Annotated in this window: 58 protein-coding genes, 1 pseudogene and 1 riboswitch (1 of these 60 cut by a window edge); of the genes and pseudogenes, 29 read left to right on the top strand and 30 right to left on the bottom strand. The window is 72.6% G+C overall.

Translation table 11 applies throughout. The annotated features are described in order from the left end of the window. The 6 genes and pseudogenes from EV562_RS32380 to EV562_RS32355 all read right to left on the bottom strand — a co-directional run. Nucleotides 1–262, bottom strand: the 5' end (the start) of a protein-coding gene (locus tag EV562_RS32380; protein WP_133890432.1) for a putative cobaltochelatase. Its footprint begins 1,802 nt before the window's first position; the window shows 262 of its 2,064 coding nt (coding positions 1–262); its start codon is at nt 260–262; the stop codon falls past the left edge of the window. Next, nucleotides 259–453, bottom strand: a pseudogene (locus tag EV562_RS32375) (hypothetical protein); the annotation flags it as partial. The gene EV562_RS32380 and the pseudogene EV562_RS32375, both read right to left, overlap by 4 nt. Before the next feature lie 122 nt (nt 454–575). Further along, on the bottom strand, nt 576–2,084 hold the full coding sequence (locus tag EV562_RS32370; RefSeq protein WP_133890431.1) for a cobyric acid synthase: 1,509 nt from the start codon (nt 2,082–2,084) through the stop codon (nt 576–578). Continuing rightward, entirely contained in the window at nt 2,081–3,103 is a 1,023-nt protein-coding gene (locus tag EV562_RS32365; RefSeq protein ID WP_133890430.1) for a cobalamin biosynthesis protein, read from the bottom strand. The genes EV562_RS32370 and EV562_RS32365 overlap by 4 nt, the downstream gene beginning before the upstream one ends. Nucleotides 3,104–3,229: 126 nt before the next feature. Continuing rightward, a riboswitch (cobalamin riboswitch) is annotated at nt 3,230–3,305 on the bottom strand. A 213-nt stretch (nt 3,306–3,518) separates the two neighbouring features. Continuing rightward, a complete protein-coding gene (locus tag EV562_RS32360) occupies nt 3,519–3,740 on the bottom strand; it encodes a hypothetical protein (RefSeq protein WP_133890429.1) in 222 nt (73 codons plus the stop codon). 34 nt (nt 3,741–3,774) lie between these two features. Further along, nucleotides 3,775–5,043 carry an inorganic phosphate transporter gene (locus tag EV562_RS32355; RefSeq protein ID WP_133890428.1) on the bottom strand — a complete coding sequence of 423 codons (1,269 nt, stop codon included), beginning with the start codon at nt 5,041–5,043 and terminating at the stop codon, nt 3,775–3,777. A gap of 224 nt (nt 5,044–5,267) precedes the next feature. Between EV562_RS32355 and EV562_RS32350 the strand changes: the two genes are divergently transcribed. From EV562_RS32350 to EV562_RS32340, 3 genes are all read left to right on the top strand, one after another. Continuing rightward, on the top strand, nt 5,268–5,990 hold the full coding sequence (locus EV562_RS32350; protein WP_133890427.1) for a class II aldolase/adducin family protein: 723 nt from the start codon (nt 5,268–5,270) through the stop codon (nt 5,988–5,990). A gap of 116 nt (nt 5,991–6,106) precedes the next feature. Next, a complete protein-coding gene (locus EV562_RS32345; protein ID WP_133890426.1) occupies nt 6,107–7,234 on the top strand; it encodes an alpha/beta fold hydrolase in 1,128 nt (375 codons plus the stop codon). A gap of 180 nt (nt 7,235–7,414) precedes the next feature. Continuing rightward, complete coding sequence (locus tag EV562_RS32340) at nt 7,415–8,833, top strand: hypothetical protein (protein ID WP_208298473.1); 1,419 nt, start codon at nt 7,415–7,417, stop codon at nt 8,831–8,833. Between the two features lie 37 nt (nt 8,834–8,870). On the opposite strand, the gene EV562_RS32335 is transcribed toward EV562_RS32340, so the two are convergent. After that, the gene (locus EV562_RS32335; RefSeq protein WP_133890424.1) at nt 8,871–9,284 is read right to left on the bottom strand and encodes a VOC family protein; all 414 of its coding nucleotides are present in this window, start codon (nt 9,282–9,284) and stop codon (nt 8,871–8,873) included. A gap of 264 nt (nt 9,285–9,548) precedes the next feature. Here EV562_RS32335 and EV562_RS32330 point away from each other — a divergent pair, with 264 nt between their 5' ends. The 3 genes from EV562_RS32330 to EV562_RS32320 all read left to right on the top strand — a co-directional run bounded on the left by EV562_RS32330 (nt 9,549) and on the right by EV562_RS32320 (nt 12,710). Continuing rightward, entirely contained in the window at nt 9,549–11,147 is a 1,599-nt protein-coding gene (locus tag EV562_RS32330; RefSeq protein WP_133890423.1) for an ABC-F family ATP-binding cassette domain-containing protein, read from the top strand. 368 nt (nt 11,148–11,515) lie between these two features. After that, nucleotides 11,516–11,737: a helix-turn-helix domain-containing protein gene (locus EV562_RS32325; protein ID WP_003976983.1), complete on the top strand. Its 222-nt coding sequence runs from the start codon at nt 11,516–11,518 to the stop codon at nt 11,735–11,737. A gap of 169 nt (nt 11,738–11,906) precedes the next feature. Next, entirely contained in the window at nt 11,907–12,710 is an 804-nt protein-coding gene (locus EV562_RS32320) for an enoyl-CoA hydratase/isomerase family protein (RefSeq protein ID WP_133890422.1), read from the top strand. Between the two features lie 202 nt (nt 12,711–12,912). Here EV562_RS32320 and EV562_RS32315 read toward each other — a convergent pair whose 3' ends face one another. Continuing rightward, complete coding sequence (locus EV562_RS32315; protein WP_133890421.1) at nt 12,913–13,722, bottom strand: nucleopolyhedrovirus P10 family protein; 810 nt, start codon at nt 13,720–13,722, stop codon at nt 12,913–12,915. 88 nt (nt 13,723–13,810) lie between these two features. Here EV562_RS32315 and EV562_RS32310 point away from each other — a divergent pair, with 88 nt between their 5' ends. From EV562_RS32310 to amaP, 5 genes are read left to right on the top strand one after another with little or no spacing between them, the layout of a single operon-like run. Beyond that, nucleotides 13,811–14,293 (top strand): Asp23/Gls24 family envelope stress response protein, encoded by a 483-nt coding sequence (locus EV562_RS32310; protein WP_133890420.1) that lies wholly within the window; start codon nt 13,811–13,813, stop codon nt 14,291–14,293. A 58-nt stretch (nt 14,294–14,351) separates the two neighbouring features. After that, a complete protein-coding gene (locus EV562_RS32305) occupies nt 14,352–14,537 on the top strand; it encodes a hypothetical protein (RefSeq protein ID WP_133890419.1) in 186 nt (61 codons plus the stop codon). Further along, nucleotides 14,534–14,917, top strand: a complete 384-nt coding sequence (locus EV562_RS32300) for a hypothetical protein (RefSeq protein WP_133890418.1) — start codon at nt 14,534–14,536, stop codon at nt 14,915–14,917. Before EV562_RS32305 ends, EV562_RS32300 begins: the two co-directional genes overlap by 4 nt. After that, nucleotides 14,914–15,612, top strand: a complete 699-nt coding sequence (locus EV562_RS32295; RefSeq protein WP_133890417.1) for a DUF6286 domain-containing protein — start codon at nt 14,914–14,916, stop codon at nt 15,610–15,612. Before EV562_RS32300 ends, EV562_RS32295 begins: the two co-directional genes overlap by 4 nt. Then, nucleotides 15,609–16,196, top strand: a complete 588-nt coding sequence (gene amaP / locus EV562_RS32290; RefSeq protein WP_133890416.1) for an alkaline shock response membrane anchor protein AmaP — start codon at nt 15,609–15,611, stop codon at nt 16,194–16,196. Before EV562_RS32295 ends, amaP begins: the two co-directional genes overlap by 4 nt. Before the next feature lie 116 nt (nt 16,197–16,312). On the opposite strand, the gene EV562_RS32285 is transcribed toward amaP, so the two are convergent. The 8 genes from EV562_RS32285 to EV562_RS32250 all read right to left on the bottom strand — a co-directional run bounded on the left by EV562_RS32285 (nt 16,313) and on the right by EV562_RS32250 (nt 24,297). Next, a complete protein-coding gene (locus tag EV562_RS32285) occupies nt 16,313–17,068 on the bottom strand; it encodes an SDR family oxidoreductase (RefSeq protein ID WP_133890415.1) in 756 nt (251 codons plus the stop codon). 4 nt (nt 17,069–17,072) lie between these two features. Beyond that, nucleotides 17,073–18,860, bottom strand: coding sequence for a glycoside hydrolase family 15 protein (locus EV562_RS32280; RefSeq protein WP_133890414.1), 1,788 nt, complete (start codon nt 18,858–18,860; stop codon nt 17,073–17,075). A 65-nt stretch (nt 18,861–18,925) separates the two neighbouring features. Beyond that, nucleotides 18,926–19,726 carry an SURF1 family protein gene (locus tag EV562_RS32275; RefSeq protein ID WP_133890413.1) on the bottom strand — a complete coding sequence of 267 codons (801 nt, stop codon included), beginning with the start codon at nt 19,724–19,726 and terminating at the stop codon, nt 18,926–18,928. 68 nt (nt 19,727–19,794) lie between these two features. Further along, on the bottom strand, nt 19,795–20,028 hold the full coding sequence (locus EV562_RS32270; RefSeq protein ID WP_121746319.1) for a hypothetical protein: 234 nt from the start codon (nt 20,026–20,028) through the stop codon (nt 19,795–19,797). 97 nt (nt 20,029–20,125) lie between these two features. Further along, on the bottom strand, nt 20,126–21,118 hold the full coding sequence (locus EV562_RS32265; RefSeq protein WP_133890412.1) for a DEDDh family exonuclease: 993 nt from the start codon (nt 21,116–21,118) through the stop codon (nt 20,126–20,128). Nucleotides 21,119–21,278: 160 nt separating this feature from the next. Continuing rightward, a complete protein-coding gene (locus EV562_RS32260) occupies nt 21,279–22,298 on the bottom strand; it encodes a CopD family protein (RefSeq protein ID WP_133890411.1) in 1,020 nt (339 codons plus the stop codon). 19 nt (nt 22,299–22,317) lie between these two features. Next, nucleotides 22,318–22,749 (bottom strand): hypothetical protein, encoded by a 432-nt coding sequence (locus EV562_RS32255; RefSeq protein WP_243860298.1) that lies wholly within the window; start codon nt 22,747–22,749, stop codon nt 22,318–22,320. 15 nt (nt 22,750–22,764) lie between these two features. Further along, nucleotides 22,765–24,297 (bottom strand): S8 family serine peptidase, encoded by a 1,533-nt coding sequence (locus EV562_RS32250; RefSeq protein WP_133890410.1) that lies wholly within the window; start codon nt 24,295–24,297, stop codon nt 22,765–22,767. Nucleotides 24,298–24,708: 411 nt separating this feature from the next. On the opposite strand from EV562_RS32250, the gene EV562_RS32245 reads away from it, so the two are divergent. From EV562_RS32245 to moaA, 3 genes are all read left to right on the top strand, one after another. Continuing rightward, a complete protein-coding gene (locus EV562_RS32245) occupies nt 24,709–25,083 on the top strand; it encodes a DUF485 domain-containing protein (RefSeq protein WP_007448099.1) in 375 nt (124 codons plus the stop codon). Then, complete coding sequence (locus tag EV562_RS32240) at nt 25,080–26,714, top strand: cation acetate symporter (RefSeq protein ID WP_133890409.1); 1,635 nt, start codon at nt 25,080–25,082, stop codon at nt 26,712–26,714. Before EV562_RS32245 ends, EV562_RS32240 begins: the two co-directional genes overlap by 4 nt. Nucleotides 26,715–26,878: 164 nt before the next feature. After that, on the top strand, nt 26,879–27,868 hold the full coding sequence (gene moaA, locus EV562_RS32235) for a GTP 3',8-cyclase MoaA (protein ID WP_243860297.1): 990 nt from the start codon (nt 26,879–26,881) through the stop codon (nt 27,866–27,868). On the opposite strand, the gene EV562_RS32230 is transcribed toward moaA, so the two are convergent. Further along, nucleotides 27,865–28,122, bottom strand: coding sequence for a hypothetical protein (locus EV562_RS32230; protein ID WP_133890407.1), 258 nt, complete (start codon nt 28,120–28,122; stop codon nt 27,865–27,867). The two genes, moaA and EV562_RS32230, sit on opposite strands and share 4 nt — an antisense overlap. Before the next feature lie 207 nt (nt 28,123–28,329). Beyond that, nucleotides 28,330–28,728: a DUF3099 domain-containing protein gene (locus EV562_RS32225; RefSeq protein WP_208298472.1), complete on the bottom strand. Its 399-nt coding sequence runs from the start codon at nt 28,726–28,728 to the stop codon at nt 28,330–28,332. 264 nt (nt 28,729–28,992) lie between these two features. Between EV562_RS32225 and EV562_RS32220 the strand changes: the two genes are divergently transcribed. Beyond that, nucleotides 28,993–29,274, top strand: coding sequence for a GlsB/YeaQ/YmgE family stress response membrane protein (locus EV562_RS32220; protein WP_104635952.1), 282 nt, complete (start codon nt 28,993–28,995; stop codon nt 29,272–29,274). 88 nt (nt 29,275–29,362) lie between these two features. On the opposite strand, the gene tyrS is transcribed toward EV562_RS32220, so the two are convergent. From tyrS to EV562_RS32205, 3 genes are all read right to left on the bottom strand, one after another. Next, the gene (gene tyrS, locus EV562_RS32215) at nt 29,363–30,631 is read right to left on the bottom strand and encodes a tyrosine--tRNA ligase (protein ID WP_133890512.1); all 1,269 of its coding nucleotides are present in this window, start codon (nt 30,629–30,631) and stop codon (nt 29,363–29,365) included. A gap of 69 nt (nt 30,632–30,700) precedes the next feature. After that, on the bottom strand, nt 30,701–32,098 hold the full coding sequence (locus EV562_RS32210; RefSeq protein ID WP_133890405.1) for a metallopeptidase TldD-related protein: 1,398 nt from the start codon (nt 32,096–32,098) through the stop codon (nt 30,701–30,703). Next, the gene (locus tag EV562_RS32205) at nt 32,095–33,618 is read right to left on the bottom strand and encodes a TldD/PmbA family protein (RefSeq protein WP_133890404.1); all 1,524 of its coding nucleotides are present in this window, start codon (nt 33,616–33,618) and stop codon (nt 32,095–32,097) included. Before EV562_RS32205 ends, EV562_RS32210 begins: the two co-directional genes overlap by 4 nt. Nucleotides 33,619–33,893: 275 nt before the next feature. On the opposite strand from EV562_RS32205, the gene fabG reads away from it, so the two are divergent. After that, nucleotides 33,894–34,598, top strand: a complete 705-nt coding sequence (gene fabG, locus EV562_RS32200) for a 3-oxoacyl-[acyl-carrier-protein] reductase (RefSeq protein ID WP_133890403.1) — start codon at nt 33,894–33,896, stop codon at nt 34,596–34,598. 5 nt (nt 34,599–34,603) lie between these two features. After that, nucleotides 34,604–35,371 (top strand): enoyl-ACP reductase FabI, encoded by a 768-nt coding sequence (gene fabI, locus EV562_RS32195; RefSeq protein WP_133890402.1) that lies wholly within the window; start codon nt 34,604–34,606, stop codon nt 35,369–35,371. Between the two features lie 113 nt (nt 35,372–35,484). Here the strand turns inward: fabI and EV562_RS32190 are convergent, their stop codons facing one another. Next, nucleotides 35,485–36,177 carry an FCD domain-containing protein gene (locus EV562_RS32190; RefSeq protein ID WP_133890401.1) on the bottom strand — a complete coding sequence of 231 codons (693 nt, stop codon included), beginning with the start codon at nt 36,175–36,177 and terminating at the stop codon, nt 35,485–35,487. 46 nt (nt 36,178–36,223) lie between these two features. Here EV562_RS32190 and EV562_RS32185 point away from each other — a divergent pair, with 46 nt between their 5' ends. The 4 genes from EV562_RS32185 (at nt 36,224) to EV562_RS32170 (ending at nt 38,825) form a co-directional block, all read left to right on the top strand. Beyond that, on the top strand, nt 36,224–37,606 hold the full coding sequence (locus EV562_RS32185; RefSeq protein WP_208298471.1) for a CynX/NimT family MFS transporter: 1,383 nt from the start codon (nt 36,224–36,226) through the stop codon (nt 37,604–37,606). Between the two features lie 92 nt (nt 37,607–37,698). Next, nucleotides 37,699–37,815 (top strand): SGM_5486 family transporter-associated protein, encoded by a 117-nt coding sequence (locus EV562_RS35925; RefSeq protein ID WP_037836969.1) that lies wholly within the window; start codon nt 37,699–37,701, stop codon nt 37,813–37,815. A gap of 183 nt (nt 37,816–37,998) precedes the next feature. Then, nucleotides 37,999–38,205 carry a hypothetical protein gene (locus tag EV562_RS32175; protein ID WP_133890400.1) on the top strand — a complete coding sequence of 69 codons (207 nt, stop codon included), beginning with the start codon at nt 37,999–38,001 and terminating at the stop codon, nt 38,203–38,205. A gap of 101 nt (nt 38,206–38,306) precedes the next feature. After that, a complete protein-coding gene (locus EV562_RS32170; protein ID WP_133890399.1) occupies nt 38,307–38,825 on the top strand; it encodes a histidine phosphatase family protein in 519 nt (172 codons plus the stop codon). Between the two features lie 90 nt (nt 38,826–38,915). Here EV562_RS32170 and serB read toward each other — a convergent pair whose 3' ends face one another. After that, on the bottom strand, nt 38,916–40,160 hold the full coding sequence (gene serB, locus EV562_RS32165; RefSeq protein WP_133890398.1) for a phosphoserine phosphatase SerB: 1,245 nt from the start codon (nt 40,158–40,160) through the stop codon (nt 38,916–38,918). Between the two features lie 280 nt (nt 40,161–40,440). Between serB and EV562_RS32160 the strand changes: the two genes are divergently transcribed. After that, nucleotides 40,441–43,035 (top strand): FHA domain-containing protein, encoded by a 2,595-nt coding sequence (locus EV562_RS32160; protein ID WP_166662104.1) that lies wholly within the window; start codon nt 40,441–40,443, stop codon nt 43,033–43,035. A gap of 125 nt (nt 43,036–43,160) precedes the next feature. Here EV562_RS32160 and EV562_RS32155 read toward each other — a convergent pair whose 3' ends face one another. The 3 genes from EV562_RS32155 to EV562_RS32145 form a co-directional block, all read right to left on the bottom strand. After that, on the bottom strand, nt 43,161–43,877 hold the full coding sequence (locus EV562_RS32155) for a transglycosylase SLT domain-containing protein (protein WP_133890396.1): 717 nt from the start codon (nt 43,875–43,877) through the stop codon (nt 43,161–43,163). Between the two features lie 352 nt (nt 43,878–44,229). Further along, the gene (locus EV562_RS32150) at nt 44,230–45,321 is read right to left on the bottom strand and encodes an S-adenosylmethionine:tRNA ribosyltransferase-isomerase (RefSeq protein ID WP_133890395.1); all 1,092 of its coding nucleotides are present in this window, start codon (nt 45,319–45,321) and stop codon (nt 44,230–44,232) included. Next, on the bottom strand, nt 45,321–46,016 hold the full coding sequence (locus EV562_RS32145) for an SDR family oxidoreductase (protein WP_133890394.1): 696 nt from the start codon (nt 46,014–46,016) through the stop codon (nt 45,321–45,323). Before EV562_RS32145 ends, EV562_RS32150 begins: the two co-directional genes overlap by 1 nt. A gap of 218 nt (nt 46,017–46,234) precedes the next feature. Between EV562_RS32145 and EV562_RS32140 the strand changes: the two genes are divergently transcribed. The 3 genes from EV562_RS32140 (at nt 46,235) to chpE (ending at nt 48,464) form a co-directional block, all read left to right on the top strand. Then, entirely contained in the window at nt 46,235–47,413 is a 1,179-nt protein-coding gene (locus EV562_RS32140; protein ID WP_133890393.1) for a GAF domain-containing sensor histidine kinase, read from the top strand. Further along, nucleotides 47,406–48,047 (top strand): response regulator transcription factor, encoded by a 642-nt coding sequence (locus EV562_RS32135; protein WP_133890392.1) that lies wholly within the window; start codon nt 47,406–47,408, stop codon nt 48,045–48,047. Before EV562_RS32140 ends, EV562_RS32135 begins: the two co-directional genes overlap by 8 nt. A 168-nt stretch (nt 48,048–48,215) precedes the next feature. Then, entirely contained in the window at nt 48,216–48,464 is a 249-nt protein-coding gene (gene chpE, locus EV562_RS32130; protein WP_003977022.1) for a chaplin ChpE, read from the top strand. A gap of 198 nt (nt 48,465–48,662) precedes the next feature. On the opposite strand, the gene EV562_RS32125 is transcribed toward chpE, so the two are convergent. After that, nucleotides 48,663–49,445 carry a hypothetical protein gene (locus tag EV562_RS32125; protein ID WP_133890391.1) on the bottom strand — a complete coding sequence of 261 codons (783 nt, stop codon included), beginning with the start codon at nt 49,443–49,445 and terminating at the stop codon, nt 48,663–48,665. Nucleotides 49,446–49,597: 152 nt separating this feature from the next. Here EV562_RS32125 and EV562_RS32120 point away from each other — a divergent pair, with 152 nt between their 5' ends. The 3 genes from EV562_RS32120 to EV562_RS32110 all read left to right on the top strand — a co-directional run bounded on the left by EV562_RS32120 (nt 49,598) and on the right by EV562_RS32110 (nt 52,007). After that, nucleotides 49,598–50,395 (top strand): ABC transporter ATP-binding protein, encoded by a 798-nt coding sequence (locus EV562_RS32120; RefSeq protein ID WP_133890390.1) that lies wholly within the window; start codon nt 49,598–49,600, stop codon nt 50,393–50,395. A gap of 54 nt (nt 50,396–50,449) precedes the next feature. Then, nucleotides 50,450–50,881, top strand: a complete 432-nt coding sequence (locus tag EV562_RS32115; protein WP_133890389.1) for an NfeD family protein — start codon at nt 50,450–50,452, stop codon at nt 50,879–50,881. A 166-nt stretch (nt 50,882–51,047) separates the two neighbouring features. Further along, nucleotides 51,048–52,007 carry an SPFH domain-containing protein gene (locus EV562_RS32110; RefSeq protein ID WP_133890388.1) on the top strand — a complete coding sequence of 320 codons (960 nt, stop codon included), beginning with the start codon at nt 51,048–51,050 and terminating at the stop codon, nt 52,005–52,007. A 111-nt stretch (nt 52,008–52,118) separates the two neighbouring features. Here the strand turns inward: EV562_RS32110 and EV562_RS32105 are convergent, their stop codons facing one another. From EV562_RS32105 to EV562_RS32095, 3 genes are all read right to left on the bottom strand, one after another. Next, on the bottom strand, nt 52,119–52,625 hold the full coding sequence (locus tag EV562_RS32105) for an HNH endonuclease (RefSeq protein ID WP_007388340.1): 507 nt from the start codon (nt 52,623–52,625) through the stop codon (nt 52,119–52,121). A 197-nt stretch (nt 52,626–52,822) separates the two neighbouring features. Beyond that, entirely contained in the window at nt 52,823–53,362 is a 540-nt protein-coding gene (locus EV562_RS32100) for a YbhB/YbcL family Raf kinase inhibitor-like protein (RefSeq protein ID WP_133890387.1), read from the bottom strand. Between the two features lie 64 nt (nt 53,363–53,426). Then, nucleotides 53,427–54,209: a sporulation protein gene (locus EV562_RS32095; protein WP_133890386.1), complete on the bottom strand. Its 783-nt coding sequence runs from the start codon at nt 54,207–54,209 to the stop codon at nt 53,427–53,429. 146 nt (nt 54,210–54,355) lie between these two features. Between EV562_RS32095 and EV562_RS32090 the strand changes: the two genes are divergently transcribed. Then, nucleotides 54,356–54,997, top strand: a complete 642-nt coding sequence (locus EV562_RS32090) for a DNA-3-methyladenine glycosylase (protein WP_133890385.1) — start codon at nt 54,356–54,358, stop codon at nt 54,995–54,997. Nucleotides 54,998–55,414 lie beyond the last annotated feature (417 nt).

The raw sequence follows: 55,414 nt of genomic DNA, 5'->3' as shown, positions 1-55,414 counted from the left end.
GCGAGGCGAAGGCGCCCGGTGTGTGCGGGCCGTCCGGGCAGCCCGGGTCGGGGGAGTCGGGATCACAGGAGAAGCGGCACCCGGAGACGACGTCCACCCGGGGCATCAGCGCCGACAGCGCTCGCACCGCGGTGGACTTCGCCGTGCCCTTCTCCCCCCGGACCAGCACACCGCCGACCGCCGGGGACACGGCGTTCAGCAGCAGCGCGAGTCGCAGGTCGTCCTGACCCACGACGGCCGTGAACGGGAACGGGATACTCACTTGTCGTCGCCCTCCAAGTCGCCCTCTGGCTCCAGATAGGTGGCGCGCGGCCGCTCCGGCGTCCGCGCGTCCGGTTCGGCCCACAGGCCCGGTCCGGCGGCCTGGGGCAGCCGCTCGGTGATGCCGCCCGGCGCCCACGGGCCGGACGCCTCCATGCGGTCCCGGTCCTCCGGGGCGAGGACGTACTCGGCGCCCGCCCTTCCGAAGGCGCCCCCGCCGAGCCGGTGGGCCGCGTCCGACGCGCGGGCCGCCGGCAGGTCCGTGCCGGCCGTCGTGCCGGCCGTCGAGGGCGACAGCACGGTGCTCGCGATGCTCATGCGGGCGCTCCCGGTGGAACGAAGGGCAGTCCTCGCGGCGCGCCGGACTCGATGAGCCGCCACAACGCGTCGGTGTCCGCGTGCTGTTCGATCAGGTCGCCGAGCCGGTCGAGCTGCTCCTCGCGGAGCGCGGCGAACGAGGTGTCGGGGGCCGGCACGAAGCGGCGGCCCGCGGCGCCGGCCACCTCGCGCAGGAAGGCCCGCCGGAAGCCGTCCGACTCCAGCGAACCGTGCCAGTGCGTGCCCCAGGTCTGGCCGACCCGGCACCCGTCCAGGAAGGGGGAACCGCCCGTGACGTCGGCGACCCCGTGGTGGATCTCGTACCCCTCGACACGCTCGCCGAGGGCCTCGCCCACCGGCCGGGTGAGGGTCTTCTCCCGCGCGAACCGCACCCGCACGGGCAGCAGTCCGAGGCCGTCCACGTGTCCGGCACGCGACTCGACCTCGTCCTCGATGTGCTCGCCCAGGAGCTGGAAACCGCCGCAGATCCCGAGCACCGGCCGCCCCTCGGCGGCCCTCCGGACGACGGCGTCCGCCAGCCCCCGCTCCCGCAGCCACTCCAGCGCGCGTACCGTCCCGCGCGTCCCCGGCACGATCACCAGGTCGGCGTCGGCCAGTTCCTCCGGCCGGTCCACGAACCGCACCACGACGCCCGGCTCGGCGGCCAGCGCGTCCACGTCCGTGAAGTTGGACATCAGCGGGACGGCGCAGACGGCGACGCGCAGCACGTCCTCGCCGACCGGCGGGGCGACGGACGACTCCCGCACCGTCCCGCGCAGGGACACGCGCAGCCCGTCCTCCTCGTCGATGCCGAGCCCGTGCCGGAAGGGCAGCACGCCGTACGTCCGCCGCCCGGTGAGGACGTGCAGCATGTCGAGACCCGGCTCCAGCAGCGACACGTCGCCGCGGAACTTGTTGACGAGGAACCCGGCGACCAGCGCCTGGTCCTCGGGCGCCAGCAGCGCCACCGTGCCGAAGAACGAGGCGAAGACGCCCCCGCGGTCGATGTCGCCGACGACCAGGACCGGGAGTCCGGCGCCCCGGGCGATCCCCATGTTCACGATGTCGGTGCGCCGCAGGTTGATCTCGGCCGGGCTGCCCGCCCCCTCGCAGATCACCGCGTCGTAGGAGGCGCGCAGTTCGGCCAGCGAGCCGAGCACCGTGTCCAGCAGCCGCCCCTGGCGCTCACCGTGGTAGCCGCGGGCGCTCATCTCGCCGACGGGCCTGCCGAGCAGCACGACCTGACTGCTCCGCTCCCCGCCGGGCTTGAGCAGCACGGGGTTCATGTGCGCGGTCGGCTCCACCCGGCAGGCCTGGGCCTGCATCGCCTGGGCCCGGCCGATCTCGGCGCCCTCGCGGGTCACGAAGGAGTTGAGCGACATGTTCTGCGCCTTGAACGGGGCGACCTTGACGCCCTGGCGCACCAGCCAGCGGCAGATGCCGGCGGTGACGACGCTCTTCCCGGCGTCTGAGGTGGTACCGGCGACGAGCAGGCCACCGTTCATGACGTACGTCCCTTCCCGCTGACCCTCTTGATCCGGCCGGCTCCGCCGGTGCCCCCGCCGACCGCGCCGGCTCCGCCGGTCCCGCGCGCGAGGAGCCGCGCGCCCACGCACACGCCCAGCGCCAGCCAGCTCACGCGCCGGGACAGCCGTACCGCCCGGTCGATGTCCCCCGAACCGGCCCGGACGCCGCGCCCGGCCGCCCCGTTGAGGACCGGCCGGTGCTCCGTCCGCCCGCCGTAGGAGAGCGTCCCGCCGAGCCGCACGCCGAGGGCGCCCGCGAACGAGGCCTCCACGGGCCCGGCGTTGGGACTCGGGTGCCGGGCGGCGTCCGTCCGCCAGGCCCGTGCGGCGCCCCGCGGGTCACCGCCCGCGACGGTGGCCAGCACCGCGGTCAGGCGGGCGCCCGGCCAGCCCGCGAGATCGTCCAGGCGGGCCGCGGCCCAGCCGAAGCGGCGGTACCTGGGCGACTTGTGGCCGACCATCGCGTCCAGGGTGTTGACGGCCCGGAAGCCGAGCAGTCCGGGCACTCCGGCCACCGCGCCCCACACCAGGGCGCCCACCACCGCGTCCGAGGTGTTCTCGGCGACGGACTCCACGACGGCCCGCGCGATCCCGTCGGCGTCCAGCGCCTGCGGGTCCCGACCGCACAGGTGCGGCAGCCGCGCCCGCGCCGCCTCGACGTCCCCGGCCTCCAGGGCCCGTCCGACCTCCCGGGCCTCGCGGGCGAGCGAGGTGCCGCCGACCACGGCCCAGGTGGCCGCGCCGGTCAGCGCGACGGAGGCGGCGGGGGAGCGGCGTACGGCGTGCGCGGCGGCCGCACCGAGGGCGGCGGCACCGCCGGCGCACACGGCGGTGTGCAGGGCGCCCCGGCCCCGGTGGTCCGCCCACAGCACCCGTTCCACGGCGCCCGCGGCACGGCCGAACGCGGCGACCGGGTGTCCGCGACGCGGATCACCGAGGAGGAGGTCGCCGAGGAGGCCGGCGGCGGCGCCGTACGCGAAGACGCGTCCGGCACGCACGGGCTCAGCCGGTCACACGGGCAGGGAGGCACCGGGTACGGGGCGTCGTGCGGAGGCGGAAGCCGGGCATCGCGTCATGTCCTCACTCAGGGTGTCCACGCCCTGGTTCGAAGAGTCCGGCGGTGAGAGTTCCTGGCTCCCGGGGGTCCTGATCCCCGGTCACAGTGGCGGGACCGCGCCGGATTCGCACCGGGCTTCCTCTCCTGCCGCCGTAGATGGCCCGGGAAGTCCACCACGGCCCGCGAACACCCGTCAACCTGGCGTTGACCTGCGACGGGGGAGTGTGCGAAGGCCCACACGCGAAGAGCGTGCGCCGGCACCCGAACGCGCCGGCGCACGAAGAGGCGGGGCACGGAACGGTCCGGGTCCGTTCCGCGCCCCGCCCCGGGGACGTGCGCCGTGCTTCGGGCGGCGGTCAGGCGACGATCAGATAGATCCCGTACGCCACCGCCGCCGTGCAGGCCGCGAAGCACGCGTACGCGCCGGTGACCGCCAGGGGCGCGGAGCCGCCCTCCGCGGCGGCCCGCTCCCGGTGGGAGAGGCCGACGATGCCGAGGGTGAACAGGCCCACCAGGGCCACCGTGGCCACGAGGCTGACGCCGAAGACGGAGCCCAGGGCTGCCCAGTCGATGCTCATGGAGGTTCGCTTCCTTCGTACCCGGGACGCGGGTTCAGACGGGGGTGGCGGCCGACGGGGCCTTGGAGTCGGCGGTCGTCACCGGCGCCGGGAGGGTGGCAGCCAGGTGGTCGGACACGCCCGCAGGAGGCGGGGACACGGCGGCCATCGCCGTGGTGACCACACCGGCGGGCTCGGGCCGGCCGGGCGTCCCGGCGGCGGGGTCGGTGTCGACGACGTTGGTGTGGTCGACGACCTCGCGGCGGGAGATCCGCCAGATCGCGAAGCTGGCCGCCATCAGGAACACCGCGACCACGGCCGTGCCCCAGTCGCCGAGGCGGCAGACCCACTCGGCGAGCGCGGCGACCAGGGCCGCGGCCGGCAGCGTCAGACCCCAGGCGACGAACATCCGGGTGGCCGTGGACCAGCGGACCACGCCGCCCTTGCGGCCGAGACCGGCGCCCATCACCGCGCCGGAGACCGAGTGCGTGGTGGACAGGGAGAAGCCGAGGTGCGAGGAGGCCAGGATGACCGTCGCGGCGCTGGTCTGGGCGGCGAAGCCCTGCTGCGGCTGGAGGTCGGTCAGGCCCTTGCCCATGGTGCGGATGATGCGCCAGCCGCCCAGGTAGGTGCCGAGCGCGATGGCCAGGCCCGCGCCCAGGATGACCCACACCGGCGGGTCGGAGTCGGGGGCGAGCGAGCCGCCGGCGATCAGGGCGAGGGTGATGATGCCCATCGTCTTCTGGGCGTCGTTGGTGCCGTGGGCCAGCGAGACCAGACCGGCGGAGGCGATCTGGCCGGCGCGGTAGCCCTTGGCGGCCGCCTTGCCGTCGGCCCTGCGGCCGAGCGAGTAGGTCATCCGGGACGCGAGCAGCGCCGCCACCCCGGCCACGATCGGCGCGGCCACCGCGGGCAGGAGCACCTTGGTGACGAGCACGTCGCCGTTGACCGCACCGAGGCCCGCCGAGGCCACGGCGGCACCGATCAGGCCGCCCATCAGGGCGTGCGAGGAACTGGACGGGAGCCCGACCAGCCAGGTCAGCAGGTTCCAGAGGATCGCGCCGACCAGTGCGGCGAAGATGACCTCGGGACGGATGCCGGTCTCGTCGACGAGACCCTTGGAGATCGTGTTGGCGACCTCCACCGAGAGGAAGGCGCCTACAAGGTTGAGGACGGCGGACATCGCCACCGCCACCTTGGGCTTGAGCGCACCGGTCGAAATGGTCGTCGCCATCGCGTTCGCGGTGTCGTGGAAACCGTTCGTGAAATCGAACGCGAGTGCGGTTACCACCACAATCGCGAGGATCAGCGAGAAGCTTTCCATTTACCCAGGCAATCGTTCGAGGTCGTTGGCGCGACGAACCTAGGTAACCAGGGTGAACGGAAGATGAACTGGACAGGGCGTGACGGTGACCGGAAACGGCGCCGGAACCTCCCCCTGCGTGCCCGCTCCGATGCTCTCCGGAGACGTGCCTGGCAGGATCACCGCGACGCCGTTCGGCGACGGGACACGAGGGGCCGCGGGCGGCCCGGCAGGAGACGGTGACTGTGACGAATTCGCGGGCCGCGGGGGCGGACCGGGCCGGAGGGCCGGGCGGGAAGGCGGACCCCGGCCCGGCCGTGGAGGCGTCCGTGGCGGCGGCCTGGGAGGCACTCGTCGCGACGGCCCGGCGGACGGTGGCGGACGGGCTGGTGGTCGGCACCTCCGGCAACGTCTCGGTCCGCGTCGGCGACACGGTCCTGGTCACCCCTTCGGGTGTGCCCTACGACCGTCTCGCCCCGCACGACGTGACCGGCGTCGACCTGGACGGACGGCAGGTGCTCGGCACGCTGGTCCCCACCAGCGAACTGCCCATGCACCTGGCCGTCCACCGCGCCGCCCCCGAAGCCCGCGCCGTCGTCCACACCCACGCCGTGCACGCGACGGCGGTCTCGCTTCTCGTCCCGGAACTCCCGCCGGTGCACTACATGACCGAGGCGCTCGGCGGGCCGGTCCGGGTCGCCCCGTACGCGGCCTACGGCACCGACGCCCTCGCCCGCGGCATGCTCGACGCCCTCACCGACCGCACCGGCTGCCTGCTGCGCAACCACGGCACGATCACCTACGGCAGCTCCCTCGACCAGGCCTACGACCGCACCGCCCAGCTCGAGTGGATGTGCCGCCTCTGGCTGACCGCCTCCTCGGTGCCCGGCCACTCGCCGTCCCTGCTGACGGAGGCAGAGCTGGCGGAGGCGGCCCGGCGGCTGCGGGGCTACGGGCAGCGGAGCTGACGCGCGGGGGGCGTGCCCGGCGGGTTCGCGGGTACCGGCTACGGGACACGAGGGCGCCGTCACTCCCCGTCACCCGTCCACTGGCCGCCCGCGGACTCCACCAGGAGACTGGCCCCATGCGCACTGTCACCGCAACGGCAGCCGCCGTCACCGCAGCTCTGGCGACCTCGGCGGCGAGCATCGCCGTCGGCCGGCTCGCCAGCGACGCCGCGCTCAAGGCGCCCCCCGGCCGGCCCCTGCCGACCGAGCCCCGGCTCACCGTGCACGGCACCGCCGCCGGGCAGATCACCCTCACCCGGGATCTGGCCGCGCTGCGCCCCGGCCGGTACGGGCTCGCCGGTGACGGCTCCCACGCGGTCGTCGGACCCGTCCTCGGCACCGTCGAGCACGGCGCCGACACCGTCGTACGCCGCCTCGAACGCGTCACGCACGGCACCGTCCAGGCCGGCGACCGGGCGTGGTTCACCCCCAACCTGTACGTCGGGAACCCGGGCACCGCCCTCGGCCTCGAGTACGCCGACGTCGAGGTCCCGGGGGAACTCGGCCCGCTCCCGGCCTGGTTCCTGCCCGGAGCCCGGCCGACCTGGGTCATCGCCGTGCACGGCCTGGCCGCCACCCGCGAGCACGCCCTCAACTTCATCGCCCCCCTGCACCGCCGCGAGGTCCCGGTGCTCGCCCTCGCCTACCGCGGCGACGTCGGCGCCCCGCCCTCGCCCGACGGACTGCACCACTTCGGCGAGACCGAGTGGCGCGACGTGGACGCGGCGGTCCGCTACGCCGTCGACCACGGCGCCCGCCAGGTCGTCCTCCTCGGCTGGTCCACCGGCGCCACCATGGCCCTGCGCACCGCCGCGCTCTCCGGCGTGCGCGAGCGCATCGCGGGGCTCGTCCTGGACTCCCCGGTCCTCAGCTGGGAGACCACGCTGCGCGCCCTGGCCACGGCCCGCCGCACCCCCGGCGCGCTCCTGCCGCTCGCCGTCCGGGCCGCCCAGGGCCGCGCGGGGCTGCGCGGCGACCAGGACGCCGGCATGACCGGGCTGTACCGCCCGTCGGTGCCCACGCTGATCTACCACGGCCCCGGCGACGCGGTGGCCCCCTGGCACCTCTCCCGGCGTCTCGCCGACACCCACTCGCGCCTCGTCGCCCTCCACACGGTCCGCGACGCCCCGCACGGCGCCATGTGGAACGCGGACCCCGAGGACTACGAGGAGACCTTCCGCCGCTTCATGACCCCCCTGGTCTGAGCCCGCCGCCCCCCCCGCCCCGCGCTCGCCGCGACGCGACGCGCTCCGGTTCCGTTCCGCGCCGTACCGCGGGCCCGGTCCGGTGCCGGACGGCGTTTCCGGACACCGCGTCCGCCCTTCCAGGAGGCCGCCGGGGCCTTCCGTTTGGGTTTTCGGACCGTCAACCGGAAGACTGCACCCGTGACGTCCCGTATCCCGCGCGACTCCAGGCTTCGACTCGTCCGCCCACGACCCCTGGCCGCCGCCCCCCAAGCGATGAATCAGCGTCGTCCGCGCCGCCCCGCGCCGCGCCCCCCGGAAGGCACACCGGCCAGGTCGGAGCTGGCCGCGATGGCGCGCTCCGGCCTCGCCGACGCGGCCCGGGTCGCCCGCTGGGCCGACTCCGCCCTCGGCCCCGGGCGCGGCAGCGCGACCGCCGACGGCAAGGCCACCCTGTCCGACGCGACCGCCGGCCAGGCGGCGCGCGCACTCGGCCTGACCGTGGCCGAGGTCCGCGCCGACTGGGACACCGCACGCCTCGCCGGACTGGTCGAGGTGCACGGCGGCACCGCCCGCCCCGGCTGGCGGCTGCGCGCCTGGAACCGCGACGACAGCGCCGTGCTGCGCGGCTGGGTCGCCCTCTTCGACGCCTGGTCGCTCGCCCACCCCGAACCCGCCGGGCTGGAGCCCGCCGCGGTGGCCGAGGTCGTCTCCGCGATGCCCCAGGTGCTCTCCTTCCTCCAGCTGTCCGCCGGGCCCGTCCCCGTCGCGCAGCTCCTGGACCTGCTGGAGCAGCGCGTCACCGAACTGCGTACCGAACGCTGCGAGGTGCCCTACGGCCCCCGGCTGGAGCCCGGCACACCGGGCACCGAGCCCGTCCCGGGCCCCGCCGCCGACACGCCGCTCGCCCCGCTGCTCGACTGGGCCCTGGACGCCCTCGCCTCCGTCGGCGCCCTCACCTGCGGCGACGGCCAGGCCACGCTCACCCCGCTCGGCAACTGGGCGGTCTGGGTCAAGCTGGAGCAGATCTGCGTCGCCGCGCAGAGCCCCGCGGGCAACATCGAGCAGTCGGCCGAGGGCATGCTCCGCGGCTGCGGACGGCTCCGCCCCAACGCCGCCCGCGCCGAGTACCGCGCCTGGCTGGCCGCCCGCCCCGTCGGCAGCGCCGTCGCCGAACTGCTCGCCGCCGCCCGCGGTGAGGACGCCCTGCTGCGCGGCCTCGCCTTCGACGCGCTGCGGGTCGTCGGCGCCCCCGCCGAGCCGGATGTGCGCGCGGTCCTCGACGAGCCGACGCTCAGGCCGTACGCCCTGCTCTGGCTGGCCGAGCACGACGGCGCCGACCCCGAGGACGCCCACGAGGTCCTCACCCGCCCGGAGGCCACCTGGCTGTGGGTCGACACCGCGGCGGCCGTCGCCGACCACGGGGAGGCACCGCTGCTGGTGCGGCACCTGGAGTCGGCGGTGCAGGCCACCGTCCCGGCCCTGCTCGACGAGGTCCGCGCCGTCGGGCACCCCCGCACCGTGCAGGTCCTGGTCGCCCTCGCCGCCGCGCACCCGGACCCCGCGCTGGCCAAGGCCGTGCGCCGGGCGGCCTTCCAGGTCCACACCGGGGGCAGCTGAGCGCCCCGGCCCGCCGGGCGGGCGTACGCGCCGGAGGCTACCCGCCCACCTCCGGCGCGTACGTCCCGAAGCTCCAGACGTTGCCCTCCAGATCGCGGGCCATGTAGTCGCGCGAGCCGTATCCCTGGTCCGTCGGGGGCATCAGGATCTCCGCGCCGTGCTCCACCGCCCGCCGGTGATGGGCGTCGACGTCCGCGACCACGACGTACACCCCCGTCACGCCGCCGCTCCCCATCGCCTCGTCGAAGCGGCCGCCCCCGCCCTTCGAGCCCAGCATGACCGCGCCGTTGCCCTGGACCAGCTCCGCGTGGGCCACCGAGCCGTCCTCGCCCTCGTACACCGCGCGTTCGGTGAAGCCGAAGGCCTCGGTCAGCTGCCGGATCGCGGCCCTGGCGTCCGCGTACCGGAGTGTCGGGTAGATGCTCGGACGTCCGCTCTCGCCGCCTGCCATGCCGATCACTTCCCTGTGAGCCGGTGGTCCGTCCTGACGGGCCGAGCCCGCGGCCCGAAAGCCGCTTCGACCCGTTCGCCCCAGTCTTGCACCGGCCACCGACAACGCCCTGCCGGCGCCCGCGCGGCGTCCGGGAGCCGCGCGGGGAAAAGCGGTTGCACGGCCCCGTTAGACTGGCCCCCATGGCCATTCTCCTCGTGCATTAGACGGCGGGATCCTCCACAGCCGCCCATCCCGCCAATCCACCCGCCCAGGAGTCTGACCGTGATCTCCGCTTCCGGCATCGAGCTGCGCGCCGGTGCCCGTGTCCTCATCGAGAACGCCACCTTCCGCATCGCCAAGGGCGACCGCATCGGCCTGGTCGGCCGCAACGGCGCCGGCAAGACCACCCTCACCAAGGTCCTCGCCGGCGAGGGCCAGCCCGCCGCGGGCAACGTCACCCGCTCCGGCGAGGTCGGCTACCTCCCGCAGGACCCGCGCACCGGCGACCTCGACGTGCTGGCCCGCGACCGCATCCTCTCCGCCCGCGGCCTGGACGTCCTGATCCGCAAGATGCGGGAGAACGAGCAGCGCATCGCCAACGGCCAGGGCGCCACCCGCGACAAGGCCCTGCGGCAGTACGAGCGCCAGGAGACGGAGTTCCTCACCAAGGGCGGGTACGCCGCCGAGGCCGAGGCCGCCACCATCGCCGCCGCGCTCAACCTGCCCGACCGGGTGCTCGGCCAGCCCCTGCACACGCTCTCCGGCGGCCAGCGCCGCCGCATCGAGCTGGCCCGCATCCTCTTCTCGGACGCGGACACCCTGCTGCTCGACGAGCCGACCAACCACCTCGACGCCGACTCGATCGTCTGGCTGCGCGACTACCTGAAGACCTACCGCGGCGGCTTCATCGTGATCTCCCACGACGTCGACCTGGTCGAGACGGTCGTCAACAAGGTGTTCTACCTGGACGCCAACCGCTCCCAGATCGACGTCTACAACATGGGCTGGAAGCTCTACCAGCAGCAGCGCGAGGCCGACGAGAAGCGCCGCAAGCGCGAGCGGCAGAACGCCGAGAAGAAGGCGTCCGCGCTGCATTCGCAGGCCGACAAGATGCGGGCGAAGGCCACCAAGACCGTCGCCGCGCAGAACATGGCCCGCCGCGCGGACAAGCTGCTGGCCGGCCTGGAGGCCGAGCGGAAGTCCGACAAGGTCGCCAAGCTGCGCTTCCCCGAGCCCTCACCGTGCGGCAAGACCCCGCTCATGGCGGAGGGACTCTCGAAGTCCTACGGCTCGCTGGAGATCTTCACCGACGTCGACCTGGCCATCGACAAGGGCTCCCGCGTCGTCATCCTCGGCCTCAACGGCGCCGGCAAGACGACTCTGCTCCGCCTGCTGGGCGGGGCCGAGAAGCCCGACACCGGCAAGGTCATCGAGGGCCACGGACTCAAGCTCGGCTACTACGCGCAGGAGCACGAGACCCTCGATCCCGAGCGCACCGTCCTGGAGAACATGCGCTCGGCCAACCCCGACCTGGACCTGGTCGAGGTCCGCAAGACGCTGGGTTCGTTCCTGTTCTCCGGCGACGACGTCGACAAGCCCGCCGGAGTCCTGTCCGGCGGAGAGAAGACGCGGCTCGCCCTGGCCACCCTCGTGGTCTCCTCGGCGAACGTGCTGCTCCTCGACGAGCCCACGAACAACCTCGACCCCGCCAGCCGCGAGGAGATCCTCGGCGCGCTGCGCACCTACAAGGGCGCCGTCGTCCTCGTCACCCACGACGAGGGCGCCGTCGAGGCGCTCCAGCCGGAGCGGATCATCCTGCTCCCGGACGGTGTCGAGGACCTGTGGGGTGCCGACTACGCGGACCTGGTCGCCCTGGCCTGAGCGCAGCCCCGGCCGGTCGTCGACTCCGCTTGATCGAATGGATGATCCACCGGTGATGGATCATTCGGCCGATCCGTGATCCACCATCTGTGTGAGATCTCCTCATCAAGAGGTGTGTCCTACATCGATTTCGCGGCCGGGTCCCCCTTCACCGAGGGCCCGGCCGGGACGCCTTTCTGACCTGGAATTTCGCCGGAAAACCCGTTCGGCCGAGCGGACCGGACTCTCTGGAATCCGGGATTCCACATGTGGGGACCCGCTCCTGTCGTCACATCCTTGCCTCATCGACCTTGCCGAATGGGTGGCCATGAGCGCCTGGAGGGGTGATCATGAGGAGTACCAGAGCGCACTTCCTTGAGGAGGCACGGGTGGCCGAGACTCTGAAGAAGGGCAGCCGGGTTACCGGCGCCGCGCGCGACAAGCTCGCGGCAGACCTGAAGAAGAAGTACGACGCCGGTGCGAGCATCCGGGCGTTGGCCGAGGAAACCGGCCGCTCGTATGGCTTTGTGCACCGCATGCTCAGCGAGTCGGGTGTCACGCTCCGAGGGCGTGGCGGGGCTACCCGGGGCAAAAAGGCCACATCGGCCTGAGATCCCGGGCGGCCCCCGACTCCGAAGGCGTTTTCGAGAGTGACGGTGGCCACCCGGCCGGTCGTCCGACCGTCCGGGTGGTTACTGTGCAGTCACTTAGCCCTGCCGTCGTGCGGCGTACCGTCCGGCGTGCGGCGGGGACGACGACCGCACCTTTCGGAGGCGCCCCATGGCTTCGCCCGCCCACGACCCCGGTCCCGCACTCGACCAGGACGGCGTGCGGCTCACCGTCGACGACGCGATCGCCACGGTGACGCTGACCAACCCGGCCAAGCGCAACGCGCAGAGCCCCGCTCTGTGGCGGGCGCTCACCGAGGCCGGCCGGCGCCTGCCGGGCTCCGTCCGGGCCGTGGTGCTGCGGGCCGAGGGCAAGTCCTTCTCGGCCGGGCTCGACCGGCAGGCGTTCACGCCCGAGGGCTTCGACGGCGAGCCGTCGTTCATCGACCTCGCGCGCGGTGACGACGCCGAGCTGGACGCGACCATCGCCGAGTACCAGGAGGCGTTCACCTGGTGGCGGCGCAGCGACCTGGTGTCGGTCGCGGCCGTGCAGGGGCACGCCATCGGAGCGGGCTTCCAGCTGGCCCTCGCCTGTGACCTGCGTGTCGTCGCGGACGACGTGCAGTTCGCCATGCGCGAGACCAGCCTGGGCCTGGTGCCGGACCTGACGGGCACGCACCCCCTGGTGTCGCTCGTCGGCTACGCCCGCGCGCTGGAGATCTGCGCGACCGGGCGCTTCGTCACGGCCGAGGAGGCCGTCGGCACCGGCCTGGCCAACCTCGCCGTGCCCGCGGACCAGCTCGACGGCACGGTGCGCGACCTGGTGTCCGCGATCCTGGCCGCACCGCGCGACGCGGTGGTCGAGACCAAGGCGCTGCTCCAGGGCGCCGGGACGCGTGACTACGAGGCCCAGCGCACCGCGGAGCGGGCCGCCCAGGCACGCCGGCTGCGCGACCTCGCGGGACTCGGGGAGTAGCCGGCCCTTCCGCGGGGGCTCGGCCACCTCGCGGGGTGCGGGTCCTTCGCGGGGGCGTGACGGTCCTGTGGGGGTGCAGGTTCCTCCCGGGAGGCGTGGCTGTCGTGCGGGACGCGGGGCCCTCGCGGGGTGTGCGCGGGAAGTGGCCGTCGTGCGGGTCGCGGTCCCTGGTGGGGCACGGCTCCCTCCTGGCCACGGCACCTCAGCCCACCGCGGTCACCACCACCGCCACCGACGGGCGGTCCGGCAGTGCCTCGGACACCGCCGCACGGACCTCCCGGGCCACCTCGTCGGCCCGGCGCTCCGCGTCCAGCGCCAGCTCCACCCGGACGTGGCGGCGCGGCAGGGCATCTTCCCGAGGCGACCGGGTCACGTGCACCGAACGGCCCAGTACGCCCGTCAGCCGGACCACGCCCGGCACCGCCAGCGCGGCCGCGGCGACGCGTCCCTCGTCGCCACCGCCGTCCGCGCCGCCGTCACCGTCACCGTCGGTGTCCCCGGCGCTCCCGGCCGGGCCCTCGTCGGGGGCGCCGGCAGGCCCCCGCGCCGGCCCGGCGTCCGGTTCCCGGCCGTCAGCCGTACCCGTGGCGGCGTCGGGTCCGAGCAGGTCGGTCACCCGCAGGTCCACGTCCACCACCGCGAGACCGAGCCGCGCGGTCGCCGCCTCCGTCAGCGCGGCACGCAGCCGCGCGGCCGTGGCCGGCAGCGGCTCCGGGGCCGCCGCCGCGCCCTCGGCGAACGCCGCGAAGTCGGCCGTCACCCGCAGCTCGCCGGGCGGCAGCGCCCCCGGTGGAGGCGGTACGGCCGGTTCCCGCCCGGCGTCCGGGTCCACCGGACCGACCCGCAGGCCACCCGGCCGTACGCCCGGCACGTCCCCGGCGGCGGCCAGCAGCACGTGCCGTACCGCGCGCTCGGCGATCCACGCGCCGTCCACCGGGCCGCCCAGCGGCAGCAGCCTGCCGAGTCCCACCCGCTCCCGCACCACCCGGGTCCACCGGTCCGCCGTCGTCATTCCTCCACCCTGCCCCATCCACGGCGCGCGGCCACGCAACCCCGCCTAACGTGGGACACAGGACTACGACCGGAAGGGACGTACGGCGATGAGCGACATGGAGAGCCACCGGAGCGGGCAGGACACGTTCGACAGCCCCGGGACCGTCAAGGCCCCGACGGTTCGGCGCGGAGGCGGAGACCCGGGGACCCGGGGACGGACCACCATCGCCGACGGCGTCGTGGAGAAGATCACCGGAATGGCGGCACGCGACGTCGCCGGTGTGCATGCCATGGGCAGCGGTATGTCGCGCACCTTCGGCGCCGTGCGCGACCGGGTGCCCGGCGGGACCAAGTCCGGGGTGACGCGCGGGGTGAAGGCCGAGGTCGGCGAGAAGCAGACCGCCCTCGACCTGGAGATCGTCGTCGAGTACGGCGTGTCGATCGCGGACGTGGCCCGGGACGTGCGGGAGAACGTGGTGGCGGCGGTGGAGCGGATGACCGGCCTCGAGGTCGTCGAGGTCAACATCGCGGTGAGCGACGTGAAGCTGCCCGACGAGGAGGACGAGGAACCGGAGCCCCGGATCAAGTGACACCGAGATGGCGGACAGATGGCGGGCAGGACCGAACGGTGATGGAGGAGTGCGCACCATGAGCATGGCCGTGGTCGGCATGATCGCCGGCATGGCGCTGGGTTTCGCCGGGTATTTCGGCGGGTTCGGTGCCTTCCTGCTGGTGGCGGCCCTCGGGGCCGTCGGGTTCGTCGCCGGGCGCCTCCTGGAGGGGGACATGGAGCTCGGCGACCTCTTCCGCAGCCGCGACGACCGGCGGCGGTGACCGGCGTGAGCGAGGGGGTCGGCGAGCTCCTCGAACCTCTGGCCCGCGTGGCGCCGGGCGAGCGCGGTGCCACGCGGATCGCCGACCGCGTCGTCGCCAAGGTCGCCGCCCGGGCGGCGCGCGAGGCCCTCGGCCCGCTCCACCCGGACGCCGCACGCCCGTACGCCACCGTCGTCGTCCACCACGACAACGCCCACGTCCGGGTCCACCTCGAACTCGACTACCCGTGCGACATCGGCGCCCGCTGCGGCCGGGTGCGTCACCAAGTCGTCCAGCGGGTACGTGCGTTGGTGGGGATGGCAGTGCCCGAGGTCGCCGTCCAGGTGGAGCGGCTGCACCTGCCGGCGGAATACGGCGCGAGGCAGGGGAGGACGCGATGACCGAGCCCCAGGGCGCCGGGACCGGCGAGGGCAGCACCCAGCGCCTGCCGGTCGTGGAGCGCGGCACGGAGCCGGCACCGCACGAGCACGAGCCCGGCGGCGCGGACCCGCACGAGCACGAGACCGGTGGCGCGGACCCGTACGAGGGCGGCCGGGCCGGCCGCTTCTGGTCCGCACGGCGCGTCCCCGCAGGCATCGTCGCGCTGCTGCTCCTGCTCCTCGCCGGTGCCTTCCTCTACGACGTCGTCGCCGTGCGCGCCGGCCGGTCCGCGCTCGGCTGGCGCCGCGACCTGGCCCGGGAACTCGCCGAACGGCCCGTCGACGACACCTGGGTGCTGGTCGGCGCGGGCGTCGCCGCCGCCCTCGGACTCTGGCTGCTGTTGCTGGCCCTCACGCCGGGACTGCGCCGGGTGCTGCCGATGCGGCGCACGCATCCGGACGTGCGTGCAGGACTGCACCGGGACGCCGCCGCCACGGTGCTGCGGGACCGGGCCATGGAGGTCGCCGGGGTGCAGTCGGCGCGGGTGCGGATGCGCCGCCGCAGGGCGCGCGTGCGAGCGCTGTCGCACTTCCGGGAACTGGACGACGTACGGGCCGACCTGGGCGGCGCGCTCGACGACGCGGTGCGCGGCCTCGGCCTGGCCCGGCCGCCCGCGGTGTCGCTGCGGGTGACGCGGCCCGGACGGAAGGGGTGAACGCGGTGCTCAGGACCGTGAACCGGGTGGTGACCGGACTGGCGGGCCTCGTCCTGCTCGCTGTCGGCGGCGCGGTGCTTGCCATCGGCTTCGACGCCCCCGCGCCCTCCTGGTGGGTGCACCAGGGGCCGCACGACGTGCTGCTCAGCAACGCCGAGCGGACCCGGTGGCGGGACGCCGACTGGTGGTGGCCGGTGGTCATCGCGGCGCTCGCCGTCCTGCTGCTGCTCGCCCTGTGGTGGCTGGTCGCGGTGGTACGCCGACGCAGGCTCACCGAGGTGCTCGTCGACACCGGGGACGGCGAGGGCGCCACGCTGCGCGGCAGGGCGCTGGAGGGTGTCCTCGCCGGTGAGGCGGAACGCGTGGACGGGGTGGAACGGGCCGGCGTGCGGCTCACCGGCAGCCGTGACGCCCCGGCGAGTCGCATCCGGCTGCTCCTCGCCCCGCACGTGGACCCCGGCACCGCCCTGCACGACCTCACCACCGGCGCCCTGACCCACGCCCGTCACTCGGCGAACCTGACCTCCCTGCCGGCGGAGGTCCAGCTCCGAGGGGTCAAACACGGGGCCGAGCGGGTCAGCTGACGGAGACCACGCCCGGTAGCCGCCCCGGGTGGCCTAAGGGGTGTCGTTTGGATCTTGCCGTGGGTCGCGCAACAGGCCACCGTCGCCCGGAGCCGGCCTGATCCGAACGACACCCCCTAGAACCCGTGCCGCACGCCGCCGTCCACCGGGATCATGACGCCGGTGACGTACGACGCCGCGGGGGAGAGCAGGAAGGCGGACACGCGGCCGAACTCCTCCGGGGCGCCGTAGCGGCGCAGCGGGATGCGGGACTCGGCGGCCGTCCTGGTCGCCTCCGGGTCGGCGGACAGCCCGTCCAGCTGCCGCACCCGGTCGGTGTCGACGCGCCCCGGCAGCAGGCCGACGACGCGGATGCCGCGCGGGCCCAGCTCGTCGGCGAGCGACTTGGCGAAGCCCGCGAGGCCCGGACGCAGCCCGTTTGAGATGGTCAGGCCCGGGATCGGCTCGTGCACCGAGCCCGACAGCACGAAGCCGATCACCCCGCCGTCCGCAAGCTCCGCCGCCGCGGTCCTGGCCAGCCGCACCGCGCCCAGGAACACCGACTCGAACGCCGCCTGCCACTGCTCGTCCGTGTTGTCGGCGACGAACCCGGGCGGCGGCCCGCCCACACTGATCAGTACGCCGTCGAAGCGGCCGAAGCGCTCACGGGCGGTCGCGATCAGCCGTCCGGCGGCCTCCGGGTCGGCGTTGTCGGCGGCCACCCCGACCGCGTTCGGGCCCAGCGCCGAGGCCGCCTCCGCGACACTCGCCTCGTCCCGCCCGGTGACGACCACCTTCGCCCCGTCGGCGACCAGTTCGCGCGCGGCGGCGTTGCCCAGTCCCCGGGTGGCTCCGGTGACGACGTACACCCGGTCCTTCAGTCCAAGATCCATGGCCCTATCCTGCCTCCTCGTCCCCGAACAGGGCGAGGGCCGTGTTCACCAGGCCGACGTGGCTGAAGGCCTGCGGGAAGTTGCCCAGCTGGTGCCCGGCCACCGGGTCGTACTCCTCGGCCAGCAGCCCCACGTCGTTGGCGAGCCCCACCAGCCGCTCGAACAGCTCCCGGGCCTCCTTCGTCCGGCCGGTCGCGTGCAGCGCGTCCGCGTACCAGAACGAGCACACCAGGAACGTGCCCTCGCCGCCCGGTAGTCCGTCGACCTGGGGGCCCTCGGTGCTGTAACGGCGCACCAGGCCGTCCCGGGTCAGCTCGGCGCCGATCGCGTCGACCGTGCCGACGACGCGCGGGTCGTCGGGCGGGAGGAAACCCACCCGCGGGATGAGCAGCAGCGAGGCGTCCAGCTCCCGCGAGCCGTAGTACTGGGTGAAGGTGTTGCGCTCCGGGTCGTAGCCCTTCTCGCACACCTCGCGGTGCACCTCGTCGCGCAGCGCACGCCAGGCGTCCAGGTCGCCGCCGCCCAGCTCGGGGTGGGCCTCCAGCGTGCGCACCGCCCGGTCCAGGGCCACCCACGTCATCAGCTTCGAGTGCACGAACTGCCGTCTGCCGCCGCGCACCTCCCACAAGCCCTCGTCGGGCTCCCGCCACGCCGTGGCCAGGAAGTCCATCAGGGCGCACTGCAGCTCCCACATCTGCGGCCGGGGACGCATCCCCGCCAGCCGGGCCAGCGACAGCGAGTCCATGACCTCGCCGTACACGTCCAGCTGGAGCTGGTTCACCGCGTCGTTGCCGATGCGCACGGGCGTGGAGCCGGCGAAGCCGGACAGCCACGGCAGTTCGAACTCGGGCAGCCGCCGCTCGCCCGCGACGCCGTACATGATCTGCAGGTCGGCCGGGTCGCCCGCGACGGCGCGCAGCAGCCAGTCGCGCCAGGCCTCGGCCTCCTCCAGATATCCGGCCGACAGCAGGGCGCCCAGGGTGAGCGTGGAGTCGCGCAGCCAGCAGAAGCGGTAGTCCCAGTTGCGCACTCCGCCCGGCTCCTCGGGCAGTGAGGTGGTGGGGGCGGCCACGATGCCGCCGGTGGGCTGGTAGGTGAGCGCCTTCAGCGTGATCAGGGAGCGGACGACGGTGTCCCGGTGCGGACCGTCGTAGCGGCAGCGCGCCGCCCACGCCCGCCAGTCCTCGACGCTGTGCTCCAGCGACATGTACGGGTCTATCAGCGGGGGCCGGGGTTCGTGCGAGGGGTGCCAGGTCAGCACGAACGCGACCTTCTCGCCCGCGGCGACCGTGAACTCCGCGTGCGTCCCGAAGTCCTCGCCCCAGCTGCGGACCTCGGGCTCGCTGCGCAGCCACGCCGAGTCCGGCCCGGCGACAGCCACCCGGTGCCCGTCGGACCTGCGCACCCACGGGACGATCGAGCCGTAGTCGAAGCGCAGCCGGAGCGCGCTGTGCACGGTCACCTCGCCGCTCAGGCCCTCCACGATGCGTACGAGGTCGGGGGCGCGGTCGCGCTGCGGCATCAGGTCGGTGACGCGGACCGACCCGTCCTCGGTCTCCCACTCGGTGTCCAGGACCAGGGTGTCCGGCCGGTAGGCGCGCCGGGTGCAGCGTCCGGCGCCCTTGGGGGCGATGCGCCAGTGGCCGTTGTCCTCGTCGCCGAGCAGCTTGGCGAAGCAGGCGGCCGAGTCGAAGCGGGGCAGGCAGAGCCAGTCCACGGAGCCGTCCGCGGAGACCAGGGCCGCGGTCTGCTGGTCGCCGATGAGCGCGTAGTCCTCGATGTGGGGGTGCACGGGTTGACCCCTTCCCGGCCGGAGCCGGAGCAATCGGGTCCGCCCCGAGCGCTCCCCGGCGGGCGTCACACCGTCGCGGGTTCCGCCTCGGCCGGCTCGGTGCCCCCGGCCGACTCGGCGTCCTCGCGCTCCCGCCGTTCGCGGCGGACCAGGAACCACCAGCCGACCGGCACGGCCGCGGCGAACAGCCACCACTGGATCGCGTACGCGAAGTTGAGCGCGGCGTTCTCGTTGCCGGGCTTGCCGATCGGCTCCGGAGAGCCGCCCTTGGGCTCCGGCTCCTTCAGGACCACGTAACCGCCGAGCACCCGGGCGTCCAGGCGCTCGGCCTGCTGCGCGCTGTTGATGAGCATGACCTGCCGGTCCGGCAGGCCCTCCAGGTCCTTGATGCCGCTCGCCTCGGTCGTCTCGTCGGGCATCAGCCGCCCGGTGACGGTGATCTCCCCGCGGGGCGGTGCGGGGATCTTCGGGAACCGGGTCTGGCTCGGGCCGTCCGCGGGGATCCAGCCCCGGTTGACCAGCATGACCTTGCCGTCGGCCAGCACGAAGGGGGTGAGCACGTGATAGCCGATGTTGTCGTCGGAGTCGGTGCGGCGGCGCACGACGACCTCGCGGTCCGTGTCGAAGCGGCCCTCGGCGGTGACCGTGCGGTACCGCTCCCGCGTGGTGATCTTCCGGCCGGGCGCGGTCAGCGACCCCACGGGCACCGGGGACGCTTCGAGCGCGCGCGCGACCAGGTCGTTGCGGGCGGTGCGTTCCTCGTAGCGGTGCAGCTGCCAGAAGCCCAGCCGGATCATCGTGGGGATCAGCAGCACGGCGACCAGCGTGAGGATCACCCACTGGCGGGACAACAGGAAGCGGTACACCCCACGACGGTACAACTCGGTCGTGGGGCGCGACGCGGCGGGTACGGGCTCGTGCCGGGCGGCCGGGCTCAGACCTTGTCGACGATCCCCGCCCTCCCCTCCGCGCGGGCGCAGTGGGCGCCGCAGAACCAGTGGCCCTCGACCTCGACGCCCTGACCGATGATCTGCACCCGGCAGTGCTCGCAGATGGGGGCCATCCGGTGGATCGCGCAGGAGAAGCAGTCGAAGACGTGCACCGCTCCCTGGGCGTGGACCTCGAAGGTCATTCCATAGTTGTTCCCGCAGACTTCACATGTCGCCATGCGCCACAGGGTGGGCCGTGGCCGCGGACGCGGGCGGGCGTGCACCGGGCGAGTCGCCCGGAATCACCCGTCCGTACGGCTCCGCGGGCCGCCCGCCTCAGGAGCCGGCGTCCGCGGGCTCGACGTCCGCGAGCAGCTGCCCGAACGCCGCCTCGTCCACCACCGGCGTGCCGAACTGCCGGGCCTTGACCACCTTGGAGGTGCCCGAGTCCGGGTCGTTGGTGACCAGCAGGCTGGTCAGCCGGGACAGGCTGGTGGCGACGTGCAGCCCCGCCTCGACGGCGCGGTCCTCCAGCAGGTCCCGCTCGACGGAAGTGTCACCCGAGAAGGCGACCCGCATGCCCTGCTTGAGCCTTTTGCCCTCTACGTACCGGCCAGGGTTGGGATGGGGGCATGCGGGCCTTTTGCGGGCGGGGCGCCAACCGGTCGCACGGTAGCTCCCGTAGCCCGCCTGCTGCCCGATCCGCGGCGCGGGCCGGTCCGACCACTCGGTCAGCGGCCGGCACTCGTGCAGCGGCAGCCGTACGTCGCCCGCAGCCGCGGCCAGCAGGCTCGGCCGGAACGCCTCCGCCAGCACCCGCGCGTCGTCCAGCGCGTGGTGCGCCCGCTGCTGTACGACGCCGAAGTGCGCGGCCAGCGACTCCAGCTTGTGGTTGGGCAGCGGCAGGTCCAGCGCCTTGGACAGGGCGATGGTGCACAGCCGCTGCCGCACCGGTGCCTCGCGCCGTGCGCGCGCGTACTCCCGGGCGATCATCTGCCAGTCGAAGACCGCGTTGTGCGCGACGAGGACCCGCCCGTCCAGCCGGGCCGCGAACTCCTCGGCGACGTCCGGGAAGAGCGGTGCGTCCCGGAGCACGTCGTTCGTCAGGCCGTGTATCCACACCGGTCCCGGATCGCGCTGCGGGTTGACCAGGGTGTACCAGTGGTCCTCGACCTCGCCGCGGGCGTCGAGCCGGTAGACGGCCGCCGAGATGATGCGGTCGTCGCGGGCCAGGCCGGTGGTCTCCACGTCGACGACCGCGTACCCCTGCGGATAGGCGGTCGGCCACGCCGTGGCGGACGGCGCTGCGGTCGTGCGGTCTTCGAGCATGGTCAATGAGGATACGGGCCGGGACCGACACTCCGGTCCCGCAGGGGTCCCGCGCCGTCAAGTTCCGCCCGCCCGGGAAGCGTTGCGGCACTCCTCGCGCACGCGCCCCGCACCGGGCCGGCGTACCGGTCCGCCGGGTACGCCGGCGGGCACGCAGCGGTCACCAGCGGATCGGCACCGGAAGGGCCGTCAGGAGGCCCGACACCGCGACCACCACGCCCAGCGCGGCGACCTCCGCGCGCGCGGGGGAGCAGGCGGCCAGCGGGTCGGCCGCGCGGCCCAGCCGGATCCTGGCCCACAGCGCGAGCACGGCGACGGCGGCCACCAGGAGCACCTTGGCGAGCAGGACCCGCCCGTACGCGGTGTCCGTCAACTGGTCCAGGACCGTGCCCGCCGGCATCCGGCGCAGTGAACTGCACACCCCGGTCGCGGTGAGGGCGGCCAGCAGGGCGGCCGCCACGCGCGCGTAGAGCCCCAGCAGGGCCGGTCCCGCCGCCGCGCCCCGCCAACGCCCCAGCACCCGCAGCGCGTACAGCAGCCCGCCCACCCACAGGGCGGCGCAGGTCAGATGGACGAGGGTGAGACCGGAGCCGAGCAGTGGGCTGTACTCGGTCGTGGGGTGCGCGCGCAGCGCGTCCGCGACGGCCACCGCGGCCAGTGGCCACACCTGGAGTCCGGGCCGGCGTGAGGTGGCGCACAGCCAGGCGGCGAGGAAGCCGTTGACCTCCAGGAGGGCGAGCTTGCCGTCGCGGGTGGCGTAGAGACCGCCGACGTCGACGTCGGCGGCGGAGCCCGGCACCAGGTTGCCCGTGGCCACCACCGAGGCCAGCCCCAGCGCGGCGACGAGACCGCAGGCGGCGGCGTACGGCGCCCAGCTGCGGGGCCGGGCCGGGGGAGCGCCGGGCAGGGAGCGGGCCAGGCGGTTCACGAAGAGCTCGCCGAGCGGCACGCTCAGGGCGGCGAAGAGCACGGTGCGCAGCAGGGCGATGCCGCCGGTGCCGGGAGCCTCGGCCTCCCCGGTGCCGTGCAGGGCGGGCGACGGGCCGAGCACGGGTATCAGCGCGCCGAGCGCCACCAGCACGAGCACGGCCACGGTCCGGCCGGTGCCGGCGGGCCGCGCGTGGCGTCCGGTGTCGGCGGTCCGGGCCGGGGAGGGGGGCGGGGGGTGGTGCGGGGTCACCCGGGGATCTTCACGAACTTCACCGGACCCGGGCAAGTCGTGGCAGTGCCGTCACGAGTCCCGTGCCGTGTCGATCACCCCGGCGCTCTCCGGGCGGGGAGGCGGCCGACCACCACAGCCGCACTTCCTTGCGCACGTCCGCGGGCCGCAGCTCCCACCCCTGGGCGAGGGCGACTTCGGCGGCGTACCGGCCGCCCGTGCCGCGGTGGTCGCGCCGGGATATCTCGCACTCCACGGGCGGGCTGGCCTTCTTCGGCCGCTGGACCGGGCGGAGGCCCGCCCGGTCCAGCGGCCCGCCACCTTCTCGACCCGCGCCCGGTAGTAGGCGGCGTCCCCCTCGTACGTGTCCGTGGCGCAGATACTGCCGCACGGCGACGGCGACGGCGACGGCGACGGCGACGGGGGCGGCGGGCCGGGCGGGAACCCGGACCGCCGCCCCCGCATCACGCACGGGTACGCGCAGCGACTACCGGGTCACCGCGTCCAGCGCGTCGGCCATGCCCCAGCCGTAGAAGCCGTTGCGGTTCTTGGGACCTTCGCACACCGCGTCGACCTTGCCGTCGCCGTCGATGTCGTAGGGCGTGGTGCACGCCGTGGCGTCGGCCTCGGCGTACAGCAGGGCCTTGACCATCGCCGGGGAGGCGTACGGGTGCGTCGACTTGATGAGGGCGGCGACGCCCGCGACGTGCGGCGAGGCCATCGACGTACCGGCCATGTAGCCCCACTTGCCGCCGGGCAGCGTGCCCAGGATCAGTCCGCTCGTGGCGGGCGGCTCGGGGGTCTGGTAGGCCGTCGAGTCGCCGCCGGGCGCGGCGATGTCGATGACGCCACGGCCGTAGTTCGAGAAGGAGGACTTGAGGCCCTTCGCGCCGGTCGCCGCGACCGTCACGACACCCGGCAACTGGGTCGGGATGTCCAGGCACTTCGACGGGTCGACCGTCCGGTCACCGGGCGTGGTGTCGTTCGGCGAGGACGGGTCGGTGATCTCGTCGGAGGTGAGGTCGTAGTTCTCGTTGCCGGCCGCGGCGACGTTGACCGCGCCCTTCTTCTCCGCGTACCGCGAGGCCCGCGAGACCGCCTCGACGAGCGCCTTCTGGTCCGGGTCGTCCTTGCAGTTGAAGTACCACGGGTCCGTGTAATAGCTGTTGTTGGTCACGTCGACGCCGTGCTCGGCCGCCCACATGAAGCCGCAGACCACGGCCTCGGTGTAGAAGAAACCGTCGGGGTTGGAGACCTTGATGCCGGCCACCTTCACCCCGGGAGCCACACCGGTCATGCCGACGCCGTTCTTCGCGGCGGCGATCTCACCGGCCACGTGGGTGCCGTGCGGGCTCTCGGCCGCGCTCGGGCGCCAGGCGCCGTCGGCGGTGTCCGGCTTGCCCGCCACGCAGTTGACGGAGGCCTGGCGGTCGAAGTTCGGGGCGATGTCCGGGTGGGTGTCGTCGACGCCGGTGTCGATGACGGCGACGGTCACCTTCTTGCTGCCCAGCGACTTCTCGTGCGCCTTGTCCGCCTTGATGGCGGGCAGGTCCCACTGCAGCGACTCCAGCGGGTCCTGGCCCTCCGCCTTCGCGGCGGCCTTGGCGGCGGCCAGCTCCTCGGCGCCCAGCACCTGCGGCGCACCCGTGTCGGTCGTCGCCGCCGAGGGCAGCGGCGCGGTGCGGGTGGCGCCCGCCGACTGCACGCCGCGCACCTTGCGGAGCGTCTTGGCGAAGTCGGGATTGGCCGAGTGGACGACGACCACGCCGATCCGGTCGTACGACGTCACGATCGTGCCGCCCGCCTTGGCTATCGCCCGCCGCACGGTGGCCGAAGGGCCGTGCCCGGCGGAGACGTTGACGACGTAGCTGAGCGAGGTCGCGTCGGCCGCCGGGGAGGCGGCCTCCGCCGCGGGGACCGCGGCGGCCGGGGTGCCCGGCAGGAGCGCCAGCGACGCGGCCACTGCCAGACCGGCCGGGATCGCGAGGGCACGGCGGTGACGCGGGTGAGGTGCGGTCATGCGTGATGTCTCCAGTCCGTCGGGAAAACTCGGGAAACTCGTGCTGCCGGAGCGAGGCGGAAAGGCAGACACGTCCGCGGGACCGGCACCACGAGCGCGAACCCGCGTCCGGGGAGCGGGGCACTCGGGGAACGCAGATGATCCATGGGGTCTCCACATCATCCGGCAAACAGCACCTGCCCGAGACGGGTACGGACCGGGCAGGTACATGACGTAGTGGTGCAGGAGTGAAGCTATCCCCCGAACTCGCTGGCCAGCAATGACCCGCCGCGAGTGACTTGGGAAAGTGCCCCGGGAGTTGAACCGGTCCCGATGGGGCGCCGTGTCGTTGGACAGGGAGCCCGAGCCCGACCGGCCCCCTGCGAGAACACCGAGGTCCAAGCCGTCATGTCCGTCGTACGAGGAGACTCCGTGGCCACCGACGCACCGCCCCCCTCGAAAGAGGAGCCCCCCTCGCGAGAGGAACACCGACTCCCCTCCGCCGAGGAGTTCTCCGAGGTGCAGCAGAGCGCCGAGTTCGCCGAACTCCGCCGCTCCTTCCGCTCCTTCGCGTTTCCGCTGACCGTCGCCTTCGTGGCCTGGTACCTGCTCTACGTGCTGCTGTCGAACTACGCGGGCGGCTTCATGGGCACCAAGCTCTTCGGCAACATCAACGTCGCGTTCGTCTTCGGCATCGCCCAGTTCGTCACCACGTTCCTCATCGCCTGGTGGTACTCGCGGCACGCCGCCGCGAAGCTCGACCCCAAGGCCGAGGCCATCAAGTCCCGGATGGAGGGCGGCGCATGAGCCCCGCACAGACCGTCTTCGCCGCAGAGCTCGCCGCCAACGAGGCCAGCGAGCACCGGCCGCTGATCATCACCCTCTTCTCCGTCTTCGTCGTCGCGACGCTCTTCATCACCGTCTGGGCCGGCCGCCAGACCAAGGACGCCGCGGACTTCTACGCGGGCGGCCGGTCCTTCAGCGCCTTCCAGAACGGCCTGGCCGTCTCCGGCGACTACATGTCCGCCGCGTCCTTCCTCGGCATCGCCGGCGCCATCGCCCTCTTCGGCTACGACGGCTTCCTGTACTCCATCGGCTTCCTGGTCGCATGGCTGGTCGCCCTGCTCCTCGTCGCCGAGCCGCTGAGGAACTCCGGCCGCTACACGATGGGCGACGTCCTCGCGTACCGCATGCGCCAGCGCCCCGTGCGCACCGCCGCCGGCACCTCCACGATCGTCGTCTCGATCTTCTACCTGCTGGCCCAGATGGCGGGCGCGGGCGTCCTCGTCTCGCTGCTGCTCGGCATCACCTCCGACGCGGGCAAGATCCTCATCGTCGCCCTGGTCGGCGTCCTGATGATCGTCTACGTCACCATCGGCGGCATGAAGGGCACCACCTGGGTCCAGATGGTCAAGGCCGTGCTGCTGATCGGCGGCACCGTCCTGATCACCTTCCTGGTGCTGCTGAAGTTCGACTTCAACATCTCCGACCTGCTCGGCAAGGCCGCTGAGAACAGCGGCGCGGGCTCCGCCTTCCTGGAACCCGGCCTCCAGTACGGCGCCAACGGCACCACCAAGCTCGACTTCATCTCCCTGGGCATCGCCCTGGTGCTGGGCACCGCCGGCCTGCCGCACATCCTGATCCGCTTCTACACGGTGCCCAACGCCAAGGCCGCCCGTAAGTCCGTGAACTGGGCGATCGGCATCATCGGCGCCTTCTACCTGATGACCATCGCCCTCGGCTTCGGCGCCGCCGCGCTCATCGGCAAGGACGAGATCATCGCGTCCAACCCGTCCGGCAACACGGCCGCGCCCCTGCTCGCGCTGCACGTGGGCGGCGTCGACTCGGCCTGGGGCGCGATCCTGCTCGCCACCATCTCGGCGGTGGCCTTCGCGACCATCCTCGCCGTGGTCGCGGGACTCACCCTCGCCTCGTCCTCGTCCTTCGCGCACGACATCTACGCCAACGTCATCCGCAAGGGCCAGGCCACCGAGAAGGAGGAGATGCGGGCGGCCCGCTGGGCGACCGTCTTCATCGGCATCGTCTCCATCGCGCTCGGCGCCCTCGCCCGCGACCTGAACGTGGCCGGACTGGTCGCCCTGGCGTTCGCCGTCGCCGCCTCCGCCAACCTGCCGACGATCCTCTACAGCCTCTTCTGGAAGAGGTTCACCACCCAGGGCGCCCTGTGGTCGATCTACGGCGGTCTGATCGTCGCCGTCGGCCTGGTGCTGTTCTCACCCGTCGTCTCCGGAGACCCGAAGGCGATGTTCCCGGACGTCGACTTCGCCTGGTTCCCGCTGAAGAACCCGGGCATCATCTCGATCCCGTTCGGCTTCCTGATGGGCTGGCTCGGCACGGTCCTGTCGAAGGAGGAGCCCGACAAGGCGAAGTACGCGGAACTGGAGGTCAGGTCCCTGACCGGCACCGGCGCGCACTGACGCCCTCCGACCGGTACGGACGCGGCCGCTCGTAGATCCCTACGACGCGGCCGCGTCCCACGTCGTGGGTTCGGGCGGCTGTCGATGTCGGACCGGTCACGTAGGCTCGACGGTGTCGGAGAAGAGAAGTGCTTCGCCGAACCGCGTCGAGGGAGGGGGCCCACGTGCTCATCGACACCTACGGCCGAGTGGCCACCGACCTGAGGGTCTCGCTCACCGATCGCTGCAACCTGCGCTGCACCTACTGCATGCCCGAAGAGGGCCTCCAGTGGCTCGCCAAGCCCGATCTGCTCACGGACGACGAGATCGTCCGCCTCATCGACATCGCGGTCACCTCCCTCGGCATCGAGGAGGTCCGCTTCACCGGCGGGGAGCCGCTGCTGCGGCCCGGCCTGGTCGGCATCGTCGAGCGCGTCGCCGCCCTCGGCCCGCGCCCCCAGATGTCCCTCACCACCAACGGCATCGGTCTCAAGCGCACCGCGAGTGCCCTGAAGGCGGCGGGCCTGGACCGGGTCAACGTCTCGCTGGACACCCTGCGCCCGGACGTCTTCAAGACCCTCACCCGGCGCGACCGCCACAAGGACGTCCTACAGGGCCTGGAAGCGGCCCGCGAGGCCGGGCTCACCCCGGTCAAGGTCAACAGCGTCCTGATGCCGGGGCTCAACGACGACGAGGCCCCCGACCTGCTCGCCTGGGCCGTCGAGCACGACTACGAGCTGCGCTTCATCGAGCAGATGCCCCTGGACGCCCAGCACGGCTGGAAGCGCGAGGGCATGGTCACCGCCGGTGACATCCTGGCCTCCCTGCGCACCCGCTTCGAGCTGACCGCCGAGGGCTCCGAGGAGCGCGGTTCGGCCCCCGCCGAGCGCTGGCTGGTGGACGGCGGCCCGCACCGTGTCGGCGTCATCGCCTCCGTCACCCGCCCGTTCTGCTCCGCCTGCGACCGCACCCGCCTGACCGCCGACGGCCAGGTGCGCACCTGCCTGTTCGCCCGCGAGGAGACCGACCTGCGCGCGGCCCTGCGCTCCGACGCCCCCGACGAGGAGATCGCCCGCATCTGGCGCCTGGCCATGTGGGGCAAGAAGGCCGGCGCGGGCCTGGACGACCCGACGTTCGTGCAGCCCGACCGCCCGATGTCCGCGATCGGCGGCTAGGCCCCGCCGGGGCCGCTGCTCCCGGCGGCCCCTCCGGGGCCCTCCGGGGCTTCCCACTCGGAGAGCGGGACCACGTCCTTCAGGAAGCCCCGTACGCCGAGGAACTCGGACAGGTGCTCGCGGTGCTCGTCGCACGCGATCCACGTCTTGCGGCGCTCCGGGGTGTGGATCTTCGGGTTGTTCCAGGCCAGCACCCACACGGCGGCGGCGCGGCAGCCCTTGGCGGAGCAGATCGGGGTGGTTTCGTCACTCACGGTTTCTCACAGACCCCCGCACAAGGCGACGCCGAGCAGCCACGGGGGGAGCTGCCCGGCGTCGGTCCGTCGCTCCGACGGGGGATGCGGAGCGCGTACGAAGTATGTCACGGCCCCTCCGGCGTCGAGCCCGGAACAACGCGAATTCATCTGAGCATTTCTTCGGCCTGGCGTGGAATCGACGCCGCTCCCGAGGGGGCGGCGCGGTCACGGACGGCCACGTGACTCCCCGGCCGCGTCCGGCGCGGAATCGGCCGTGGCGGCCTCCGGAACGGATTCCGCCGCCCCGTTCCCGGCCCGCGGCGGCATGATCATCGGCGGGGTCGGCGCCGTCACGAACGTCGACGGCAAGGATGGCGCGTTCTCACGCCCGGCGTTGGCGATCACGACCGCGACGTACGGCAGGGCCGCGCCGAGGACCAGGGCCACGATCGCGACGTGCCGCTCCACGTTCCACAGGCAGACCGCGAGGATCACCGAGGCGGTGCGGATCGACATCGAGATGATGTACCGGCGCTGCCGCCCGCGCACGTCCTCCTGGAGGCCTGTACGGGCCCCGGTGATCCGGAACACCTCGGCACTGGCGCCGGCACTCTGCTTCCGCATTCGGTTCCACCATCCGCCCGTATCGGACTCTCCCCGCCCCGTTACCGTCCGCGGCCGCTCGGGGACTCCGGTCCCGGACAACTCACCACGTTACGCCGCACCCGGGCCGCCCACGAGACCGGGGCACCCCTGGTCGGAGCGCGCCCCGTGCGCCGCACGGCGGAGTCGCCCGTACCCCGTTCGGCCGTATGCGGCATGCGCCGTTCGCGGTACGGCCGAACACTGGTGGCAATTGCTCGCGCAGATCCGGACGAGGAGGCAGCCATGGGCTGGTTGTGGGCGATCATCGTGGGATTCGTGCTCGGCTTGATCGCCAAGGCGATCATCCCGGGCAAGCAGCACATGCCGCTCTGGCTGACCACCATCTGCGGCATGATCGGCGCCATCATCGGCAACGCGATCGCCCGCGCGGCCGGTGTCGCGGCGACGTCCGGCATCGACTGGTGGCGGCACCTGTTCCAGCTGGTGGCGGCGATCATCGTGGTCGGCCTCGGCGACGCCGCCTACACGGCGGTGCGCGGCAACAGGCGACGCGAACGGGCCTGACCCCGCCCCGGGGGCACCCGGTCGCGCGAAGGGGCGGACTCCGGCAGCCGTACGGCACCGGAGCCCGCCCCTTCGCGCATGCGCCCGCTCAGGCGCCGGTGACCTCCACCGCGGCCAGGTTCTTCTTGCCGCGGCGCAGCACCAGCCAGCGCCCGTGCAGCAGGTCCTCCTCGGCCGGGACGGCGTCCTCGCCGGTGACCTTGGCGTTGTTCACGTAGGCGCCGCCCTCCTTCACCGTGCGGCGCGCGGCGGACTTGCTGGCCACCAGGCCGACCTCGGCGAGCAGGTCCACGACCGGGGCCGGCTCCGCGACCCGCACGTGCGGCAGCTCCGAGAGGGCCGCGGCCAGGGTGGCCTCGTCCAGCTCCGCCAGGTCGCCCTGGCCGAAGAGGGCCTTGGAGGCCGCGATCACGGCGGCCGTCTGGCCGGCCCCGTGCACCAGCGTCGTCAGCTCCTCGGCCAGCGCGCGCTGCGCCGCCCGCGCCTGCGGACGCTCCTCGGTCTGCCGCTCCAGCTCCTCCAGCTCCTCACGGGAGCGGAAGGACAGGATGCGCGAGTATGTCGAGATGTCCCGGTCGTCCACGTTCAGCCAGAACTGGTAGAACGCGTACGGCGTCGTCATCTCCGGGTCGAGCCAGACGGCGCCGCCCTCGGTCTTGCCGAACTTGGTGCCGTCCGCCTTGGTCATCAGCGGTGTCGCGTAGGCGTGCACCGACGCGTCCGGCTCCAGCCGGTGCAGCAGGTCGAGGCCGGCCGTGAGGTTGCCCCACTGGTCGCTGCCGCCCTGCTGCATCGTGCAGCCGTACCTCCGGTAGAGCTGGAGGAAGTCCATCGCCTGGAGCAGCTGGTAGCTGAACTCCGTGTAGCTGATGCCCTCGGAGGACTCCAGACGCCGGGCGACGGAGTCCTTGGTCAGCATCTTGTTGACCCGGAAGTGCTTGCCGATGTCCCGCAGGAACTCGATGGCCGACAGGCCCTCGGTCCAGTCGAGGTTGTTGACCATCACCGCCGCGTTCTCGCCCTCGAAGGACAGGAACGGCTCGATCTGGCTCCGCAGCCGCCGTACCCAGCCGGCGACGGTCTCCGGCGAGTTCAGCGTGCGCTCCGCGGTCGGGCGCGGGTCGCCGATCTGGCCCGTGGCCCCGCCGACCAGCGCCAGCGGCCGGTGACCGGCCTGCTGGAGCCGGCGCACGGTGAGCACCTGCACCAGGTGCCCCACGTGCAGGGACGGCGCGGTCGGGTCGAAACCGCAATAGAACGTGACGGGACCGTCCGCGAGAGCCTTGCGCAAAGCGTCCTCGTCGGTGGACTGGGCGAACAGCCCGCGCCACTTCAGCTCGTCGACGATGTCCGTCACGGTTCTCTTGTCTCCCACATGTTCATGATCTTCGGGCGGTCGGCAGTCGGGTGACGGCCGACTACGAGGTTATACGCCCTGGCTGACAGAGCTCATATTGAAATCGGGTACCCGCAGCGCCGGCATCGCGGCCCGGGTGAACCAGTCGCCCCACTCCCTGGGCAGCGTCTTCTCCGTGCGCCCGGCCTCCGTGGCCCGGCCGAGCAGATCCACCGGCGACTCGTTGAACCGGAAGTTGTTCACCTCGCCGACGACCTCGCCGTGCTCGACGAGGTAGACGCCGTCCCGGGTCAGCCCCGTGAGCAGCAGCGTCGCCGGGTCGACCTCGCGGATGTACCAGAGGCAGGTCAGCAGCAGCCCGCGCTCCGTGCCCGCGACCATCTCGTCCAGGGACCGGTCGGGGTCGCCGCCGTCCAGGATCAGGTTGCCGCTCGCGGGTGCCACCGGCAGCCCGGTCAGGGCCGCGCTGTGCCGGGTGGTCGTCAGCCGGTGCAGCTCACCGCCGCGGATCCAGTCGGTCGCCGCCACCGGCAGCCCGTTGTCGAACACCGACTGGTCACCGCCCGAGGAGTGCGCGACCACGAAGGGCGCGCTCTCCAGGCCCGGCTCGTGCGGATCACTGCGCAGGGTCAGCGGCAGCGCGCCGAGCCGCTCGCCGAGCCGGGTGCCACCGCCCGGCTTGGAGAACACCGTGCGTCCCTCGGCCGCGTCCCGCCCGGACGCCGACCAGTACTGGTAGATCAGCAGGTCCGCGACCGCGGTGGGCGGCAGCAGCGTCTCGTACCGCCCGGCGGGCAGCTCCACCCGCCGCTCGGCCCAGCCCAGCCGTACGGCCAGCTCGGCGTCGAGCGCCGCCGGGTCGACGTCCTTGAAGTCCCGCGTGGCCTGCCCGGCCCACGCCGAGCGGGCCCGGTCCGGCGACTTGGCGTTCAGCTCCAGCGTCCCGTTCGGCTGGTCGTGCCGCAGCCTGAGCCCCGTCGACGTGCCGACGTACGTGGAGGTCATCTCGTGGTTCGCGAACCCGTACAGCTCCCGGCCGCCCGCCCGCGCGCGGGCGAACGCCTCGCCGAGCGCCGGCGCGAAGTCGGCGAACACCGCCGACGAGGTCTCGGCGGGCGCCTCGGTGAAGTCCGGCGCCGCCGCCCCGCCGGTGACCAGCGGCTGCGCGTCCTCGGCCGGGCCCGCGCCGCGCGCCGCGGCCTCGGCGGCGCGCACCAGGGACTCCAGCTCGTCCACGGTCACCGCCGAACGCGACACGACCCCGGACGCCGTGCCCTCCCGGCCGTCGACCGTGGCGACGACCGTCAGCGTGCGCCCGCGCGTGACGCCGTTGGTGGTGAGCGCGTTGCCCGCCCAGCGCAGGTTGGCGGTGGACTCCTCGTCGGCGATGACGACGCACCCGTCCGCCCGGGACAGCTCCAGCGCCCGCTCGACGATCTCGTGCGGCTTGTTGGTGCGGACGCTCATCGACCGGCCTCCTGCGTGGTGTTCAGAATGTTGACTCCCTTGAACAGCGCGGACGGGCAGCCGTGCGAGACGGCGGCGACCTGCCCCGGCTGGGCCTTGCCGCAGTTGAAGGCGCCGCCCAGCACGTACGTCTGCGGGCCGCCGACGGCCGCCATGGACCCCCAGAAGTCGGTCGTCGTCGCCTGGTACGCCACGTCGCGCAGCTGACCGGCGAGCCGCCCGTTCTCGATCCGGAAGAAGCGCTGGCCGGTGAACTGGAAGTTGTAGCGCTGCATGTCGATGGACCAGGACCGGTCCCCGACGACGTAGATCCCGCGGTCGACGCCCCCGATCAGGTCCTCGGTCGACAGCCCGCCCGGATCCGGCCGCAGCGACACGTTGGCCATGCGCTGCACGGGCACGTGCGCGGGGGAGTCGGCGTAGGCGCACCCGTTGGAGCGCTCGAAACCGGTGAGCCGCGCGATCCGCCGGTCGAGCTGGTAGCCCACCAGCGTGCCGTCCTTCACCAGGTCCCAGGACTGGCCCTCCACGCCCTCGTCGTCGTACCCGACGGTCGCCAGGCCGTGCTCGGCGGTGCGGTCGCCGGTGACGTTCATCAGCTCCGAGCCGTAGCGCAGTGTGCCGAGCTGGTCGAAGGTGGCGAAGGAGGTGCCGGCGTAGGCGGCCTCGTAGCCGAGCGCGCGGTCCAGCTCGGTGGCGTGCCCGATGGACTCGTGGATGGTCAGCCACAGGTTCGACGGGTCGACGACCAGGTCGTACAGCCCCGCCTCGACGCTCGGCGCCCGCATCTTCTCCGCGAGCAGCTCCGGGATCTCGGCCAGCTCGCTCTCCCAGTCCCAGCCGGTCCCCGTCAGGTACTCCCAGCCCCGCCCGGCCGGCGGCGCCAGGGTGCGCATGGAGTCGAACTCGCCGCTGGAGTCGTCGACCGACACGGCGGTGAGCACCGGGTGCAGCCGTACCCGCTGCTGCGTGGTGACCGTCCCGGCGGTGTCGGCGTAGAACTTGTTCTCGTGCACGGTGAGCAGCGAGGCGTCCACGTGGTCGACCCCGTCGGCCGCCAGCAGCCGCGCGCTCCAGTCGGCCAGAAGCGCCGACTTCTCCGCGTCGGGCACGGTGAAGGGGTCGATGTCGTACGACGAGATCCACGTCCTGTCGGCGTGCACGGGCTCACTCGCCAGCTCCACGTGCTCGTCCGACCCGGCCGCGCGGATCACCTGCGCGGACAGCTTCGCCATCGCCACCGCCTGCGAGGCGACCCTCGCGGCGGCATCCATGGTCAGGTCCACACCGGACGCGAAGCCCCACGTGCCGCCGTGCACCACCCGCACCGCGTACCCGAGGTCGGTGGTGTCCGAGGACCCGGCGGGCTTGGCGTCCCGCAGCCGCCAGGAGGCGCTGCGCACCCGCTCCAGCCGGAAGTCCGCGTGCTCCGCGCCGAGGGCGCGCGCCCGGGCGAGAGCGGCGTCGGCGAGGGCGCGTAGGGGGAGCGCCGTGAAGGCTTGGTCGATGCTGTGAGGCACCTGCGTCTCTTTCTGTCGACGTGACCGGTCGTCTGCCGCGACTCCGGGGGCTGCGCCGCATCATGTCGCGTCGGGGGTCCCGCGGCCACACCTTTCCCACCGTGGCCGGGACCGGTTCTGTAGGGACCCGACAGACAGCCCCGTAAGCCACTGTGGGTGCCCGAGTCTCTGCGCGCGGCCGGGGACCGATAGATTTTCGAGGAAGCCGCCTGCTCCCGCCGCCCGCCGCACGGGTGACCGGACGGGGGGACGACCGCTAGGGAAAGGGTGATCCGTTGAGCCGCTCGGTTCTCGTCACCGGAGGAAACCGGGGCATCGGCCTCGCCATCGCCCGCGCTTTCGCCGACGCCGGCGACAAGGTCGCGATCACGTACCGCTCGGGTGAGCCGCCGGAGGGCTTCCTGGCCGTCAAGTGCGACATCACCGACACCGAGCAGGTGGAGCAGGCCTACAAGGAGATCGAGGAGACACACGGTCCCGTCGAGGTTTTGATCGCCAACGCCGGCGTCACCAAGGACCAGCTCCTGATGCGCATGTCGGAGGAGGACTTCACCTCCGTCGTCGAGACGAACCTCACCGGCACCTTCCGCGTCGTCAAGCGCGCCAACCGCGCCATGCTGCGCGCCAAGAAGGGCCGCGTCGTCCTCATCTCGTCGGTGGTCGGGCTCCTCGGCTCCGCGGGGCAGGCGAACTACGCCGCCTCCAAGGCCGGTCTGGTCGGCTTCGCGCGTTCCCTCGCCCGTGAGCTGGGGTCGCGCAACATCACCTTCAACGTCGTCGCGCCCGGCTTCGTCGACACCGACATGACCAAGGTGCTCACCGACGAGCAGCGGGCGGGCATCGTGTCGCAGGTGCCGCTGGGACGGTACGCGCGGCCGGAGGAGATCGCCGCGACGGTGCGGTTCCTCGCCTCGGACGACGCCTCGTACATCACTGGAGCCGTCATCCCCGTTGACGGCGGACTGGGAATGGGTCACTGAACACCATGAGCGGAATTCTCGAGGGCAAGCGCGTCCTGATCACGGGCGTGCTGACGGAGTCCTCCATCGCCTTCCACGCCGCGAAGCTGGCCCAGGAGCAGGGCGCCGAGGTCATCCTCACCGCGTTCCCTCGGCCCACCCTGACCGAGCGCATCGCCAAGAAGCTGCCGAAGCCCGCCAAGGTCATCGAGCTGGACGTCACCAACGACGAGCACCTCGGGCGACTGGCCGACATCGTGGGCGAGGAGCTGGGCGGCCTCGACGGCGTCGTGCACTCCATCGGCTTCGCCCCGCAGGACGCGCTCGGCGGCAACTTCCTGAACACGCCGTTCGAGTCGGTCGCCACCGCCATGCACGTCTCCGCGTACTCCCTGAAGTCGCTGACCATGGCCTGCCTGCCGCTCATGCAGAACGGCGGTTCGGTCGTCGGCCTCACCTTCGACGCGCAGTTCGCCTGGCCGCAGTACGACTGGATGGGCCCGGCCAAGGCCGCCCTGGAGGCCACCAGCCGCTACATGGCCCGCGACCTGGGCAAGCAGAACATCCGCTGCAACCTGGTCTCGGCGGGCCCGCTCGGGTCCATGGCCGCCAAGTCCATCCCGGGCTTCAGCGACCTCGCCGCCGTGTGGGACACCCGCTCCCCGCTGGAGTGGGACCTGAAGGACCCGGAGCCGGCCGGCCGCGGCGTCGTCGCGCTGCTGAGCGACTGGTTCCCGAAGACGACGGGCGAGATCGTCCACGTCGACGGCGGACTGCACGCCATCGGCGCCTGATCCGGACGGCACTTCATGGCCGAGGGCCCGCATCCCGTCGTACGGGACGCGGGCCCTCGCGTCGTCGGCTCGGGCGCCACGGCGGCGCCGGGCAGGGGGGCTGACGGCCCGGCTCAGTCGTCCGAGGGCGGATCGAAGAGGGCCGGACGGCACATGAAGGGGTAGGCGCCGGCCTCGTCGGCCGCCGTCGCCGCGTCGCCCGCGCGGATCGCGTCCACCAGCCGGCCGTGGTCCATGTGCGTCGCCGCCGACATGCCCTCGCCGACGTCGCCGCGCAGCCAGTCCCGCAGCACCTCGCTCAGGTCGGCGTACATCGCGGTCATCACGTCGTTGTGCGAGGCCGCCACGACCGCCAGGTGGAAGGTGGCGTCCGCCGCCACGAAGGTCTCCGCGTCGCCCGACTCCCACGCCTCCTCGCGGCGCTGAAGCAGGCCGTCGATCTGCTTGAGGTCCTTCTCCGTGCGCCGCTCGGCGGCCAGTCGCGCCGCGGCCGACTCCAGGGTGGAGCGCAGCTCGGCGATGTGCCGGGGCTCGGCGTCGGCGAAGCGGCGCTGCATGACGCCCGCCAGCTCGCTGGTCGCCACGACGTACGTGCCCGATCCCTGGCGGATGTCCAGCAGACCGTTGTGCGCGAGCGCGCGGACCGCCTCCCGGACCGTGTTCCGGGCGACGCCGAGCTGTTCGACCAGTTCGGGCTCCGTGGGGATGCGGGAGCCGACCGGCCACTCGCCCGAGGCGATCTGCTGCCGCAGCGCCGCGATGACCTGTTCGGACAGTGCCGAACGACGGGGATGACTCAGTGGCATGGCTCACCTTCGCACACGACTGGACGACCAATCATCCCATGATTCTATGATGGGTCTCATGGCTAGTGACGAAACCCGGACGGAGACACGTGCGCAGACGCGTGCCGAGACACGTGTGCAGACCGACGCGCACGTGCGTGCCGAGACAGGCGGTGACGCGCGCGCGGAGCGCGGTGTGCGCGAGGTACCCGCCGAGACGGCCACCACGCGTGCGTGGACGACCCGGCTGCTCATCCTCGGCATCGTCCTGGCCGCGCTCAACCTGCGCCCGGCCATCACGAGCCTGGGGGCGCTCCTGGAGGAGGTCCGCGACGGACTCGGCATGAGCGGCAGCGTCGCCGGACTCCTCACCTCCGTGCCCCCGCTCTGCTTCGCCGTCTTCGGGGTCACCGCCCCCCGGCTGGCCCGCCGCTTCGGGCCCGGCGCGGTGGTCTGCGCCGGCATGGTCGCCATCACCGCGGGCCTGGTGATACGCCCGTACGCCGGCGGCACGGGCGGCTTCCTGGCCGCCACCGCCCTGGCGCTGATGGGCATCGCGGTCAGCAACGTCCTCATGCCGGTCATCGTCAAGCGCTACTTCCCCGACCGGGTCGGCTCCATGACCGGCCTGTACTCGATGGCCCTCGCCTTCGGCACCTCCGTGGCCGCCGCGGCGACGGTGCCCGTGACGGACGCGCTGGGCGGCCACTGGCAGCCGGGTCTCGCGGTCTGGGCCGTACTGCCGGCCCTTGCCGTCCTGCCGTGGATCCCCTTCGTACGGAACCGCAGGGAGCCGGCGCCCGCCGCGACGCCGTCCGCGGCCTCCGGGGGACGGGACGGCGAGAGGCCCGCGCAGCAGCCCCCGCTGCGGATCACCCGCAGCCGTACGGCCTGGGCGCTCGCCGTCTTCTTCGGCCTCCAGGCCACCGCCGCCTACATCACGATGGGGTGGATGGCGCAGATCTTCCGCGACTCGGGTGTGTCCGCCGGCACCGCCGGGCTGCTGCTCGCCGTCATCATGGTGATGGGCGTGCCGCTCGCCTTCGTGATCCCGCGGGTGGCGAGCCGCCTGCCCCACCAGGGCCCCATCGTGCTGGTCCTCGGCCTGTGCGGACTCGCCGGATACGCCGGTCTGTACTTTGCCCCGGTCGGCGGTGCCTGGGCCTGGGCCCTGCTGCTCGGCGTCTCCAACTGCGCCTTCCCGCTCGCGCTGACCATGGTCGGGATGCGGGCCAGGACGGGAGCGGGCGTCGCCCAGCTGTCCGCCTTTGCCCAGAGCACCGGCTACCTGATCTCCATCCCGGGGCCGCTGCTGGTGGGCGTGCTCTACCAGCACAGCGGCGGCTGGGGGCTGCCGATCGCGCTGATGAGCGCGCTGATGGTGCCGCAGATCGTGGTGGGCGTCCTGGCGGGACGCGACCGCACCGTGGAGGACGAGGCGGCCCGCTGACCCCTGCGGGCGGCCCCGGTCGGCCGATGTGCCGGCCGCGGGCCACCGGTCCCGCCGGGAGCGGCCCGCGCGGGGGATGCGAGACTTGCCGTATGCCAGTCCTCGACCCGAACCCCCAGCACGGCCAGAAGAAGATGCTGATCGTCTTCGGCTCGTTCCTCGCGATCTTCGTGATCATCGGCGTCATCGCGACGATCGCCTCGCCGTGACCCCGCCCCCCGCCGGTGGAGGGTGGGGGTAACCCCCGGTCCCCTAGGGGGTGAGGGTCAGGGTCAAGTGGGTGGATCTCCGGATGGGTTGGGCCCCGTGGAATCCGTAACTTCGAGATGTGCCCGCGCCACGCGGGCCAGCGAGCACGGACCAGGGAAGCCCGAAGACCAGCGGAGGCACTCATGTCGGCCCCTACGTACACCCGGCCTCCCCAGGCGACCCGGGGCGGCGTCGACATCCGGCTGCCCTGGTGGGCCCTCGCCCTGCCCGTGTTCGCCTTCGTCGCACTGCTCCTGCTGCTCCTGAATCCCGCCGACGCCCACGCCGCCGCGGAGCAGCCCGCGATCGCCCAGCTGCTGGAACGGATGGAGCAGCTCACCAGGCGTTGAGTGCCCGCCGGAGCCGCCACCGGCCCGGGCGCGCGTCCCGCGCTGAAGCCGCATGTCAACTCCCAGAGCCCCGTGGCCTGTTTCATGCGAAGCTGGATGACATGAGCGTCGCAGAACTCCGCAGGATTGTTCTCTTCCGGCATGCGAAAGCCGACTGGCCACAGGTGAGCGACCACGAGCGGCCGCTCGCCGACCGGGGGCGCATGGACGCCGCGGAGGCCGGGCGTCGGCTGGCGGACACCGGTGTGCCCTTCGACCAGGCCCTGTGCTCCACCTCGGCCAGGACCCGGGAGACCTGGAAGCTCGCCGTACAGGAGTTCCCGCACCGGCCGAAAACCGTCTATGAGGAGCGGATCTACGAGGCCTCGCCCGGCGAGCTGATCGCCGTGCTCAACGAGACCCCCGACGACCTGCGGAACGTGCTGGTGATCGGCCACAACCCCGGCATGGAGGCGCTGACCGAGATCCTGGCCGGCTCGGCCGAGGACGAGGTCCGTCAGCGGATCAAGCGACGGGGCTTCCCGACCGCCGCCTTCGCCGTCCTGACCTTCACGGGTTCCTGGAAGGACGTGGAGCCCGGCCGGGCCGCCCTGGTCGACTACTGGGCGCCGACCGACTGATCCGCCCCACCCGCGTACGCGACAGGGCCCGGCACCCTCGTGTCCGGGCCTTCGTCGTGCCGGGGCCGCGCCGCCCCTTCGCCGGCCGGGTCAGTGCCGGTCGGCGGCCGGGTCGAGGTCCTCGCCGGGCCCCTCGACCAGCGTGTCCGCGGCCTCGACCTCCTCGCGGGTGATGCCCAGCAGATACAGCACCGTGTCGAGGAAGGGCACGTTCACCGCGGTGTGCGCGGCCTCGCGGACCACCGGCTTGGCGTTGAAGGCGACGCCCAGGCCGGCCGCGTTCAGCATGTCCAGGTCGTTGGCGCCGTCACCGATCGCCACGGTCTGCGACAGCGGGACTCCCGCCTCGGCGGCGAACCGGCGCAGCAGCCGGGCCTTGCCCGCACGGTCCACGATCTCCCCGGTGACCCGTCCGGTCAGCCTGCCGTCGACGATCTCCAGCGTGTTGGCCTGCGCGAAGTCGAGCCCCAGCTGTTCCCGCAAGGCGTCGGTGACCTGGGTGAAGCCGCCGGAGACGACCCCCACCTGGTAGCCGAGCCGTTTCAGCGTGCGGATCAGGGTGCGGGCACCCGGCGTCAGCCGCACCTCGGCGCGCACCTTGTCCACCACGGAGGCGTCCAGCCCCTCCAGCAGGGCCACGCGCGCGTGCAGCGACTGCTCGAAGTCCAGCTCCCCGCGCATGGCGGCAGCCGTGACCTCGGCGACCTTGTCCTCGCAGCCGGCGTGCGCCGCGAACAGTTCGATGACCTCGTCCTGGATGAGCGTGGAGTCCACGTCCATCACGACCAGGCGCTGCGCCCGGCGGTGCAGCCCCGCGGCGACGACCGCGATGTCCACGCCGAGCGCGGCGGCCTCGGTGGCCAGCGCGGTGCGCAGCGGCTCGGTCTCCACACCGGACACCGCGAACTCGACGGCGGTCACCGGGTACTTGGCCAGCCGGAAGATACGGTCGATGTTGCTGCCCGATTCGGTGATCCGGGCCGCTATGGCGGCGGCAGCCTCCGCGGTGAGCGGGTGCCCCAGCACCGTGACCAGGGAGCGCCCGAGCCCGCGCGGGCGGTTGTCGCCGATACCGGAGATGATCTCCGCCTGCAGCTTCAGCGACTCCGCCCAGCTGTGGACGGTGGCCCGCAGGTCGCCCTCCAGCCCACGGGGCGGCTCGGTCACCAGCGCGCACAGCACGATACGGCCACGGGTGACGACCTGCTCGATGTCGACGACGTCGACGGAGTAGGCGGCGAGGGTGTCGAACAGGCCGGCCGTGATGCCGGGCCGGTCCTTGCCGAAGATCTTGACGAGAAGCGTGGGAACGTCAGAGGTCTGCGAAGCGCTCATGGTGTGCCCACCGTATCCGGCACCCGGTGCCGTCCGCCCCCGAGGTCCGCCTGGCGGACAGGGGGGCAGAAGGCAGGGGACGGGGTCAGAGGGACGAGAGTCTCACCGGCCGGGCGGGCTCCGACCCCGTCGAGGGGGACGGCGGACGGTCGCCTACGCACTCTTCACAAGGCCCGACTTTCGGTCAGGGCCCCGAGCCTGAAATAGTTCCCCCCGATGTTCGACATCCCTAGACTCCCCGCGACGGGAGCACATCGGGGGACAACTCAGTGGGGCTGGAGTGCCGGAACTCGTACTGGAATCCAATGGACGGACCTGGACGCTCGACCCGTCCCGGTCATACGCGCTGGGACGCGATCCACAGGGGGAGCTTGTTTTTGACGACGCCAGGGTCTCCTGGCGGCATGCCACGATCAGTTTCGACGGACGCAGGTGGGTGGTCGAGGACCACGGCAGCACCAACGGCACGTTCGTGCACGGGCAGCGGATCCAGCAGGTGGAGCTCGGCGCCGGCACCGTACTGAACCTGGGCAACGCGACCGACGGACCGCGGGTGAGCCTGTCCGGCGCCCAGGCCCCGGCCGGCGCGCCGCAGGCCCAGCCGCAGCAGCCGTACGCCGCGCAGGGCGCGCACGCGGGCTGGGCGCAGCAGGCGCCGCCCGCGCAGGAGCCGTTCCAGCAGCAGGCGCAGCCCCAGCAGACCCCGCAGCACGGGCATCCGCAGCAGCCGCACCAGGGGCAGCCGGCCGGCTGGCAGGCGCCCCAGCAGGCGCCGCAGCCCCAGCAGGCCGCGCCGCACTTCCCCCAGCAGCAGGGACCCGGCGGCGCGGCGGGGGCGCCACCGGCCCACGGGGACCGCAGCCCGACCACGTTCCACCAGTTCTCGCTCGGCCGTGTGATGCGTATCGGCCGTGCCCTGGAGAACGACCTGGTCGTCTCGGACCTGCAGGTCTCCCGCAACCACGCCGAGTTCCACGCGACGCCCGACGGCCGCCTGGAGATCCGCGACCTGGGCTCGCACAACGGCACGTACGTCAACGGCCAGCCGATCGCCAAGGGCGGCTCCCAGCTGCTCGGCCCGGCCGACATCGTCGGTGTCGGCCACTCGACGTTCCGGATCGTCGGCGACCGCCTCGAGGAGTTCGTCGACACCGGTGAGGTCTCCTTCTCCGCCCGGCACCTGACCGTCACGGTCGACGGCGGCAAGCAGATCCTCAAGGACGTGTCCTTCGGCGTCCCCGAGAAGTCGCTGATCGCGGTCATCGGACCGTCGGGATCCGGCAAGTCGACCCTGCTCAAGGCGCTCACCGGGTACCGGCCCGCCGACCAGGGCGAGGTCCTCTACGACAACCGGAACCTGTACAAGCAGTTCGCCGAGCTGCGCCAGCGCATCGGTCTGGTCCCGCAGGACGACATCCTGCACAAGGAGCTGACCGTCAAGAAGGCCCTGAAGTACGCGGCGAAGCTGCGCTTCCCGGCCGACACCACCGGCGCCGAGCGCAACGCCCGCATAGACGAGGTGCTGCGCGAGCTCAAGCTCGACATCCACAAGGACAAGAAGGTCACGTCCCTGTCCGGCGGTCAGCGCAAGCGCGTGTCCGTCGCCCTGGAGCTGCTCACCAAGCCGTCGCTGATCTTCCTGGACGAGCCGACCTCCGGCCTCGACCCGGGCATGGACCGTGACGTCATGCAGCTGCTGCGCGGCCTCGCCGACGACGGCCGCACCGTCCTCGTCGTCACCCACTCGGTGGCCGAGCTGGCGACCTGCGACAAACTGCTGGTGATGGCGCCCGGCGGTTCCGTGGCCTACTTCGGCCCGCCCGAGGAGGCGCTGAACTTCTTCGGGTACGACACCTGGGCCGACGTGTTCTCCGCCTTCGAGAACTACCGCGACTACGACTGGGCGGGCCGCTGGAAGGGCTCGCAGCACTACCAGATGTACGCCGCGGACCTCGACGCCGTCGCGCCGCAGTCCGTACAGGTACCGCCGATGCAGGCGATGAAGCCGCCGAAGCCGCAGGGCTGGATGTCGCAGTTCGTCACCCTCGTGCGGCGCTACGTGTCGGTGATCGCCTCCGACAAGGGCTTCCTGGCCCTGATGGTGATCCTGCCGGCCGTACTGGGCGCGGTGAGCCTGCTCATCGACGCCGACAAGGGCCTGCTGCCCAACCCGGCGAACCCGCAGACCGGCCGGATCATCCCGAACGGCACCGCGACCACGGTCCTGCTGATCCTCGCGGTCGGCGCCTGCTTCGCCGGCGCCGCGAACTCGGTCCGTGAGCTGATCAAGGAACGGGTGATCTACGAACGGGAACGCGCCACCGGCCTGTCCCGGTCCGCGTACCTGATGTCCAAGGTCTTCGTGCTCGGCCTGATCACGGTGTTCCAGGGTCTGCTGGTCGGTGTGATCGGCTTCGCCACCCGCGAGATCCCCGACGAGGGGCTGGTCCTGGGCGGCGCGACGCTGGTCGAGCTGTCGCTGCCGATCATGGCGCTGGGCTTCACCGCGATGATGTTCGGCCTGGTCATCTCCTCGCTGGTGAAGACCGCCGAGAAGACCATGCCGCTGCTGGTGATGTTCGCGATCATCCAGGTCGTCTTCACCGGCTGCCTCTTCGCCCTGAACGACGCGGTGGGCGTCAACCAGTTCTCGTACCTGATGCCCTCGCGCTGGGCGGTCGCCGCCGCCGGTGCCACGCTGGACTTCAACAAGATCAGCCCGCCCGAGAAGGGCGCCGAGGCCGACCCGCTGTGGGAGCACACCGTGGGCGCCTGGGGCCTGGACATGGCCGCGCTGATCGTGCTCGGCGTGATCTGCGGCTTCTTCGTCGCCCGCTTCCTGCGCCGGCACGAGCCCGAGGTCATGCGCAAGTAGACCGCGGTCCGGCGGACCCAGAAGGCCCGCCCGAACGCCCCGAAGGGCGGCACCCCGTCAGGAGGGTGCCGCCCTTCGGCGTACGGTCCGGCGTCGGCGACGTCGCGAGGAGGTCCGCGCCGACCTCAGTACGCGCTGTCGACGTTGTCCATGGTGCCGTACTTGTCCGCGGCGTAGTTGCACGCGGCGGCGATGTTGGCGACCGGGTCGTAGATGTTCCAGGAGGTACCGGGCACGTGGTACGCCTTGAACGTCGGCGGGATGACCTGGAGCAGGCCCTTCGACGGGATGCCGTTGATGGCGTTGATGTCCCAGTCGTTGATGGCCTTCGGGTTGCCGGACGACTCCCGCATGATGTTGCGGTGGATGCCGTCGTAGGTCCCGGGGATGTCGTGCTTGGCCAGGATGGCCCGGGCCTCGCGGATCCAGCCGTCCAGGTTGTCCGGGTAGGACTTGGCGGCCTTCTTGACCTCGGTGCGCTGGGCGGAGCGGCTGGTGCTCTCCTTGGCCGAGCGCTTGGCGGCGGCCTTCTTGGCTGCGGCCTTCTTCTCGGCGGTCGCCTTCTTGGCGGCCGCCTCCTTCTTGGCCTCGATGGCGGCGACCTTCTGGCTGGCGCCGGCGAGCTGGCCGGTGACACCGGCGTGCACGTCCTGGATCTGCTTGGTGCTGTACGCCACCTTGGCCGTCGGAGCGGCCTCGCTCGTGGTCGTCGCCTGACCGCTGGCCGGGACGGCGGTGAGGGCGACGGCGGCGGCGCCGAGCGTGCCGACACCGGCGATCGCGACCTTGTGCGTGCGGTTCAGGGTGCGACTGCGACCACGGGTAAGGATGTTCTTCAGCATGGCGGGATAGACCTCTTCGAATAGCGCGGAGGTCGCTCTCGTCCGGTGGGGACAGTGGGTGCTTCCGGCACAAACGCCGCGGGGGAGAACCCACGGCGCTGAGCGACGAGAGCAATTCTTAGCGACCGCAAAATCGAGAGGCAAAGGTGTGACGTACGATCCGAGGTAGTGGATCAGGGAACGGCAAAGCGGGGCAGATTGGACATCTGCCCCGCTCAAAACGGACGAGTCGTTCTCCTACTCCCCTTCGTACGTGACGTGGGCCCTATGCGGGGGCTCACACCGGCCCCCCTCCTTTCTCACCGATAGTTGCTGTCGCAATGCGAAGTGTGAGTGAGTCCGCGCCGCCCTCCTACGGCAGGAGGAGGTGGACGTCCCCGAACTCGTGCCACAGGTAGCGCCCCCGCACCGCCGCCTCGTACCCGCGGTCGATCGCCGCCCGCCCCGCCACCGCCTCCAGCATCAGCAGATGCGAGGCCTCGGGCTCGTGCAGCCCCGTCAGCAGCCCCTCCACCACCCGCACCCCCCGCTCCGGCGTCACCACCAGACCGGTCCACCCGGCCCGCGCCCGCACCACCCCGTCGGCACCGGCCGCCGACTCCACCGCCCGCACGGCCGTCGTCCCCACCGCCACCACCCGCCCGTCACCCGCGCGCGCGGCGTTGATCAGCCGCGCCGACGCCTCCGGCACGGCGAACCGCTCCGGATACGGCGGCTCGTGCGACTCCGCCGAGGCCACCCCCGTGTGCAGGGTCACCGGCGCGAACTGCACCCCGCGGCTCACCAGCTCCGCCACCAGCCGCGCCGTGAAGGGCCGCGCCGCGCTGGGCATCTCCGCACTGCCCGCCCCGTCCCCGGACGGCAGCGCGAACACCGTCTGGTAGACCGACAGCGGCTGGTCCCGCTCCGTGTAGGAGTAACGAATGGGCCGCCCGTACTCCCGCAGCAGCCCCGGCACCTCCGCCCGCGACACCCGCGCCCACCACAACCGCTCCCCGCGCGCGCTCAGCGGCTCCTCAAGGACCAGCCGCGCACCGCCCGGCAGCCGTACCCTCGTCCCCGCCGGACCACCGGCCGCCGCAGGACCCGGAGCGGGCGCCCCGTGTCCCCCTTCCCCCGCACGCGCGCGCGTAGTGCCCCTGCCGTCGGGCTCCCGCAGCTCCACCGCCCACCGGCCGTCGTCCCCCCGGGTGGAGAAGTGCACCACCACGCGCGTGTGCCCGATCCGCCCGTCCACGGCGGCGGCCAGCGTGGGCGAGGTGTTGACCACCAGCAGATCACCGGCCCGCAGCAGCCCCGGCAGCTCCCCGAACGCGTGGTGCGACACCTCGGTCCCGCGCGACACCAGCAGCCGTACGCCGTCCCGGTCCCGTCCCGGCTCCCGCTGCTCGACCGGCACCCGGGCCGACAACTCCCGCGGGACCCTCACCGCCACCGAGGCCATCAGCGTGTCTCCAGCAGCGCCGGGGCCCCGTAGCGCCCGCTCGCCGGCCGCTCGTCCAGCAGCCGCAGCAGCGCCGGTACGACGCTCCTCGGATCCGGCCGCGAATCGTCGTCGTCCGGTACGGCCGCGGCGTACAGATCCGTGGCCATGTCCCCCGGATCGACCGCCCACACCCGCAGCCCCGGTTCCTCCACGCCCAGTACCGCCGCCAGCTGGTCCAGGGCCGCCTTGGACGCCCCGTAGCCGCCCCACGTCCCGTACGCCTCGGCGGCCGCGTCCGAGCTGACCGTCACCACCGCGCCCGCGGGAGCCGCGCGCAGCTGCGGCAGCGCCTCCTTGACCAGGCCCAGAGCGGCCACCACGTTCACCTCCAGGGCCCGGCGCAGCCCGTCCAGGGACAGCTCCGCCAGCCGCACCAGCGGCTCGGCGCCCAGCGCGCTCGCGTTGCTGACCAGCAGGTCCACGCCGCCCAGCCGCGCGGCCTCCGTCACCAGCGCCGTCCGGTGCCAGGAGTCGGTGACGTCGCCGGGCAGCGCCGTCACGCGCGTGCCGTACGGCGCCAGCGCGCCCGCCGCCTCCTTCAGGACCTCGGAATTCCTGGCGTCCAGCACCAGGTCCCAGCCCCGTGCCGCCAGGGCCTCGGCGAGCGCCCGGCCCAGTCCCCTGGACGCCCCCGTGATGATCGCGACCGGCATGACTCACGTCCCCTTCGTCGTCCCCGCCGTCCGTCCGGCCGGCGTGATCCCCAACCTAGGAATCCGGCCGCGCCGGCCACCTCCGGCGAGGGCCCGAGCCGGGCAGGTCCCTTCGCCCTAGACCCGTCGGACGGGACCCCGGACCTAGTCCCACCGCCCTAGGCGACGCCCGTCACCGGGCCGATCCCGCCCCCACCCCCCGCGGGTACCGTGAGGACATGAGTCACGGCCCCCGGTCCGGCCTCACCGCGGTGAGTTCCGCGCTGCTGGCCATGAGCAGGCATCTCGAGGTGCGCGACGTCCTCAAGACGATCGTCGCCTCGGCCCGCGAACTGCTCGACGCGCAGTACGCCGCCCTCGGCGTCCCCGACGACCACGGCGGCTTCGCCCAGTTCGTGGTCGACGGCGTCAGCGACGAGCAGTGGAAGGCCATCGGCCCTCTGCCGCGCCAGCACGGCATCCTCGCCGCGATGCTCCACGAGGCCACCCCCGAGCGCCTCGGCGACGTCCGCAAGGACCCCCGCTTCGGGGGCTGGCCCTCCGCCCACCCCGACCTGGTCGACTTCCTCGGCCTGCCGATCCGCGACGGTGACGAGGTGCTCGGCGCCCTCTTCCTGGCCAACAAGCTGCGCCCCGCGGAGGGACACCCCCCGAGCTCCTCGTGCGCGAAGCCCGAGGGCGGCTGCGGCTTCACACGGGACGACGAGGAACTGCTCGGCATCCTCGCCCAGCACGCCGCGATCGCCCTCACCAACGCGCGCCTGTACGAGCGCAGCCGCGAGCTGACCATCGCCGAGGAGCGCTCCCGCCTCGCCCACGAGCTGCACGACGCGGTGAGCCAGAAGCTGTTCTCGCTGCGCCTGACCGCCCAGGCCGCCACCGCCCTGGTCGACCGGGACCCCGGGCGGGCCAAGGACGAGCTGCACCAGGTCGCCACGCTCGCCGCGGAGGCCGCCGACGAACTGCGCGCCGCCGTCGTCGAGCTGCGCCCCGCCGCCCTGGAGGAGGACGGCCTGGTCGCCACCCTGCGCACCCAGATCCAGGTCCTGGACCGCGCCCACGCCGCGCGCGTGACCTTCGCGGGCCACGGCGTCAAGGCGCTGCCGGCCGCCCAGGAGGAGGCGATGCTGCGCGTGGCCCAGGAGGCACTGCACAACGCCCTGCGCCACTCAGGGGCCGAACACGTCGAGGTCACCCTGCACCGGCGGGGCACCGGCACCGTCCTGCGGGTCACCGACGACGGCAGCGGCTTCGACCCGCGCACGGTCCGCCGCGCCGGCCGCCACCTGGGCCTGGTCTCCATGCGCGACCGGGCCGGCGGCACCGGCGGCAGGCTGACCGTGCGGTCCGCGCCCGGCGAGGGCACCACGATCGAGATGGAGGTTCCCGGTGGCTGAAGCGATCAAGGTGCTCCTCGTCGACGACCACCAAGTGGTCCGTCGGGGTCTGCGCACCTTCCTGGAGGTGCAGGACGACATCGAGGTGGTCGGCGAGGCCGCGGACGGCGCCGAGGGCGTCGACCGCGCCCAGGAGCTGAAACCCGACGTGATCCTCATGGACGTCAAGATGCCGGGCATGGACGGCGTCGACGCGCTGCGCAGACTCCGCGAGCTGGACAACCACGCGCGCGTGCTGGTCGTCACCAGCTTCACCGAGCAGCGCACCGTCGTCCCGGCCCTGCGGGCGGGCGCCGCCGGCTACGTCTACAAGGACGTCGACCCCGACGCGCTGGCCGGCGCCATCCGCTCCGTCCACGCCGGCCACATCCTGCTCCAGCCCGAGGTCGCGGGCGCCCTCCTGAGCCAGGAGACGAGCAGCACGGGGCCGGGCAGGGCGGGGTCCCTCACCGAGCGGGAGCGCGAGGTGCTGGGCCTGATCGCGGACGGCCGCTCCAACCGGGAGATCGCCCGCGCGCTGGTGCTGTCCGAGAAGACCGTGAAGACCCACGTCTCGAACATCCTGATGAAACTCGACCTGGCGGACCGCACCCAGGCCGCCCTGTGGGCCGTACGCCATGGAGTGAGCGGCTGACCGCGACCGGCCGCCCTGTACGCGGGGCCGCGGCGGAGGGTTCCCCTCCGGTCGGAGATTCATACCGTCGTGGGAATGTCCCCCGAATGGCGCATCCTTCGACGAGCCCGGCCGTTCTCCAGTGCGTGCCGCGGCGACTGCCGCGGCGTTCGCAAGGAGGGCACGCAAGTGAAGAACCTGAAGAAGGCAGCGGCCGTGACGATGGTGGCCGGCGGTCTGATCGCCGCCGGTGCGGGCATGGCCTCCGCCACCGACGGCGGCGCCCACGCCCACGGCAAGGCCGTCGGCTCCCCGGGCGTCGCCTCCGGCAACCTGGTCCAGGCGCCGATCCACATCCCGGTCAACGCCGTCGGCAACAGCGTCAACGTCATCGGCGTCCTCAACCCGGCCTTCGGCAACCTGGGCGTCAACCACTGATCCCCGCGCACACGATGCCTGCGGCCTCCCGGAGCTTCTGGGAGGCCGCATCGGCATCAACCGGCCCGATGCCCCCAGCAGTGGGCAGTCGTGCCGCCGGGGCGGCACGGGTGGGCACCGCGGCACCTCGTCAGCGCCGAGCCGCGCGCCCCGCCCCAGGCCCGCACCCACGTCGGGCCCCGCCGGGCCAAGGCCCCCTCACCGCATCCCCCGCTCCACCACGACGGAGTTGTACGCCGCGACCTGCGCCCGCCGGGCCACCCGCTCCACCGGCCGCAGGGCGTCCCCCCGCGCCGCCATCTCCGACGCGCTCACCGCACCCCCGTGCCCGTTCCCGGACGCCAGCGACACCAGCATCCCCACCCGCTGCGCCAACTCCAGCACCCGCACCGCCCGCGGCGGATACCCCGGCGCCAGCACCTCCCGCCCCCGCTCCGCCCGGGCCCGGTACGCCGCGACCGCCGCCTCCGCCACCGGCCCCGACCCGGCGACGTCCAGCCGCGTCAGCGCCTCCGTCGCGTCCCGCAGCGCCTCCGCCAGCTCCCGCTCGGCCTCCCCGAGCGAGGGCACGTCCGCCGGCGGCGCCTCCCGCACCGGCAGACAGTGCCACACGACCTCGACGTGCACGTCACCCTCGGGGCCCGCCTCGTAGACCTCCGGCACCAGCCCCAGCGCGGCCCCCTCGCAGATCACCGCCTCCTCGGCCTCCAACGCGCGCGCGTTGAACTCCGGCGGCCCGCTCAGCCCCAGCGGATGCCCCGGCGCGGGCAGCGCGATCCGCAGCCCGCTCGCGCCGAGCGTCCGCAGCCGCCCCAGCGCCAGGGTGAGACCGACCGGCGCGTCCTCGCCCGGCAGCCCCTCCACCCGGTGCACCGCGTCCTCGCCGACGATCGCGACCACGGCGTCGTCCGGCGAGACCTTTTGGGCAATCAGGGCATTTCCCCAGGCGGCAAGGCGCCCAGCACGTGGTTCCGAGAGCATGCCCCCACCCTAAGGACCGGACCGATGGAACGGTGCGGCCGACCGGTGGCGTAGATTTCCTGGAGGGGCCTGCGCCCACCGGCGCCGCGGCCCGAGCACAGGTGTACGCGACAGCCGAGACCGGCCACAATGCAAGGGGAGACAACGCGCTCATGAGCGATGTTCTGGAGCTTCAGGACGTATCCGTGGTCCGTGAGGGCCGGGCTCTGGTGGACCAGGTCTCCTGGTCGGTGAAGGAGGGCGAGCGCTGGGTCATCCTCGGTCCGAACGGCGCCGGCAAGACCACCCTCCTCAATGTCGCGTCCAGCTACCTCTACCCGAGCAACGGCACCGCCACCATCCTCGGCGAGACGCTCGGCAAGCCCGGCACCGACGTCTTCGAGCTGCGCCCGCGCATCGGCATGGCCGGCATCGCCATGGCCGACAAGCTGCCCAGGCGCCAGACCGTCCTGCAGACCGTGCTGACCGCCGCGTACGGCATGACCGCCGGATGGCAGGAGGAGTACGAGGACATCGACGAACAGCGGGCCCGCGCCTTCCTCGACCGTCTCGGCATGACCGAGTACCTGGACCGCAGGTTCGGCACCCTCTCCGAGGGCGAGCGCAAGCGCACGCTGATCGCCCGCGCCCTGATGACCGACCCCGAGCTGCTCCTCCTCGACGAGCCGGCCGCCGGCCTCGACCTCGGCGGCCGCGAGGACCTCGTCCGACGCCTCGGCCGGCTCGCCCGCGACCCCATCGCGCCCTCCATGATCATGGTGACCCACCACGTCGAGGAGATCGCCCCGGGCTTCACCCACGTCCTGATGATCCGTCAGGGCAAGGTCCTGGCCGCCGGCCCGCTGGAGCTCGAACTGACCTCCCGCAACCTGTCCCTGTGCTTCGGACTCCCGCTCGTCGTCGAGCAGTCCGGGGACCGGTGGACCGCGAAGGGCCTCCCGCTGTCCTGACCCGCCCCCCGTGCGCCCTGTCCCCGGCGTCACCACCGGACCTACCATGACAGCGTGAACGACATCGACTCATGGGTGTGGTGGCTCGTAGCCGCGGCGGCACTCGGCATTCCGCTCGTCGTGACCGCGATGCCGGAGTTCGGGATGTTCGCCGTCGGCGCGGTGGCCGCCGCCGTCGCCTCCGGGCTGGGCGCGGGCATCGTGGTCCAGGTCATCGTCTTCGTCATCGTCTCGGTCGCCCTCATCGCCGTCGTACGGCCCGTCGCCGCCCGGCACCGCGCCCAACAGCCCCAACTGGCCACGGGAGTGGACGCCCTGAAGGGCAGGCAGGCCGTCGTCACGGAGCGGGTCGACGGCTCAGGCGGCCGGATCAAACTCGCCGGGGAGATCTGGTCGGCGCGCGCCCTGGACACCGGACGCGCCTTCGAGCCCGGCGAGGAGGTCGACGTCGTCGAGATCGACGGGGCCACGGCCGTCATCATGTGACCCCCGCCGTGCCGCAACTGGCCCGAACACCCCCCGAGGCGTGCGACGGTCTGTCAGACTCGACCAGCAAGATCCTCAACAGCCGTAAGATCAGCAGTAGTCAGGGCCAGACAGGTCAACGGGATCTGCCGGAGCGCCGAGGCGGAGAAGGGGACGGACACCCACGATGGAACCGGTCATCATCGTCCTGATCATCCTGGTGGTGTTGGTCTTCATCGCCCTGATCAAGACCATCCAGGTCATCCCACAGGCCAGCGCCGCCATCGTCGAGCGCTTCGGCCGCTACACGCGGACCCTCAACGCGGGCCTCAACATCGTGGTCCCGTTCATCGACACCATCCGCAACCGCATCGACCTGCGCGAACAGGTCGTCCCCTTCCCGCCCCAGCCGGTCATCACCCAGGACAACCTGGTCGTCAACATCGACACCGTCATCTACTACCAGGTGACCGACGCCCGCGCCGCGACCTACGAGGTCGCCAGCTACATCCAGGCGATCGAGCAGCTCACCGTCACCACCCTGCGCAACATCATCGGCGGCATGGACCTGGAGCGGACCCTGACCTCCCGCGAGGAGATCAACGCGGCCCTGCGCGGCGTCCTCGACGAGGCCACCGGCAAGTGGGGCATCCGCGTCAACCGCGTCGAGCTCAAGGCCATCGAACCGCCCACCTCCATCCAGGACTCGATGGAGAAGCAGATGCGCGCCGACCGCGACAAGCGCGCCGCCATCCTCCAGGCCGAAGGTGTCCGGCAGTCCGAGATCCTGCGCGCCGAGGGCGAGAAGCAGTCCCAGATCCTGCGCGCCGAAGGTGAGGCCAAGGCCGCAGCCCTCCGCGCCGAGGGCGAGGCCCAGGCCGTCCGTACCGTCTTCGAGGCCATCCACGCTGGCGACCCGGACCAGAAGCTGCTTTCCTACCAGTACCTCCAGATGCTCCCGAAGATCGCCGAGGGCGACGCCAACAAGCTCTGGATCGTCCCCAGCGAAATCGGCGACGCCCTCAAGGGCCTCTCCGGCGCCATGGGTAACTTCGGCGGGCTGGGCGGCGGTTCGGGCAGCGGAAGCGGCAACGGCGGCGCAAGCGTCCCGGCCCAGGAACGCCGCGAGAAGCCGACGATCGACTGACGGTTCCGGTGAGCGCCCGGCAGCCCCCACGCCCTCAGGGGCGCGGGGGCTGCGCGGTCAACCACGACGCACCGGCAGTCGGCAACGCACATCAACCCCCACGGCGCAGACTCACGCCGCGTCCAGCACCAACCACTCCGGCAGCGCGGCGAAGTCGTCCCGGGCCAGCGCCAGCAGCATCGCATCGGCGGGCGTCGGCTCGAACGGCTCGCGCAGCAGCGGCATCCCCGCCTGCTCAGGCGTCCGGTTCGCCTTGCGGTGATTGTCCTCCGCGCACGAGGCCACCGTGTTCAGCCACGTGTCCTGCCCGCCGTGCGACCGCGGCACCACGTGGTCCACGGTCGTCGCCCGCCGTCCGCAGTACGCGCACCGGTGCCGGTCCCGTACCAGCACGCCCCGCCTGGACCAGGGAGCGCGTCTTCGGAACGGCACCCGTACGTACTGGCACAGCCTGATCACCCGCGGCGCGGGTATGTCGAGCGCGGCTCCGCGCATCCGCAGCGAGGGGTGGGCCTGTTCGACGACGGCCTTGTCCTGGAGCACCAGAACGACGGCTCGATTCAACGTCACCGTCGACAGCGGCTCGAAGCTCGCGTTCAGCACCAGCGTGTCCCGCATACCAGCCCACCTCCCGTGCGCACCGGCCCACCCCCTGGCGGGCTGGAACAACTCTGGCCGGGCACGCCGGGTTGGACAACGCAATATCCGCCACTCCCACGAGGGAAACCCCCTCGCCACCCCCGGAGACAAAAATGCCCGCCCCTGATCCATTCCAAGACCAGGGGCGGGCAAACGTTCCGTGAACGCTCGAAGGCTCAGCCTTCCGCGGGCACCTCGTACTCAGCGATGAGCTGGGCACGCGCGAGGGTGTGGAAGCGCAGGTTGAAGCCGACGAAGGCGGGAGTGCCGTCCGCGTCCGGCCCCAGCTTCTCCTGGTCCACGGCGTACACCGTGAACACGTAGCGGTGCGGCCCGTCCCCGGCGGGCGGCGCGGCACCGCCGAACTCCTTGTCGCCGTAGTCGTTGCGCGCCTGTACGGCACCCTGGGGCAGCCCCTCGAACGAGCCGCTGCCGGCACCCACCGGCAGCTCGGTCACCGAGGCCGGGATGTCGAACACCACCCAGTGCCAGAACCCGCTGCCCGTCGGGGCGTCCGGGTCGTAGCACGTCACGGCGAAGCTCTTGGTCCCGGCGGGGAAGCCCTCCCACCGCAGGTGCGGAGAGGTGTTCCCGGCGGCGTGGACCTGATCGTCCTTGAGTGTCCCGCCCTCCGTAACGTCGTCACTCGTGACGGTGAACGACGGCACGGGCGGGTGGAAGTCATGGGGGAGCGGACGCCGCTTCAGCTCGGTCACCTCGGTACCTCCTGATGTTCTGGTGCAGAGACGACCGAGCCTACGGGTTCGCCCGCCCGATCCCTCAGAACCAGTTGCGCTTGCTGCCGACCTCCGACAGCCACTGGTTGAGGTACGCCGTCCAGTCGGTGCCCTGGTAGTCGTTCAGCCCCACCTTGAACGAGCGGAACGTGTCGCTGCCCTCGCTGAACAGACCGGGCTTCTTGTCCATCTCCAGCACGACGTCCATGGCCTGGGCGTCGGCGACGAAGCTCAGCTCGACCTGGTTCAGCCCGCGGTACTGCTGCGGCGGGAAGAACTCGATCTCCTGGTAGAAGGGCAGCTGCTGCCGCGTGCCCCGGATGTGGCCGCGCTCCATGTCCGCGCTCTTGAAGCGGAAGCCCAGCTGGATGAAGGCGTCCAGGATCGCCTTCTGCGCCGGCAGCGGGTGCACGTTGATCGGGTCCAGGTCACCGGAGTCCACGGCACGCGCGATCTCCAGCTCCGTGGTGACCCCGATGTTCATCCCCCGCAGGGACTGCCCGTCGATCATGGTGACCGGCGTCTCCCACGGGATCTCGAGCCCGAACGGCACCGCGTGCACCGCACCGGCCTTCAGTCCGAAGGCGCCGCCGAGCCTCACCTTGGTGAACTCGATGTCCTGCTTGTACTCCTGGTCGCCGCTCTCCACCTCGACCTTGGCCTGGAGGCCGACCGACAGCCCCTCGATCTCCTGGTCGACGGACCCTCCCTGGATCCGCACCTCGCCCTGGACGACACCCCCCGGAACGACGTTGACCTCGCTCAGCACGGTCTCGACCGAAGCCCCGCCGGCCCCCAGGCTCGCGAGCAGCTTCTTGAACGCCATGTCTCTCCCTCTCCAGGCTTACGTGTGGATCCTCGACCCATACAAACGCGATCCGACCGTGGCCGGTTCCGCGCCCCACACCCTGGCAAGGCGGACGCTCCCCGACCACCCCGCACACGGTCGCGGCTGCGTTACGCTCGGACGGCATGATCGCGAGCCCCGACCGTACGCCCCTGCCCAGGGAATTCTTCGACCGCCCCGTCCTCGAGGTGGCGCCCGACCTTCTGGGCCGCATCCTGGTGCGCGACACCCCCGACGGCCCGATCGCCCTCCGCCTGACGGAGGTGGAGGCCTACGACGGTCAGAACGACCCGGGCTCCCACGCCTACCGCGGCCGCACCGCGCGCAACGACGTGATGTTCGGTCCCCCCGGACATGTGTACGTCTACTTCACCTACGGCATGTGGTTCTGCATGAACCTGGTGTGCGGTCCCGAGGGGAGGTCGAGCGCCGTTCTCCTCCGCGCCGGCGAGATCGTCGAGGGGGCCGAGCTGGCACGGGCCCGACGGCTCACCGCCCGCAACGACAAGGAACTGGCCAAGGGCCCGGCCCGTCTCGCCACCGCCCTGGGCGTGGACCGCGCCCTCAACGGCACGGATGCCTGCACCTCCGAGGACACCCCTCTGCGCGTCCTGACCGGCACACCCGTCCCCGGTGACCAGGTGCGCAACGGGCCGAGGACCGGCGTGGCCGGCGAGGGCGGCGTCCACCCCTGGCGCTACTGGGTCGCCGACGACCCGACGGTCAGCCCGTACCGGGCCCATGTCCCGCGGAAGCGCCGAAGTTGACTCTCCCTTGGGCGACGCGTAATGTAGCCTGAGCCGCTTGACCCGGGTACGGCAATCGCCTGCAGCCGGAAGCGGCCAACCCACTACCTACGACTTCCCTCAGCGGGAGCGAATTCGTCATGTCCGCATGTCTGAATTCGAACTCGCGGGACTCGATTATGAGTCCCCGGAGAAATCGGCTAACGTAGTGAATGTCGAAAGGCCGACGAGCGAAAGCCGGAAGCCGACGACAAATCCCGCCGACAGGGAATCGGATCGAAAAAGGATCTGATAGAGTCGGAAACGCAAGACCGAAGGGAAGCGCCCGGAGGAAAGCCCGAGAGGGTGAGTACAAAGGAAGCGTCCGTTCCTTGAGAACTCAACAGCGTGCCAAAAGTCAACGCCAGATATGTTGATACCCCGACCTGATCGGTTCCG

The organism is Streptomyces sp. BK208, from assembly GCF_004364245.1.
Classification (GTDB): domain Bacteria; phylum Actinomycetota; class Actinomycetes; order Streptomycetales; family Streptomycetaceae; genus Streptomyces.
The sequence above is the reverse complement of the archived record's forward strand: the minus strand, read 5'-3'. Positions and strand labels throughout refer to the sequence as shown.

Bases quoted from the DNA above. Each gene is read 5' to 3' on its own strand.
- EV562_RS32370 (WP_133890431.1), bottom strand. From the start codon at position 2,084: ATGAACGGTGGCCTGCTCGTCGCCGGTACCACCTCAGACGCCGGGAAG.
- EV562_RS32360 (WP_133890429.1), bottom strand. From the start codon at position 3,740: ATGAGCATCGACTGGGCAGCCCTGGGCTCCGTCTTCGGCGTCAGCCTC.
- EV562_RS32355 (WP_133890428.1), bottom strand. From the start codon at position 5,043: ATGGAAAGCTTCTCGCTGATCCTCGCGATTGTGGTGGTAACCGCACTC.
- EV562_RS32345 (WP_133890426.1), top strand. From the start codon at position 6,107: ATGCGCACTGTCACCGCAACGGCAGCCGCCGTCACCGCAGCTCTGGCG.
- EV562_RS32335 (WP_133890424.1), bottom strand. From the start codon at position 9,284: ATGGCAGGCGGCGAGAGCGGACGTCCGAGCATCTACCCGACACTCCGG.
- EV562_RS32320 (WP_133890422.1), top strand. From the start codon at position 11,907: ATGGCTTCGCCCGCCCACGACCCCGGTCCCGCACTCGACCAGGACGGC.
- EV562_RS32315 (WP_133890421.1), bottom strand. From the start codon at position 13,722: ATGACGACGGCGGACCGGTGGACCCGGGTGGTGCGGGAGCGGGTGGGA.
- EV562_RS32310 (WP_133890420.1), top strand. From the start codon at position 13,811: ATGAGCGACATGGAGAGCCACCGGAGCGGGCAGGACACGTTCGACAGC.
- EV562_RS32305 (WP_133890419.1), top strand. From the start codon at position 14,352: ATGAGCATGGCCGTGGTCGGCATGATCGCCGGCATGGCGCTGGGTTTC.
- EV562_RS32295 (WP_133890417.1), top strand. From the start codon at position 14,914: ATGACCGAGCCCCAGGGCGCCGGGACCGGCGAGGGCAGCACCCAGCGC.
- EV562_RS32285 (WP_133890415.1), bottom strand. From the start codon at position 17,068: ATGGATCTTGGACTGAAGGACCGGGTGTACGTCGTCACCGGAGCCACC.
- EV562_RS32270 (WP_121746319.1), bottom strand. From the start codon at position 20,028: ATGGCGACATGTGAAGTCTGCGGGAACAACTATGGAATGACCTTCGAG.
- EV562_RS32265 (WP_133890412.1), bottom strand. From the start codon at position 21,118: ATGCTCGAAGACCGCACGACCGCAGCGCCGTCCGCCACGGCGTGGCCG.
- EV562_RS32250 (WP_133890410.1), bottom strand. From the start codon at position 24,297: ATGACCGCACCTCACCCGCGTCACCGCCGTGCCCTCGCGATCCCGGCC.
- EV562_RS32240 (WP_133890409.1), top strand. From the start codon at position 25,080: ATGAGCCCCGCACAGACCGTCTTCGCCGCAGAGCTCGCCGCCAACGAG.
- EV562_RS32225 (WP_208298472.1), bottom strand. From the start codon at position 28,728: ATGCGGAAGCAGAGTGCCGGCGCCAGTGCCGAGGTGTTCCGGATCACC.
- EV562_RS32220 (WP_104635952.1), top strand. From the start codon at position 28,993: ATGGGCTGGTTGTGGGCGATCATCGTGGGATTCGTGCTCGGCTTGATC.
- EV562_RS32210 (WP_133890405.1), bottom strand. From the start codon at position 32,098: ATGAGCGTCCGCACCAACAAGCCGCACGAGATCGTCGAGCGGGCGCTG.
- fabI (WP_133890402.1), top strand. From the start codon at position 34,604: ATGAGCGGAATTCTCGAGGGCAAGCGCGTCCTGATCACGGGCGTGCTG.
- EV562_RS32190 (WP_133890401.1), bottom strand. From the start codon at position 36,177: ATGCCACTGAGTCATCCCCGTCGTTCGGCACTGTCCGAACAGGTCATC.
- EV562_RS32185 (WP_208298471.1), top strand. From the start codon at position 36,224: ATGATGGGTCTCATGGCTAGTGACGAAACCCGGACGGAGACACGTGCG.
- EV562_RS35925 (WP_037836969.1), top strand. From the start codon at position 37,699: ATGCCAGTCCTCGACCCGAACCCCCAGCACGGCCAGAAGAAGATGCTG.
- EV562_RS32175 (WP_133890400.1), top strand. From the start codon at position 37,999: ATGTCGGCCCCTACGTACACCCGGCCTCCCCAGGCGACCCGGGGCGGC.
- EV562_RS32170 (WP_133890399.1), top strand. From the start codon at position 38,307: ATGAGCGTCGCAGAACTCCGCAGGATTGTTCTCTTCCGGCATGCGAAA.
- serB (WP_133890398.1), bottom strand. From the start codon at position 40,160: ATGAGCGCTTCGCAGACCTCTGACGTTCCCACGCTTCTCGTCAAGATC.
- EV562_RS32155 (WP_133890396.1), bottom strand. From the start codon at position 43,877: ATGCTGAAGAACATCCTTACCCGTGGTCGCAGTCGCACCCTGAACCGC.
- EV562_RS32150 (WP_133890395.1), bottom strand. From the start codon at position 45,321: ATGGCCTCGGTGGCGGTGAGGGTCCCGCGGGAGTTGTCGGCCCGGGTG.
- EV562_RS32145 (WP_133890394.1), bottom strand. From the start codon at position 46,016: ATGCCGGTCGCGATCATCACGGGGGCGTCCAGGGGACTGGGCCGGGCG.
- EV562_RS32140 (WP_133890393.1), top strand. From the start codon at position 46,235: ATGAGTCACGGCCCCCGGTCCGGCCTCACCGCGGTGAGTTCCGCGCTG.
- EV562_RS32125 (WP_133890391.1), bottom strand. From the start codon at position 49,445: ATGCTCTCGGAACCACGTGCTGGGCGCCTTGCCGCCTGGGGAAATGCC.
- EV562_RS32120 (WP_133890390.1), top strand. From the start codon at position 49,598: ATGAGCGATGTTCTGGAGCTTCAGGACGTATCCGTGGTCCGTGAGGGC.
- EV562_RS32110 (WP_133890388.1), top strand. From the start codon at position 51,048: ATGGAACCGGTCATCATCGTCCTGATCATCCTGGTGGTGTTGGTCTTC.
- EV562_RS32105 (WP_007388340.1), bottom strand. From the start codon at position 52,625: ATGCGGGACACGCTGGTGCTGAACGCGAGCTTCGAGCCGCTGTCGACG.
- EV562_RS32095 (WP_133890386.1), bottom strand. From the start codon at position 54,209: ATGGCGTTCAAGAAGCTGCTCGCGAGCCTGGGGGCCGGCGGGGCTTCG.
- EV562_RS32090 (WP_133890385.1), top strand. From the start codon at position 54,356: ATGATCGCGAGCCCCGACCGTACGCCCCTGCCCAGGGAATTCTTCGAC.